The organism is Nitrospirota bacterium (genome assembly GCA_030684575.1).
In the GTDB taxonomy this organism is placed as follows: domain Bacteria; phylum Nitrospirota; class Nitrospiria; order Nitrospirales; family Nitrospiraceae; genus Palsa-1315.
Map to the genome: position 1 here is coordinate 55556 of JAUXVD010000008.1, position 57671 is coordinate 113226.

Sequence of the window (57671 nt, forward strand, 5' to 3'; positions counted from 1 at the left end):
TAACTGCGGTCTGCGCCGCCCGGTATAATCTTGCGCAAGAAGACCACGTCTCCATCCCGTTCCTGGACCGCGACGCAATAGTTTTTAATCCCTTCCCGTAACCCTTCCAGTTGCGTCATCTCGTGATAATGCGTGGCGAACAAGGTTCTGGCTCCCACGTGCTGGCGGTCTTGAATATATTCCGCGATGGCCCAGGCGATGCTGAGTCCATCGTAGGTGCTGGTTCCCCGACCGATCTCATCCAGGAGAATCAAGCTGCGGGAGGTCGCACTGTTTAAGATATGAGCCGATTCGATCATCTCCACCATGAAGGTGCTCTGGCCCGCTGATAGGTTGTCTGAAGCGCCGACACGCGTGAAAATTCGATCAACCAGTCCGATATGGGCCTCGGTTGCCGGGACGAAACTCCCGATTTGCGCCAGCAAAACAATCAGTGCGACCTGGCGGAGATAGGTGCTTTTTCCCGCCATGTTGGGCCCGGTGAGGATCACCAGCCTGTTGCCCTCACAGTCGAGGGCGGTATCGTTGGGCACGAAGGTGAGATCACTGCTGAGCTGTTCCACGACAGGGTGCCGGCCTTCTCGAATGTGGATCGTGCCGCTCTTATCGACGAGCGGTTTGACGTAGCGATGCAAGGCGGCGGTCTCGGCCAAACCGGCGAGGACGTCGAGTAACGCAACGGTCTGGGCCATCGCTTGAAGGCGAGGCACCTCGTGCGCTAAACAACTGCGGACCTGATCGAACAGTTCCTGCTCGAGCGCCAGCAGTTTACTTTCAGCGCCTGTGACCCGTTCTTCCAACTCTTTCAGTTCCGCTGTCATGAACCGTTCGGCATTCACCAGCGTCTGTTTGCGAATGTAATCAGGCGGGACGCGGGAGAGGTGCGTCTTGGTAATTTCGATGTAGTAGCCGAACACTTGATTGTAGCGAACCTTTAACGAATCGATTCCCGTTCGTTCCCGTTCTTTGGCTTCTAGCGCGGCGATCCAGCCCTTGCCTTCGGTGCTGGCCTTGCGCAGTTCATCGACTCCGGCATGGTATCCCTCCCGAATCACACCGCCGTCACGGAGAGACAGCGGCGCCTCCGGCTTGATGGCCTGCTCAATCGAGTCATGAACATCGCAGCAGTCGTCCCAGGATTCACGGACAGCAGCCAGCAGCGAAGCGGAGAAGGGTTGGAGGTGGGACAGTAATTCTGGCAGGGCGCCCACGGATTGTTTCAGTGCGAGTAGTTCGCGAGGTCCTGCGACGCCGAGCGTCAGGCGGCTACTGAGACGGGCGATATCTTGCACATCGCGGAGTGTGGTCCTGAGCGACACCCGTTGTTGTATCCGGTCTTTCAACTCGCCGACTGCGTCGAGCCTGGCCTGAATAGCGCCTCGATCGAGGAGTGGCCTGACGAGCCAGTCACGCAACAGGCGACTGCCCATCGCCGTCGCGGTACGGTCCAACACCGACAGGACCGTCGACTGGTTCTGCCCCGACCGGGGCTCGCCGAAGCCGAGCGGCCGCACGAGTTCGAGATTGCGAATCGTGGCGCTATCCAGATGCATGGAGTCGCTGCTCCAGCGCGTGTGCAGACGGCGGAGATGTGCGAGCGAGGCGGTCGGCTGGGTCTCACGAACGTATCGCAGGATCGATCCGGCGGCTCCGATCCCGGCGGTCAGGCCGCGGCAGCCGAATCCGTCGAGCGACTGCACCGCAAATTGTGTCTGGAGTAGTTGCGCGGCATCTTTGGGATTGAAGGCATCCGAAGGTTGTGCGCAGAGGCGGGGCCCACGCAGGTGAGTCAGGCAGGTTCCGGCATCTGTCGTGGAATCTTGATGCAGGACTTCACGCGGTTCTAGTCGAGCCAGTTCATCCATGAGCTGGGTTTCCGCCTGCGCCCCCTGGAACTCCGTCATCCAAAACTCGCCCGTGGAGACATCCAGACAGGCCAGCCCAATGATGGATTGTCCCTTGGCAGATGAGCCTATAGCGTCGGAGAAGGCGACCGCGACTAGGAAATGCGATTCGCTGGGAGAAAGGAATTCGGTATCGACCAATGTGCCAGGCGTATAGAGACGAACGACTTCTCGGCGTACGAGACCCTTTGCGAGTTTCGGGTCTTCCACCTGTTCGCAGAGTGCGACGGTTCGTCCGGCCTTAAGGAGCTTCGCGATGTAACCTTGCGCGGCATGGTACGGCACGCCACACAATGGAATGGGGGTGGCGCTTGTTTTGTCGCGAGACGTGAGGGCAATGGAGAGCAGTTTTGAGGCGACCTGCGCATCCTCGTAAAACATTTCGTAAAAGTCGCCGACGCGGAATAACAGAATGGCGTCGGGATACCCGCGTTTGATTTCCCGGTATTGCCGCATTAACGGTGAGGCGTCTGCGTCACTCATCATGTCGGTCTCTCGGTGGTTCGACGATCATTGTCGTTGGAGAGCGGCCGGTGACTTTGTCGAGCGAGAGGCGTAGCCGTTCTAAGTCCACTTCAGCCTCTTGCAGCGCTTTGGTTTTTCGGCGGAGTTCGATTCGGCCTCTCACCCATGGAGGAAAGAGCAGAATGCCGGAGACCAACAGTCCCACCGCAAATCCAGTGAGGATAGGCTTGTAGATCGGCGTTGAGGCTTCAAGCAGACCGAAGAAGTACCGGAGCGTCACTTCCTGTTCCTGATTTTGAAGGAAAAATGCCAGGGAGAGGAGGAGGAGGACCCCGACCAGAATCAGCCTTATCATGACCTCGTTGCCCCCTTCTTGTCCGAGCCTTGGTGCGGTGGTGCCTGATGCGTTTTGCGCGCTCGCGTGAGGACAGCCTCAGACGTCGGACCCGTCGCATGCAACTGAATCGATCGACTCTGCGCGGTTCGATGACTCAGGGTCACCTCAATCCGGTCCTGCGGCAGCAGGTCAAGCCCCTTATCCGCCCATTCGATGGCTGTCACGGTCTGGCCGGATAAATACTCCATCACACCTGTTGATTCAAGCTCGCGGAGCGAGCGGATGCGGTACCAATCCATGTGGGCCAGTGACAGCCGCCCCTGGTATTCGTGAATTACGACGAAGGTCGGGCTGGTCACTGCAGTCGGCGATGCGCCAAGGCCCTGCGCGATTCCGCGAACGAGCGCCGTCTTGCCGGCTCCGAGCGGTCCGTAGAGTGCGATCGTTTCCCCTCCTTGAAGCGTACGTCCGAGCACTTGGCCTAACCAGTCGGTCTGCTGGTGCGAGGAGGAGGTCAGTTTCCACGGCAGGCTCGACGCGGCGCGTCGGCGAGCGGCAGGCTCTGTTGCCTTGGCAGGCTTAGTGACGTTCAATCGTTGTGGTTCGCTGGAGCGCATAGGGAATCTGGGCAATCAGATCACGGGCAAGTATCCCGGCCTGCCCGAGTTGTCGGGCGGCCATGTCGCCGGCTGACCCATGAAAATAGGTGGCGGCACAGGCGGCGTCCCATGCGGGAACCCCTTGTGCCAGTAGGCCGACAATCATGCCGGTCAACACATCGCCGGTTCCAGCCGTGGCCATGCCGGGATTCCCGGTCGGGCAAACGGCGACAAGTCCATCAGGGCGGGCGATGACGGTTCGTGCGCCTTTTAAGACGACGAATACACCGCGCTCTCGGGCGAACCGTCTGGCCGTACCGATGCGGTCTGCGTTGACGCTCTGCGTGGTGGCATCAACGTCGAGCCGAGCCATCTCGCCGGGGTGCGGAGTGAGAATGGGCGGCGTCTGACATTCGGTCAACAACGACACGCGGCCAGTCAACGCGTTGAGCGCATCGGCATCGAGGACGGAGGGCCGATCCAGATATTTCATCAAGGCCTGCACGAGTTCAACGGTCTCAGGATGGGTCGAGAGTCCAGGGCCGATGGCGATTGCCGTACGTGCCTGGATGAAGGCGGCAACACGATCGAGTCCTGAGCGAGCCAATGTCCGTGCTTTCGTTTCCGGGAGCGGCAGGGTCATCGCTTCCAGCAGTTTGGCCTCCAATACGTCGTTGACGCTGCTGGGGGTGGCGACGGTCACCAGGCCGGATCCGATTCTGAGAGCCGCTTGAGCGGCTAAGGCCGCTGCGCCGGTTTTTCCCACGGAGCCTGCAATAATCCCTGCATGGCCAAAGGTCCCTTTATGTGCGGAGAGCCGGCGCTCCGGGAGAGCGTTGAAGGCGCTGTCGCTTGTCAGGAGGGATGTCCGGCTCTCGATAGCCTCCACAAAAGCAGAGGGAATGCCGATATCGACGATACGGATGACGCCAGCCTGGTCGATCCCTGCCCCGACATAGAGCCCGAGTTTTGGGAGGCCTAACGTAATGGTCAACGTGGCGCGGATCGCTTGACCGAGGATGGCGCCGCTGTCGGCATGGAGACCGGACGGGAGATCGATGGCGATGATGGGTTTCCCGGCTCCGTTGATGAGTTCGATGGCTTCACGGTAGGTCCCGGTCACTTCGGAGGACAATCCGGTTCCAAGGAGGGCATCGACGAGGATGTCGCTGGAGGCGAGAAGGGATCGTGTCTGGTCAGTGGAGCGGAAGCGAACAGTTGCGGCTCGTCCTGCAACCCGAACGAGTCGACGATACATGGTTGTGGCATCGCGGCTGAGCTCGGTGATCGGCGTGAGGAGTATCACGTGTACTTTTGCGCGTCGGCGGCGCAGGAGGCGAGCCACAACCAATCCGTCTCCTCCATTGTTCCCTTTTCCGCAGAGGATGGTGATGGTCTTGCCTTGTGCTGGCCCATAATGCTCTTCCAGATGCCTGACAATGCCCTCGCCGGCCCGTTCCATCAAGACAGCACCGGGAATATGCGCCTCGGTGATCGTGCGGCGATCGAGCGACTGCATCTCGGCTCCCGTCACAATCTTCATCTGTGGCCTTGCGTGCGGGATCGATACCGCATGAGGAATCGGGTGGGTGCGGGGAGGAGATACATCGTTTCGCTACGTTGCAATGTCATGACAAGGGCGAATCGTGTGGTCCATGGAGGAGCGAGGGTGATACTGCGGCACGATGGGTTACCCGAGCAACGCTTTCATTTCCCTGACGGCTTGGTCGAGGCCTACCAGCACTGCGCGGGCAATGATGCTGTGACCGATGTTGTATTCGACGATTTCAGGAATGTTCAGCAACCGTGTCACGTTGCGATAGTCCAAGCCATGTCCGGCGTTGACGCCCATGCCCAGCTTGTACGAGAGTTTCGCGGCCTGTGTAATGGCTTCGACTTCGGCATCGGCTTCTTTCGAGCGCTTGGCATTCGCATAACGACCGGTATGGAGCTCGACGAAGTCTGCTGAGACTCGGTGCGCGGCTTTGACCTGAGCCAAATCCGGTTCGATGAAGAGGCTGACGGGAATGCCGCCATCATGGAGCATGGTGACGATCTGTTGGATGCGATCTCTGTGGCTGGCTACATCCAGGCCTCCTTCGGTCGTGAGTTCCTGGCGTTGTTCCGGAACGAGCGTGACCATATCAGGTTTGATGGTCAGGGCAATTTTGGCCATGGTCTCATCGGCAGCCATCTCCAGATCGAGCTTGGTACGGATGAGCTCTCGCAAGAGACGAAGATCGCGATCTTGAATATGCCGCCGATCTTCTCTGAGGTGAACGACAATACCGTCGGCGCCGGCCAATTCCACCAGCACGGAGGCAGTAAGAGGGTCCGGGTCGGTTCCGCCACGGGCTTGCCGCAACGTGGCCACATGGTCGATGTTCACCCCAAGTCGTGGCACGGATCCTCCGTTTGGCGATGTAAAGCAAGAAGAAGTTGAGTTGCGCGATGAGTGCGAACGCGTTCCAGTTGTAACAGAAATAGACTGGGAGGGGCAAGGATTGGGAGGGGAAGTCGGTGCTGTGCTGGTTCTGTCAGTTTGAAGGGTCGGAATGTCGAACCCCACAGAATCACGGGATAATTTGACTCGACGCGCCCCTCGCCATTAGAATAGGTCCCCTGATAGAGCGGCGGGCGGTTTCTGTGCGCCTTCCTGCATACATGAATTGTCGATAAGGGATACGATGGGACTAGGCGACGGATTTTATCGCATCAAACGGCTACCGCCGTATGTGTTTGCCCAGGTGCAGAGCCTCAAGCTCGAGGCGCGCCAACAGGGTGAAGACATTATCGATTTCGGCATGGGCAACCCTGACCAACCGACGCCGAGTCATATCGTCGAGAAGATGATTGAGGCGGCGCGGAAGGGGAAAAACCATCGCTACTCGGCCTCGCGCGGCATCACCAAACTGCGGCAGGCGATCGCGGGGTGGTATAAGCGGAATTACAACGTCGATCTGGATCCTGAGACCGAAACCATTGTAACGATCGGCTCCAAGGAAGGGTTAGCGCATTTGGCCTTGGCGCTGATCGGTCCAGGCGACGTGGTCCTGACGCCGACGCCGAGCTATCCGATTCATATGTACAGTTTTATCATTGCAGGGGGAGAGGTTCGCGGAATCGAGTTGCGCCAGGACAGTGACTTCTTTGACGATTTACAGCGGGTCTACCGCCAGACGTTCCCGCGGCCGAAGATTTTGGTCATCAATTTTCCGCATAACCCCACCACTGCCGTGGTGGATCTTGAGTTTTTTAAGAAAATTGTCGCCTTTGCCAAAGAGCATAACGTCATTGTCATTCATGACCTGGCATATGCGGACCTAGTGTTCGACGGATATAAGGCGCCGAGCTTCTTGCAAGTTCCTGGGGCGAAAGATATCGGCGTCGAGTTCTATACCCTCTCGAAGGCCTACAATATGCCAGGCTGGCGGGTGGGCTTCTGTTGCGGCAATCGTGAGGTTGTTGGCGCTCTGGCCAAGATTAAGAGTTACCTCGACTATGGCATTTTCCAGCCTCTGCAGATTGCCAGCGTCATTGCGCTGAATGGACCACAAGAATGTGTCAAAGAGACGGTCTTGCGCTATCAGAAACGCCGGGATGTGTTGGTCGGCGGCCTGAATCGCATCGGCTGGCAGGTGACGAAGCCCGTGGCCACCATGTTTGTCTGGGCCAGGATTCCGTTGCCCTATCGATCGATGGGCTCGTTGGAGTTCTCCAAGCTTCTGCTCCGCGAGGCGAAAGTGGCGGTGTCTCCCGGGATCGGGTTCGGGGAAGGCGGGGATGAATATGTGCGGTTCGGCCTTGTCGAAAATGAGCATCGCACAAGGCAAGCCGTGCGCGGTATTCGCAAGGCCCTGAAGCTTGGGGGGGCGGAAGAATGATTGCGCGTGTGGGTGTCGGCATCATCGGATTCGGTACGGTTGGGACGGGTGTCGCGAAGATTCTTTTGGAGAATGCCGCCTTGATCAGCCGTCGGGTCGGTGTGCCGATCGAACTCGTTCGAATTGCGGATCTCGATGTCACGCGCGACCGCGGACTGACCCTGCCACCAGGCCTGCTCACGACTGATGCGAAGCAGATTCTCAACGATCCCTCGATCGATATCGTCGTGGAGTTGGTCGGAGGCTGCGACTTTGCCAAACGCATCATTCTGGAATCCATTGCAGCCGGGAAACATGTCGTCACGGCGAATAAGGCCTTGTTGGCGATACATGGGGAAGAAATATTTGCCGCGGCGTCCAGCAAGGGAGTCGACCTGGGGTTCGAAGCGAGCGTGGGAGGGGGGATTCCCGTTATCCAGGCCTTGCGAGAGGGGCTGGCGGCGAACACCATCCAATCCATTTACGGGATCATCAACGGGACGGCCAATTATATTCTCTCGCGTATGACCCATGAAGGTCAGAACTTTGAGGCAGTCCTCGACGAAGCGAAGAAGGCCGGTTATGCCGAAGCGGATCCGACCTTCGATGTGGCCGGTATCGATTCGGCGCATAAGCTGGCGATCCTGGTGGCGCTGGCCTATGGAACACCGGTGAATGTGAAAGAGGTGTACACCGAGGGGATCACGCATATTACGCCGCTCGATATTGCGTACGCCAAAGAGTTCGGCTGTACGATCAAGCTGCTCGGGATTGCCAAGTTGGTGGGCAACGAAGTGGAGGCCCGCGTGCATCCGACGATGCTGCCGTCTTCGTCTCCGATCGCTCAAGTCGAAGGGGTCTACAACGCGATTCAACTCGTCGGCGATGCGGTGGGCGATGTGGTGCTCTATGGCCGTGGTGCGGGGTCGATGCCGACGGGCAGTGCGGTGGTCGGCGATCTCATCGCCATCGCGCGTAATCAGTTGCAAGGAGCGGCTGGGCGAGTGCCACCCGCCTCATTTAAGCAGGATCAGCGGCGTCCGCTTCGTATGCGGCCGATGGAAGAGATCAGCTCGCTCTATTACCTCCGGTTTATGGTCCTGGATCGCCCTGGGGTGTTGTCGCAGATTGCAGGGGAACTGGGCCGGTGCGGCATCAGTATCTCGTCGGTTCTTCAGCAGGGGCGCCGCGAAGGACAGACGGTTCCCGTCGTGATCAAGACCCATACTGCGACAGAGCGCGATGTCCAAACGGCGTTGCGGGCGATCAATCAGATGGCATTTATTTCAGAGCCGACGACGTTGATTCGCGTCGAAGGCAAGGATGAGTGATGCGATGATACGCTGGCGTGGCTTAATCGAAGAATATCGGAAATTTCTTCCCGTGACCGAACGTACTCCCGTGGTGACGCTCGGTGAAGGCAACACGCCGCTTATTCGGGCGACCAGGCTGGCCCAGCAGATCGCTCCCGGCATCGATCTCTATCTCAAAATCGAAGGCGCGAATCCCACAGGATCGTTCAAGGACCGCGGCATGACGATGGCAATCTCAAAGGCCGTTGAGTCCGGTGCCAAGGCGGTGATTTGTGCCTCCACAGGGAATACGTCTGCTTCTGCCGCAGCCTATGGCGCGAGGGCTGGGCTGGCGGTTTATGTATTGATTCCTGCCGGGAAGATTGCGATGGGCAAGCTGTCCCAGGCCATGATGCATCAAGCCACGGTTATTCAAATTGAAGGAAACTTCGATCAGGCCTTGACCATCGTGAAGGAATTATCGGTGAGCCACCACATCGAGCTGGTCAACTCGCTCAACCCCTATCGGATCGAGGGGCAGAAAACTGCCGCGATGGAGGTCTGCGATCAGCTCGGTGATGCTCCGGCCATTCATGTGCTGCCGGTCGGAAATGCCGGCAACATTACCGCCTATTGGAAGGGGTATCAGGAATACCGTGCGGCCAATCAATCCACGAAACTGCCTCGTATGATCGGGTTTCAGGCGTCCGGTGCGGCACCCATCGTGCTGGGCCACATCGTGGAGAATCCGCAGACCGTGGCCACGGCGATCAGGATCGGTAATCCGGCTAGCTGGCAATCAGCGTTGGACGCCGTGAAAGAATCGTCCGGGGCAATCGATTCGGTGACGGACGAAGAAATCCTTCAGGCCTATCGTGCGGTAGCGGCAACGGAAGGCGTCTTCTGTGAGCCGGCATCCGCCGCATCGGTTGCCGGCGTCATCAAGTTGAACAAGCAGGGCGGGCTTCGTGAAGGCGAGATCGTCGTCTGCACGTTGACGGGCCATGGATTGAAAGATGCCGATACGGCGATCAGTGTATCGGTCCAACCGAAAACCGTTAGAGCGACGCGGGAGGATGTCGCTCGTCTTTTAAGGGTGTAGATACAATGCGAGCAGGGCTTCGATGAAATATGTGATTCTCCATGCCGACGGGATGGCAGACCATTCTCGGCAGGAATTGGGCGGACGGACTCCTCTTCAGGTGGCCTCAACTCCTCACCTCGATCGCCTCGCGCAAGCCGGGGAGCTTGGCCTCCTAGCCTCGGCGACTGAGCCTCATCGGCGTGGGAGCGGATTGATGGGGACGGCCATCCTCGGATACGACCCCAAGAAATACTACCAAGGTCCCGGCCCGTTCGAAGCAGCCAGCCTCGGGGTCGCCGTGGGCGAGCAGGATGTAGCCTATCGCTGTACCATGGTCACGTTGCGGGCAGACATGCAGTCCGGGAGCAAGGGTGGCCTCAACGAGATCAAGAAACTGGGGCCGCATGTGGTGATGGACGATGCGACCGCCGGCCTGATTTCGACTGAAGAGGCTCGCGAATTGATCGAGGCGATCAATGAGCAGCTCGGGTCGGAGATGATTCAGTTCTATCCAGGATTAGGTCATCGTCATCTCATGGTGTGGGGCAATGGGAAGTCACGAGCCGTCTGTACGGATCCACAATTATTGGTTGGTCGACCGATTGCCGATGCCTTGCCGACGGGAGAAGGAGCGGATTTTCTCTGGAAGCTCATGGACGCGTCGTTTCAGATTTTGCGCGATCATCCCCTCAACGAAGAACGGAGTGCCGCGGGACAGAAGCCGGCCAATTGCCTCTGGCTCTGGGGCGAAGGCCGTGCCGTGTTCTGGCCAAGCCTTTCTGAACGATTCAAGATGGCTGGTGTCGTGGTTTCTCAGAGCGATGTCCACCGCGGTCTTGGCAGTATGGCCGGGCTTGAGGTGGTAGATGGCTCACGATTGGCCGGTGCAGATCTTCGTACCCAGGCGACGGTTGTCCTGGAGGAACTCGTCAAAAAAGACTTTGCCTACATTCATGTGGAGTTGCCTGACGAGGTGCTCTATGGGTCGGATGTCGCAGCAAAAGTGAAGGCGATTGAAACGGTCGATCGCGAGCTGGTCGGGCCGTTGCTCGAAGGGCTGTCCAAATTAGGCTCTCATCGTATCGTGGCCTTCTGCGATTCCGGTAACGTGCCGCAAGGTCAGGCGGCAGACGGTTCTGGGTTTTTCGCCTATTGTGACAGTACGGTGGCTCCCTCTGGGGGAGCCGGACGGAGATTTATCGAAGCCGATGCTCAGGCTTCGGCTGTGCCGCCTCGTGATGCGACGAAATTCATCGTGCGATTATTCGCAAAAGGATCCTGACGTCCGTGGCGCTGATTGTCCAGAAATATGGAGGGACCTCCGTCGGTACGATCGAGCGGATCCGTTGTGTGGCCGAGCGTGTCGAGCGAGCACATAAGGATGGCCATCGAGTCGTGGTGGTGCTGTCCGCGATGAGCGGCGAAACGGATCGGCTGCTTCGGTTGGCGCATGAGGTGACGGCGGTCCCCGACGATCGCGAACTCGATATGCTGTTGTCGACTGGAGAGCGGGTGACGATTGCCTTATTGGCGATGGCCTTGCGGGCCCGTGGACTCGATGCCCAATCGTTTACAGGCCGTCAAGTCGGGATTATGACCGACAGTGCCCATACGAAAGCACGGATTACCAGGGTGAGCGCCGATCGGATTCGAGAGGCTCTGCTCAACGGGGTTATCCCGGTGGTTGCCGGTTTTCAAGGGATTAACGAGCAGTCGGATGTCACGACGCTGGGGCGCGGAGGCTCCGATCTCACGGCCGTCGCGTTAGCCGCGGCGCTGAAGGCCGATCGATGCATCATCTTTACCGACGTCGACGGTGTCTATACATCGGACCCCAATATCGTGCCGGCGGCTCAACGCATCGACAAGATTTCCTATGAGGAAATGTTGGAAATGGCCAGTCTGGGTGCCAAGGTGCTGCAGAGCCGATCCGTCGAATTTGCCGCAAAGTTCAATGTGCCGGTGGAGGTGAATTCAAGCTTCAAAGAAGGAAAGGGGACGCTCGTGACGCGTGAAGATGAGGACATGGAAGCGGTCGCGGTGTCTGGAGTGACCGGCGATCGGAATCAGGCGAAAATCACGATTGTGGGCGTGCCGGATAAACCTGGTATTGCATCGAAAGTCTTTGGGCCGGTGGCGAAGGCCCATATCAATGTTGATATGATCATCCAGAATATGGGCCAGTCCGGGATGACCGATATTTCCTTCACGATTCCTCGGGTCGATATCAAGAAAGCGTTACCGCTGATTCAGGACGTGGCAAAAGGGATCGATGCCAAATCAGTCGCCGTGACCGAGGCGATCGCGAAGGTCTCGCTGGTCGGCGTCGGTATGCGGTCTCATTCTGGAGTCGCGGCCAAGATGTTCGATGTATTGTCGGGGGAAGGTGTGAATATTCTTATGATCAGCACGTCGGAGATCAAGATCTCCTGTGTCATCGATGAAAAGTATGTGGAGCTCGCCATGCGTTCACTGCATACCGCGTTCGGGTTGGATCAGCCGTTGGCCGTGGACCGGGCCGCGAAGTAACGAATTTCTGATGCTGTGAGTCTCAGTCAGGATTGTCCTGCTCCCGTACCTTTTTTATGGCTCGAAAAACACCTCAGTCACGATCCTCACAAGGCAAGCCAGGCGCTACCTCCTCCTCCGGCCTGTCTTCTCCTGCCGCAAAGCCGGCAGTATTGGAAATCTACGACACCACGTTACGGGACGGAGCTCAGGCCGAGGATGTCAGTTTCTCGGCAGAGGATAAAGTTCGGGTCGCGCAACAGCTCGATGGGCTTGGCGTACAGTACATTGAAGGCGGGTGGCCCGGCGCGAATCCCAAAGACATCGAATTCTTCCGGATGATCAAGACGATCCCGTTGCAGACGGCGACAGTCGTGGCATTCGGGTCGACCAGAAAAGCCAGCAATACGGTGCAGACCGACCCTAATATCAAGGCCTTGCTGGACGCCGAGACCAAGGTCATCACGCTCTTCGGGAAAAGTTGGTCATTACACGTCACCGATGCGCTCGGTATTTCCCTCGCGAAGAACCTTGAAATCATCAACGATTCAGTGGCCCATCTCCGCTCCAAAGGTCGACGGCTGTTCTACGACGCGGAGCATTTTTTCGACGGGTACAAGACGAACCCGGACTATGCGCTAGAGACGATTCGCCAAGCGGTGGCCGCCGGCGCCGAGCGGGTGATTCTTTGCGATACCAATGGCGGGACGATGCCATGGGAGATCAAAGAGATTTGCCAGATCGTTCGGAAGGAATGTGCCGTGCCGTTGGGGATTCACGCGCATAACGATTGTGAAATGGCGGTCGCCAACTCCCTGGTGGCGATCGAAACCGGTGTCCTGCAAGTACAAGGAACGATTAACGGGATTGGCGAACGGTGCGGCAATGCCAATCTCTGTTCGATCATTCCCAATCTTGAACTGAAGATGAAACGGGTGGTGCTGGGAGAGCGGTTGAGCCATCTCAAGCGGGTTTCTGGATTTGTGACTGAAATCGCGAACCTCATGCCCAATACGCATCAGCCGTATGTGGGAGATTCGGCATTTGCCCATAAGGGCGGGATCCATATCCATGCGGTCCTAAAGAATGCCGCCACCTATGAACATGTGATTCCCGGGTTAGTCGGGAACCGCCAGCGAATGCTGGTATCGGATGCGGCTGGCCGGAGTGGGTTGCTCGAGAAAGTCGAGGCCTATGGGATCAAATTGGACAAGAGCCACGCCAAGTTGCAGGAATTGATCGATGTGCTGAAGGAGCGTGAAAGTCAAGGCTACCAGTTTGAGGCGGCAGAAGGTTCCTTCGAGTTGCTGATGCGAAAAGCGATGGGGACTCACAAGCCGCCGTTTCAGCTCCTGGGCTTTCGGGTGATTATCGAAAAAAAACAAGATCATGGCGCCTCGTCGTCAGAAGCTACAGTGATGGTGAAGGTCGGCGACGTGGTGGAACAAGCGTCAGCGAGTGAGGAAGGGCCGGTCAATGCGCTCGATCATGCGTTGCGGAAAGCGTTGGAAAAATTCTATCCCCAGCTTCGAGAAGTCAAACTGCTCGACTATAAAGTGCGCGTGTTGTCGGCGAATCGTGGGACGGAGTCCAAGGTCAGGGTATTGATCGAATCCGGCGATCATAAGGATAAATGGGGCACCGTCGGTGTATCCGAGAACATCATGGAAGCAAGCTGGCAAGCGCTGGCTGACAGCATTGAGTACAAGTTGCTGCTCAAAGACTCATGAATACCGGTGTGTTTTGCATATTTGTCCTTGACAGCACCCCTAACCTCACGTAACTTATAGCGAAACTGAACATTTTGCGAGTCGGGCTGAGCGCCGACCGTTTGAGAGGCTTGTAGAGGCATCGGAGGGGAAAGTATGAGGAAAGCGGATATCGCGAACGAAATCTACAAGCAGGTCGGTATTTCCAAGAACGAAGCCGCAGATATTGTCGAACTGGTGTTGAATATGCTGAAGGATGTGCTGCATAAGGGAGAGTCGGTCAAGATTGCCGGATTTGGAAACTTTGTGGTGCGTAGCAAAGGGGCTCGGAAGGGTCGAAACCCTCGGACGGGTGAAGAAATCGGGATTACGCCCCGTCGTGTCGTGACCTTTCGTCCCAGTCAAGTGTTTAAGAAATACGTCAATTCATAGCGCCGTTCACTCACCTTAACTCATCCCACCACGAGGACCGGTCATGGGGAACGAGCCCAGGCTGGGCAGCAAGGTTTTTTATAAAATCGGCGAAGTGAGCCAGATCGCCAAGCTGCCGGCTTACGTGCTCAGATTCTGGGAGTCGGAGTTCCCGTTTCTGAAGCCCAAGAAAAGTCGTGGGAATCAGCGCCTCTATGTCAGGCGAGAAGTTGAAACGGTGCTGGAGATCAAGCGGATGCTCTATGAAGAGGGGCATACCCTGGCAGGGGTGAAACGATATTGGGCCAGGCGAGGCCGGGTCGCCAGCCAGCAGCTACGGCCCAAAGAGCTCGCGCAGAAGCTACGAGGGAATCTTCAGGCGATTCTCAAAATTTTGGAGTCGTATTAAGCGTAACAAGGGTCTCGATTCGTCTCTTTCAAGCCGGTTGCATTCCAGGCGCTTCCAAGGAGACAATGCGGGAGTCGGTGATATTGAATAGAGCCCGTCGGGGCGTGGCGCAGCCCGGTAGCGTACTCGCTTGGGGTGCGAGTGGTCGGCCGTTCAAATCGGCTCGCCCCGACCAAAATATCGAGTGCTGAGGACTGAGGCGAAGAGGATAGTCGTGAACTCGGTTCTCAGCACTCAACACCGAAACAGAGAGCTGCCGCTGGCAGCTTTTTTATTTCTAGCGATACGATGCGTATTGTAGTCACCAACGATGATGGGATTCACTCGCCCGGGTTGACGGCGCTGGCTAAGGCCTTGTCCAAGGTGGGCGAGGTATGGGTCGTGGCGCCGGATCGTGAGCGGACCGCAGCAGCCCATGCGGTGACGCTCCATAAACCGCTCCGAGTGGAGCAGTTGGGGACGCGGATCTATTCGGTCAGTGGCACGCCAGTCGATTGTGTGAATCTGGCCGTGCTGAAACTTCTGCCTGCACCGCCAGACCTCCTCGTGTCAGGAATCAATCGAGGTGTAAATCTCGGCGACGATGTGTTGTATTCAGGAACGGTGTCGGCCGCGATGGAAGGAACGATTCTCGGTATTCCCTCCATGGCTGTCTCTCAGGAGGGGCAGGAGCATTTTTATTTCGACGCTGGGGCTCGGTATGCTGTTCGTATCGCACGTTTGATTATGAAAGAGGGTTTGCCGGGCGAAACGTTGGTGAACCTGAATATTCCCGATCGGCCGTTCAAGTCCATCACCGGAGTCCGGGTCACCTGTCTCAGCCGCAGACGCTTTCACAATCCGATCATCGAGAAAGTCGATCCTCGTGGTAGGACGTACTATTGGATCGCCGGGACTCGTGTGTCCTGGAGCCGGAGCAAAGATGCCGATCATGAGGCGCTGGAGCAAGGTGCGGTTTCGCTCACACCTATTCACCTTGATACGACCAATTACGCGGTGTTGGATCGATTCCGGGCTTGGGAAACAGTGCGTCGACAGGATACGCATCCAGTGACTGCTGCGGTAAAGCCTAAGGGCAAGAAGAGGAGTTAGGTCCTGTGGGGAATCTGATCGAAGCGATCATCACGGAGCTCAGCCGGTTCATCGTATCGATGATCTCGACGTTCGGCTACACCGGGATTTTCATCACCATGGCGATCGAGAGCGCCTGTATTCCTTTGCCGAGCGAGATCATCATGCCCTTTGCCGGGTATCTGGTGACGACGGGGCAGTTTACGATGTTGGGTGTGACATTGGCTGGCGCCCTCGGGAACGTTGCCGGGTCGGTTGTGGCCTACTACGCTGGTGTGTGGGGCGGACGGCCGTTCGTCGAGCGGTATGGGCCCTATATGTTGGTGTCACGACATGACATCGAAATGGCGGATCGATGGTTCGCGAAATATGGTGATGCCGCCGTTTTTTTTAGCCGAATGCTTCCGGTGGTCCGGACCTTCATTTCGTTGCCGGCCGGCATCGCCAGGGTGAATATTTATCGGTTCATGCTCTACACGTTTCTCGGTGCATTGCCCTGGTGTTATCTCCTGGCCTATATCGGCGTGAAGATGGGAGAGCAGTGGGAGCATCTGAGAGACTATTTCCATCAATTCGACATTGTGATCGGTGTCTGCCTGGCGCTCGCTGTGGGGTATTTTCTCTGGTCCCATTGGCCGAAGCGCCGCATCACTCCGGAGTTGTAATCAGCCCATGCTCTCGATCTACAACAGCCTCACGGGAAAAAAAGAGCCGTTTCACTCGCTCCAGCCGAAGACCGTGCGAATGTATGTCTGTGGCGTGACCGTCTACGACTATTGCCATATTGGTCATGCACGGAGCGCGCTGGTGTTCGATGTGATCCGGCGCTATATGGAGTTCGGCGGATACCAGGTTGAATTCGTCAAGAACTTCACCGATGTGGATGACAAGATTATCAAGCGAGCGAACGAACGAGGCGTGTCCTGCGACGTCATTACCGCCGAATTTATCGAGGCCTACTATCAGGACATGGGGAAGCTGGGTATTCGGCGGGCGACGAACGAGCCAAAAGCGACTGAGCATATGGCTGAGATTATTGCGCTGGTTGACACGCTGATTCAGAAAGGACTCGCCTATCCGGTGGATGGCGATGTCTACTTCCAGGTCGAGAAATATCAGGCCTATGGCCGCCTCTCAAAGCGAAAGCTCGAGGATTTGCAGGCCGGCGCCCGAGTGGATGTGGATGAACGAAAGCGTCATCCGATGGATTTCGCGCTCTGGAAGGGCAGCAAGCCTGGCGAGCCGTCATGGGAGAGTCCCTGGGGCCCTGGGCGGCCTGGCTGGCATATCGAATGTTCCGCAATGGCGATGCGCCATCTAGGCGAGACGTTCGATATTCATGGCGGGGGAATGGATCTCATTTTCCCTCATCACGAAAACGAAATTGCCCAGTCCTGCGGCGCCACCGGGAAGGAATTTGCGCGGTATTGGGTTCACAACGGGTTTGTGCAAATCAACCAGGAGAAGATGTCCAAATCCCTGGGGAACTTTTTCACGATTCGTGAGATTTTTGCGAAATCAGAATGGCCGGAGGATATCGCGGGAGAGATGCTGCGCTACTTTCTCCTCGCGACGCAGTATCGTGGTCCGCTCGACTTTTCCGATCACGCAATCAAGGAAGCCAAGCAGGCGTTAGATGGATTCTACGATCTCTTTAATCGCCTTAAAGAGAAAGCCGAAAGTACCACGGCTGACAAGGATCTTCCTGGAGTGCTGAAGCGCTGTAGGTTGGCGTTCTGCGAAGCGATGGATGATGACTTCAATACGCCAGTGGCACTTGCAGAACTGCAGCGGATGAAAAGCGACGTCAATAAATTGCTGAGCCAGGGCCTCTCGACGGAGAGGCGGAAGAATGTTAGAGATGAATTCCGGTCGCTTGGCAATAACCTTGGATTGTTTCAGTTAGACAAGTGGCAATTCGCAGATAAGTCACGGTCAGGAGGCATAGTTGTTACGCCAGGCACCGGGTCCCTGACGTTGACGACCTTTGCCCCAGCCGCCATAGTTGGTCAGGTATCACCCGAGATTGAACTCTCGGAAGAGCAGATCGAACAACAGATAGCGGAGCGTCTCGATGCAAAAAAGAAGAAGAACTTTCCAGAAGCGGACAAGATTAGAAAGTTCCTCGCCTCCCGCGGCATCGTCATTGAAGATAAGCCCGACGGCACCAGTCGCTGGAAGCGATAGTCCTCAGGATCTGATCTACGGGCTGCATGCCGTGCGTGAGGCCTTGCGCGCCGGTACTCGTCCGTTGCAGCGGCTGATTCTGATGCGAACCGATCGACAATTTGCCGACCTCGTGCAGTTGGCGAAGGTCAAGCGAGTCCCCGTTCATATTGAGCCTCCTCCTGCTTTTGCGCGATTGGTGCCGACAGGGAATCATCAAGGCGTCATCGCCTACATCGCAGCCAAATCGTTTAGCACGACGGAAGATATTCTCAGCCGGGCGAAGACGCGGGGCGAGAAGCCCTTCCTTGTGCTTCTCGACGGGGTCGAAGATCCTCATAATTTAGGCGCGGTCTTGCGGACTGCTGAAGCTGCCGGTGTTCATGGGGTCTTTATTCCGGAACGGCGTGCCGTCGGTCTGACGCCGGTGGTGGCGAAGGTCTCAGCCGGGGCGATCGATCACATTCCCGTCGGCTGCGTGGCCAATCTGATTCGTTTGATTCAGGATCTGAAAGAGGAAGGCCTCTGGGTGTATGGTGTCGATCCGCAGGCGGAGAAACTCCACACCGACATCGACATGACCGGGCCGATTGCGCTGGTGTTGGGAGGAGAGGGAGAAGGGATTCGTCCTGGCGTGCTGGGGGCCTGTGACGATCGGATCAGGATTCCGATGTTGGGCAAGGTCCAGTCGCTGAATGTCTCGGCTGCCGCAGCCGTCACCCTGTTCGAAGCGGTCCGCCAGCGCCGCAAAATCGCAGCGCCGGCGGCGACGCCTACCGGATCTTGATCGTCCCGTCCTGGATTGCGGTCTTGAGCAGCTGCGCGGTATTTGACACACGCATCTTTTTCATCATGTTGGCCCGATGGGCCTCGACGGTCTTGACGCTGATCTTGAGCCGCTGCCCGATTTCCTTGTTTTTGAACCCAGCCCAAATCAGTTCAAGGATCTCCTGCTCGCGACTGGTGAGGGATTCTGGCCGTTTCTTGCGTGGTGGCGGAGCGAGGTTCGCCAGGGACGGCTTGGGCTTCGGTTTCGTCTTCGGTTTTGGCTTTGCAGCCGGTGCGGTCCGTGCCATGATCCTGTTCTCCTTTGATGAATGAAAAAGTGCAGTATAATTAAACTTGACGGAGAACTTCGCAGGAGTAAACCCTCGCCAAGCAGGAAGCAGATTATAGAGAACTCTTACGCTGTAAGTAAATTCAGGGAGATGGCCCTAGAATAACTACCTAGCTTTTTTCATTTGGCATGCGAAGTGCGTCGCTTGACGCTCCGAGCTGTCGCCTGTTACTGAGTCGATTATGCAAGAATGGCCGCTCTATCTTCTGGTCGGGACCCTTGGGGCGCTGATAGGCAGTTTCCTCAACGTCTGCATCTATCGATTGCCCAGAGGAGAATCGATCGCCTGGCCCGGCTCCCATTGTCCCTCATGCGCGCACCCCATCGAGTTCTACGATAATATTCCGCTGCTGAGTTACCTCTGGCTTGGAGGCCGCTGCCGGGCTTGCCGCACATTCATTTCGATACGATATCCCCTGGTCGAAGCCGCAAATGCACTCGGCTATCTCACAGTCTTGTGGTTCTTCGGTCCCAGCTGGACGGCAGCCCTCTATGCCTTGCTGTTTTCGGCATTGGTTGTGGTGACGGGAACAGATCTCACCCATAAGGTGATCCCTAATGTTATTACGATACCCGGCATGGTGGTTGGACTGCTGGGCGCAGCGACCGTCCTGCCGGTTGGCATGGTCAACTCGGTGCTTGGCCTCACCATCGGAGGCGGCATCCTCTGGCTCTTGGCCTGGCTGAGTCCCTATCTGTTTGGCAAGGAGGGAATGGGAGGGGGCGATATCAAGTTGCTGGCGATGGTCGGTGCCTTTCTTGGCTGGAAGCCTGCCCTCCTCACGATCATGATCGGTTCACTCACCGGGTCTGTCATCGGCATTAGCTTGATCGCGTTTCGCATCATCAAGCGTGATGACTATATCCCCTTTGGCCCCTTCCTAGTCTTGGGGGCACTCCTCTCGATGTTTTTTGCCCAGCCGCTCCTCGATTGGTATCAAGGTCTCCTCGGTCCTGGCTACTAACGCCCCATGTAGTATCTATTTTGGCGTTCTCCTGTATCTGAAATATAAATTGGCGCTCTAGTCCTCCCCAACATTTTGTTCAGGGCATGGGCCTGCTCCGCCTCGATATCTTCTGGTGTTGATGTGAAACCACTTGAATTATCGAAGTATTCTACGCTCATTCATTAGTACGTATTCATGCGTATAGGCGTGGGCATGGGTCTTGGAGACAGGTTGATCATCCTAAGTAGAGTTCTTCTTCGAGGGGTTTATGCCGATAGACCGACAGGTGCAGGAACAGGGCTGGAGTCTGGCAGAGCTTCTCATCGTCTTGGCGATCATGGGGATCATGACGATGTTGGCCGGGCCGAGTTATCAGACGTTGACTGCTAGGGTTCAGGCGCGGAGCGCCACAGCAGAGATCGCGTCGGAGCTCAGGCTCGCCAGACAGCTGGCGATGGCCAGGCGAGAACGTCTTCGGGTCATATTCGATCGAGAGACCCGCACGATCACGCTTCGACGAGCGGATGCTGAGGGCATCCTGCATGTCTATCGCTATGCGGATAAGGGGGTGGTCGTGGATGAGCCAACAGCCGGCCCTGAATTGTTATTTCAGGCAAGTGGTCGAGCTGCGACCCCGACCACCATCCGTGTGAGAGATAGCCAGGGCCGGGAAACACGATTCACGGTGAGTATCACCGGAAGAGTGTCTATCTCATGATGCGGGATCGACTTTTTCAGGTAGAGCGCGGAGCCAGTTTTGCCGAGGCGCTTGTGGCGATGGCGCTCACAATGACCGGTCTCGCCGGGGCGATGGGAGCCTTTGATGCCGCAGAGCGGATTATTCGAAATGGCATGTTGGCCACGCGTGCCCTGGCAATGGCGGAGTCGCGGCTTGAGGCCAAACGATCTGCGAGATGGGATCGACTGTTACTGGATGATGTGAACCACGATGGTGTCACGGACCTTGTCATGCATGACGACGGAGTAGGCGGTGATGCCGTGGCCGGTGATGGAACGTACTCAGGGAGTTGGGACCAGGATGGCGTCCAACTGATCTGGACGGTGACGCCGAGCCGTTCCGGTTCGCTATCGGTTTCAGGGCATGTCGTGCTCGAGGCTCGTGCAGCCTATGCTTCCAGGTCTGGTCCTCGCGAGGTACGAGTAGGGACGTTACTGGCCAATCCCCTGTTTATCGGGAGCGAATAACGAGTCGTCGCGTGAGGGAGACAGCATGAATACAGATCGTCAACTACGAGATATCCGCCACAGCGCGAGGATGGAGGCCGGTGCCAGTTTGGTCGAGTTGATGTTTGCCATGGCGGCAGGTCTGGTCGTCTTGGGTGCCACGCTTCAAGCCCTATCTTATTTCCAACAGCAGTTTGTGCGGCAACAACGTGAGGTCGCACAACAGCAAGACCTTCGCCTGGGGTTGGAAGTGCTTGAGCAGGAATTGCGGCTCGCAGGGTCCGCTGCTCTGACCACCGCGGCTTCGGACGCAGTGGAGTTTTCGGCGAATCTGCAAGGTCTCTCAACGACGATCACGGCAACGTCCGCAATCGGCCAAACGGCGCTGTCGGTCGAAGACGGGCGAGGGTGGGATGATCGGAAAACCATTGTCGCTTGTTGGGCAGAGCGCTGCGAGACGCTGGCCCTGGCTCGTGATGGACAGCGGCGATTACTCACCGTGACGCAGCCACTCACCATCATGATTCCATCGGGAGCCTCTGTCGTTCAGTTGAATCGTGTCCGTTACTACAGTCGTCATGATGACCAGGGTGTGCTGCGATTGCTGCGACAAGTCGATGGTGGCGCGAGTGTCTTGGTCGGAGATATCAGGGCGGCGAGATTTTCATATTGGGATGCAAACGGGCAGGCTGTGACGCAACCAGCCCTCGTGAGACGGGTCGTGGTTGAAGTCATGATGCCCGATCAAGGGATGCGCGCAGTCCGCGAAATTAGCCTCAGGACATAACAGCCGCAGCGCCAATACGAACGGGAGTGAGGAGATGGAGATGGAGATGGAAGAACGGCTTGCATCAGAACGTATGAATCAGTGCGACAAGGGCCATGTGCTTCTCGCGGCCCTCATGCTGATCGTGCTGCTTGGGATCGCCAGTATGACCTCTCTATTTCTGGCCAGTCAGGATGCCCCTGGCGTGAGCGCCATGAGAGAGGATAACGTTGCACAACAGTTGGCCGACGGTGCGGCGGATGTGGTGATGAGTTGGTTCCACGATCCCTCATCCACGCCAACAGCCATTGCCGAACTGTTGGTCAAGCGGCAAGGAAATCTTGAAAGTGGGCCATCGTTCTTCGATGCAACTGGGCGTTCACAATTTACCGGTACCATCGATCGTCCTGATGTCTTCCTACGTGCATCGAACTCCACGGACGACCAGGTGTTGAATCAGCCTCCCAACGGCCTGTTCGCGTCGCTGCGAGGCCTTGGCCGCATTCTTTCGGTGAAAATGTATGGTCCTCTGCAGCCTGGTTTACTGAGCACGGTTGAGGTCACGGCTACGACGGTCGATCCTCGACCGGTCACACGAACCGTGCAGCTTCAGCTTGGGGCTCTGTCGATTCCTGCGGTTCGTGCGGCGGTACAAGTCGGACAGTCGTTGGGCCTCTTGCAGTCAGGCGGCGCATCTCCCGTACTGGTGCATTGGGGCGATCAGCGAGTGGTGGGGGATCTCGCGGTGCAACGAGTCGAGGACCTCGTCCTCAAAAGCAACAGCGCGCCGGTGACGGGGCAATCGTACGATCAGATGTTGTCTGTTCAGGATCGCTGGACGGAATATTGGATCGGAGGGATGGTTTCGGTCCTTGCACCTCCGCCAGGACACGGAGCGAATCCTCCGCTTGCTGACAATGTACACCTGCGCCAATATCCGACGCCTGGGCTTAGGCTCGATCAGTGGGATTACGATGCACTCAAGAAGCTCGCACTGCACTGGGGGACCTATTACCGACTCGATCGTATGGGGCAGCTTCATCCGCAAGGGGCTTCGGACTCGGATCAGGGCATCGCGCCTGCAACGGCACTGGAATCTCAGGCTGTTGGAGACCACCATGGATTGGTGTTTATCGACACAGTCGATGGGCGCCCGCCTCATGTCGATAATATGGGCACAGTGCTGCTCGATACGGACTACGTTGAAGGGTTGCTGGTCGTGCAGGGTCATGTGGTGCTCAGGCCTCGGGCCGCAGGGAAACCTGTTCCGGCCCTCAGCCCCTCTCCGACGGGAGCGCAGTCCCTCGGGACAAGAGTGCCGGTGCAATTGTCCGGCATCCACCTCAACGGTCTGCTCTATGTGGCTGGTGCCATCAGGATTGAACGATCAGCTCGCCTGTATGGGGCGGTGATGTCAGGACAGAGCGTGACGTCGATCGGCACCGGCGACGTGATCGAGATCTGGTACAACGCCGACTTGGCGCAAGGGCTGTTTCGAGGGCTTCCCGTGGTCTATCGAGCACCCGGCACGTGGATGGCGAAATACTAGCGGGAAGGCGAGGACGAAAGGCGTCGGGCATGACGGTCGAGACGAACATATTGGCCGGTGGAACAGGGGGGAATAAGGGCGGCCGCTCGGCGAAACCATCGCGCTATGCGATCGAACAAAACGTGCTGGATAGCTTGGTGTATCGTGGCATGATCAGCCTCTCTGATCTGACCGCTGCGGTCGATGAATCGTCCGATGGTACAGTTGACCTGGAAACTCTCCTCCTGGACCGCTACGGCGTTCAGAAAGAAGCGCTTGGATCGGCGCTGAGCGATTTCTATCAATGCCCGTACCTGCCATATGACGAGCGAACCGCTAGCGATCGTGAACTGTTGAAAAGTCTCAACGCCGATTATTTGAAGAAACATGCGTGGATTCCCATCGCGCGGCGCGGCTCGTTAATAGATGTGCTCACCAGCGATCCGCACGATCTCGACAAGACCTTGGATGTACGGCGAACATTTCCCGGCATGACCATTCGCTATTCGGTCGGCTTGCGGCGGGACATCGAGCAGTTTCTCCAGCTGTCGACAGGGCAAGGAACGAAGGGGTCTATCGGAGCCATTCTCGGGGAGCTGGTCAATGAGATTCATCTTGAGCCTGCCATCGATCCCGTATCCGGCGGGATCGACGAAAACGACTCAGCCATTGTGCGGCTCACCAATGAAGTGATCGCCGAAGCCGATCGCCTCGGCGCGTCGGACATCCATATGGAGCCCTATGCGGATCGTAAGGACATGGTCGTGCGCCTACGCGTCGACGGCACCTGCTTCGCCTACATGAAAATTCCCGCTGCCTATCGGCGCGCGGTGGTGTCCCGCATCAAGGTCATGGCCAATCTCGACATCGCTGAACGGCGCAAACCCCAAGACGGCAAGATCCGGTATCGGTTGGCAAAGGATCGAGAGATAGAATTGCGCGTGGCGACCCTTCCCACTGCAGGACAGGATGAAGATGTTGTATTGCGCCTCCTCACGGCTAAGCAACCGATGCTGCTTGACGCCATGGAATTTGCTCCGGCTACCTTGCAGGCCATACGAGCCATCGCAGAGAAACCACATGGGATCATTCTCTGTGTCGGACCAACCGGGTCCGGCAAAACGACGACCCTGCACGCGATTCTCAAACACATCAATACCGACGAGCGAAAGATTTGGACGGCCGAGGACCCTATCGAAATTACCCAGGACGGACTTCGGCAAGTGCAAGTCCATCCGAAGATCGATTTGACGTTCGCAACCGCAATGCGGGCGTTTCTGCGCGCCGATCCAGACGTCATTATGATCGGCGAGATGCGGGACAAGGAAACAGCCGATATCGCCATTGAGGCCTCGCTCACAGGCCATCTGGTGCTCAGTACTCTCCATACGAATAGTGCAGTCGAGACGGTGGTTCGGTTGCTGGACCTCGGGTGCGACTCGTTCAACTTTGCCGATGCCATGTTGGGAGTGCTCGCCCAGCGTCTGTGCAAACGGATCTGCATCCAGTGCAAAGAGTCCTACCATCCGAGTCGACAGGAGTACGATGAACTGGTGCAGGGATATAGTGCGCAGGGTTGGCCAACGGTCGGCATCGAATACCTCCCCGATTGGCGCCTCTACCGTGGACGAGGCTGCGAGGCCTGTAACCGAACCGGGTTTAAGGGCCGAGTGCCCCTCCATGAATTGTTGATTCCCTCGGAAGCCATGAAGCAGCTCATTCAAACTCGATCGCGCAAGGCTGAGATGTTGGCGTTTGCACTAACCGAGGGGATGGCCACCTTGCTGCAGGATGGCATCAGGAAAACGTTACAAGGTCTCACGACCTACCGCCAAGTTAGAGCTGTGGCGATGAAGTAGCCAATTTGTTGTATCCGTATTAGGCCGTACTTCCCCCCCTCTCACGGTTCTTTCCCACTCAAGAATTCCTCCATGTGAATATTCATCCTTGTCGAAAATTGTCCCTCGCAGGTCCGAAAACTGTTCATGTAGAAGGGGCCATCCCTAGGGCGTTCTTGTATATCAATAGCTTAGACGTGATTGCTCCCTTGTGCATAACGGCATGTCCCTTGCGTGAGTGTGACAGACGATATGGGTCTATCAAGACAAAATAGGACGGATGTTATGCTCGGATCGAAGAATCGCCAGAGCGGGTTCACGTTGATCGAGCTGATGATCGCGGTGGCGATTATCGGGGTCGCGGTGGCGATCGCCATCCCGAATTTTACGCGGATGTACATAGACTATGAAGCGAAAGCCACGGCCTCTGAGATCACCCGTTTTCTTGTGATGGCTCGTACGAGAGCACAGACGTCGAATCAGACTCTCACCGTCGGAATCGTCCTGGTGAATGGGGTGGTGTCTATGACCGCCAGCAATCTCGCAGGCGCTCAGACATTTCGGAACGGGTTTGATGCGGGACATATGGTGCCGCTCGTGTTCAGCGCCGGTGGCATCCCAAACGGGGGAGCCGTTCAGTTCGACTCAAATGGGGTCAGGACGGGCGTGCCCGGTGCAGGAGTCCAGACGATCACCGTCGGAGGGATTGTCGGAGGGGCTCCATCCACACAATATCGCATTAATATTGCGCAGAGCGGAATTGCCGGGCTGGTGAGGCTGTGAGGTCTGCGGCAATGGACGACAAACAGCACAATAGCAATAGGATAATCAGCCGGCTCCGACAAGAGCGGGGATTTACCCTCATTGAGGCCATGCTGTCGTCGGTTATTCTTGGGATCGGGTTGCTCGGGTTAGCCGCCATGATGACCTTGTCGTTCACGCGCAATAGCGACGGGAATGAAGTGACCGCCGCCACCAACCTCGCGGCGGAGCTCGTCGAACGGATGCAATTCAATCGACGGAATCTCGTGAACGGCTATAACGGCATCAATTTGATTTCAGCCAACCCCGCGCTCTGCGTCCAGAATGCCCTGACTCAGCCGGTGGCGAGAGGGGATTGTCTGCAATGGCAAGCCCGCCTATTTGCGTCTGGATTGGTAGGGGTCCGAGCCAATGTGGCGGTGGCGCTCGTGGGGCCGGTAGTGCTCAATCAAAATAACATCAACGTGAACGTCACCTGGACCGGATCAAGTCGCAATACGATTGCCGGGGGGTCGGCCGCCTGGGTCGCAGGGACCAAAGCCATCACGTTGAACGCGGTCATCGCACCGGAGTGAGCAGCCGACAGGGAAAGGGGCGGACGCACGATATGAGATCGCAAGACCAGCCGCACGCACAGGGATTCACATTGATCGAGGTCATGGTGGCGACCGCGGTGACGTCCGTGATCGTGTTGGCCGGTATGGCTGCCCTGACGATGACCGGCAAGGCCGTGCGAGCCAACGAGCAAATTTCCGACGCCCAACAGAACGCGCGTATGGCCATGGAGATGATCACCCACGACATCAAGATGGCTGGGATGGGGCCGGCTATCGATCCGTCACGGAATCCGCCTCCGGTTGGAAACTGTGGAATTGGCGGGACTCCAGTGCCGATGCTCCCTGGGGATAACAATCCGACCGTCGGGGTACCCGATACGGGACCGGATCAAATCTCACTCGTGGTCCCCCTCACATTTTATGGTGCGCCGGCTGTTCCGGGGGTTCCGCCTGCCTGGCAGACCACCGCTCCACTCGGTATCGGCGCAGCGGGGTTTGCAAACGTGCCGATCAACGCAGCCATCCTTCCCGCTATGGTAACTGCGGGACTCGCGGCCAACTCCTTTATTTCGATTGGTGGCGTCGTCGCAGCTCAGGTGGGGGGTGCGGCCGCTCCCTTGGCATTGGTCGCCCCCATTCCAGGGCCGACACAGATTCCGACGGGCACTCAGATTTTTCTGTTGCAGTGCATTACCTATCAAGTGATTCCTCAGCTTGCCGGTGGGGCTCCCGGTGCAGATCTCAATAACGTCTGTGGCGGCAATGCTCCCTGCCTGGTCAGGGGGATCGCGAATGCCACGGTCAATTCTTTCGGGCGTACGCTGCCGAATTGCAATGTCGCCGCGAGTCCCTGCTTGCCGATCGTCAATGGGATCGAGGATCTCCAGTTCGCCTATGCCTGCGACGGCTGTCTCTTGCCGGCGCCAGGCGGTTCTGAGCCGAACGGTCGGCTGGATGATGTGAGTCTGAACCTGAACTTCGACCAAGCGGACTACATCTCCAACCAGATCTGGAACAACCCGCCCATGACGCCGTCCGCCATTAAAATGGTGCAAGTCACGATCGTCGCCCGGCAACAGTCGCAGGACAATGGACTGGGAGACGGGAATTCACAGGCAGGAGCGGGGACCCTGTCCACCACCTTTCTCACGGTCGATGACCATATTCATGCCAACGGCGTCTTCGTCGCCGGCGATGCGGGGGCCCAGGTTCCTCCCTATGCGTCGGTGCGCCGGCGGGTTGTGACTAGGACCGTGGAGACGAGAAACGCGAGACCCTGGTCCTGAGCGAGGAGGAAGAGGACGATGATGGAGCAGCATAGTTGGGCGCAGATACGGGACGAGCAGGGGGTGAGCCTCATCACCTCCATGATGGTGATCCTCATCATGACCCTGATGGGAATCTCGATCCTTGCCGTCACAGGAACAGAGCGGCAAATTTCGAGTTCCGTCAGTGCCAGTGAGTCCGCGACCGGCGCGGCAGAGTCCTGTGTGAGTACGGGAGCGAATGTGCTCCAACAGTTTATGTCAGCCCGTGTCGTGCCGCCCGCGTTGCTCGCCAATGCCGTGCCGCCCGGCCCGGTGCCGGTTGCGAACCTTGCCGTGTTGAACGCCGAGCTGATCAATGATGGTGGCAATGCGGATTTTCCGGTCGGAGCGGGCTCTGCGCCAAACCTGGCGATGACCGTCGGGAACTACCAGGTGTTCGGTGACATTGATCGCATGTATATCCAATGTGCCCCCGGGAGCGATTGTGCCGACCCGCAGGCTGCGCGGTTCGATATTTTCTATCAAATCACCTGTGTCGCGCAAAATCTGGCGACGGGGGTTACCAGTCAAGTCGGGGCCCTGTACGCCTGTAACCTGTCAGGATTTTTCTGTCAGCCGAGACCCTACTAGGCCTGCGATCGCTCGATGAGGAGGAACAGCATGATGGACCGAACTCGCACAGAGGAACAGAGGGAATCCCTCCACCGAGACATCCGGATGACCGGGCCTCGCCGACTATTCGCCCACACCGGAATCATGGTGCTGGTTGTGACGTTTCTGTCCGTCATGAATACCGGCGTCACGCGGGCAGAGGACCAGCCCATTCCTTCGATGACGATCGGTTATCAAACCGGTGCGATCACCGCCATCTATGAGAAAACGCTCGAAATCAATGGGCGGGCCTACGGCTTGATGCCGGAGGTGATCATGCTTGACGAACATGAAGAGACCTTGGATCCCGCTCGCCTCATGGTGACTGCCGAGGTGAAATTTCACGTTAAGAAAGAACAAAGCAACAAGATCGACCGAATGATCGTGACGCTCCCCAGGTAACAAGGAAACGGTGGATACGATGTCTTGTGCAACAAGAACGGAGGGTGCCATGAAGAGCCGGAATATCGCCACTCGTGGAACCGTCATGCTGGCGTTGGTGGGTTGTCTCCTGGTGCCCGGTGCGCTGCAGGCCCAAACGATGGATCAGTATTTTGCCGTGCCGCCCTTCGTCAGCGACCAGGTCGCTCCCAATATCCTCCTGCTGCTCGACAATTCCGGCAGTATGAGCGGTCTGGCGTGCGACAACTCTACCCCTGCGGATGGGGACTGCGCCGATGCCGGTGATAAGCCGTTCGCCAACACCTCCACGTTCTCAGGCTACTTCGATTCCCTCCTCTGCTACACCTATGATTCAGGCGCCGATGCCCGCTTCGAGCCGGCCACGGTGAAGGCGTTGGTGTCGACGGCCTGTTCCACGACCCAGTGGGACGGTAATTTTTTAAATTGGGCGACCTTCCGGCGGTTCGATGCCCTCAAGAAATCGATGACCGGTGGGGATTGTTTCGTGGCGCGGGCTGCAGATGGAACCTGTCCGACGAACGGCACCCCGGCGCTGAAGACCGTGCGGGCACAGGCGGTAGGAGTGAACGTAGAGTTGAATGATACGGTCTATGCGGGAGGAGCGGGAGCCACAACCTATCTCGGAAGGATTCCGCTTGCGGACAGATCGGGCAACCCTGGAACACTCTACATCGGTGTTGCCGACGCCTATTTCTGTATCGACAACGACAGCACGTTTAACAACAACTGCGGAGATAGTTACAGCGTCAGAAGGTACGAACTCAAAGTCGGATACAATGTTGAGCCAACGGGGGTCATTCAGCAGATTGGTTCCCAGGCGCGGTTTGGGCTGTTTGAATTCAAACCGACCGGCGACGGAGCCCGGATGCTCGTGGGGCTCGGGGCCCGCCAATCGATCGCATTTTCAGGATCGGCCGTCAAGACGTTCACGACGAACACCGCCGCGATGGTGGATGCGGTTCAGGATTCGTTCCCATCTACTTGGACACCTCTCTCCGAGTCTCTCTATGAAACCGCCCGCTATATTGCCCAGATCAATTCTACCTACCTGGCCGGTTCCTATGCCTATCCCATTGCCTTTGCCGGAGGCATCTCAAACGGCGTGGCCTTTGGAGCGACGGGGGCAGGATCAATAGGCGCGCCTGAAATCACCGCCTTGACCGGCAGCGAGGTCTGCACGGTCGGGGCCGGCTACATCACCAACGCCTGCGGACGGGATCCGTATTTTTTCGGGAGCAACCACACGCCTGCCTGGGCGACGACGTCCACCCAGGTTCGCTGCTGTAAAACCTTCGTCATCATCGTGACGGATGGGGAACCGACGCAGGATACCAATATCCCGGCGGGGCTCCAAGATTACGCGCATGGGCGACATGGTCTCCACTGTACTGGTGGAAACGCGACCATCCATGCGCCGAACGGCACCTGTAACACGAACAGCGCCACGACAGCCGCCACGCTGTTGGGGGAACATAAGACCGATTATGCCTCGACCGGGAACCATTACCTGGACGACGTCGCCTATTGGGCCCATACGAATGACCTCCGGCCCTGTACCGCCGCCGGGACCGATGGAACGATTCCCGTCCTCAACGTGACGGGCCATTGTTTAGCTGGGCTCCAGAATCTGTCGGTCTACACGTTCTTTGCCTTCGGCAACATCGCGGGGAGAGAAATTTTGATGCATACCGCCAAGTTGGGCGGATTCGAGGACAGCAACAATAATAATATTCCGGACCTGGTGAGCGAATGGGACAAGGTCATCAATGCGACCGGCGCGCCGGGGACCGACGGAATTCCCGATAACTACTTTGAGTCTTCCAACGTGGACGACTTGCAAGATCGGTTGATGGCGACGATCACGGCGATCTTGCGAAAGAGCTCGTCCGGCACGGCCATTTCCGTGCTGGCCACCTCTGCCAGCGGTGAGGGAAGCGTCTATCAAGCCTATTTCTACACCAGCAACGTCGGGCTGGGTGGCGCCAATGTCAGATGGACCGGGTATACGCAGGGCCTGTTCATCGACCATTTGGGGAATTTCCGCGAAGATACGGATCAGGACGGAAAGCTCGTCTACGAAAACGACTACATCATCAGGACCAGCTACGATAACAACCAGGCAAGTCTCACGTATGGGACCGTCCTGGTCGACAAGTTTGTGGATGCCAATGGCGATGGGAGCGCCGACAGTACAACGGCGACCATCTCGGGCCTGGGGCTGAAAGATATTCTTCCCTTCTGGGAAGGAGGCAAGCAGCTGGCCAACCTCGCCTCCGCGTCGAGAAACCTGCTGACGTGGGTGGACAGCAACAATGATGGACTCGTGCAGGTGGGCGAACAGATGCAATTCGCTACGGCAAATTCTGGAACGTTGGGGCAGTACCTGAGAGCCGGCGCCGCCCCCTATACGGCCGATAACATCATCAATTTCATCCGCGGGGACGAAGTCGCGGGGCTTCGGACGCGCATGCTGGAGGTGCCGTTGGGCAGCGGCACCTACAAAGTGTGGAAGTTAGGGGACCCCATCCATTCAACGCCGACCATTGTGTCGGCGCCGCGCACGAACTACGATCTGGTGTATGGAGATTCTTCCTACACGGCGTTTTATCAGCAGTATCAAAATCGCCGTGAAGTCGTCTATGTCGGCGCGAACGACGGGATGTTGCATGCCTTCAACGGAGGGTATTACCACAAGAGCGACGATCCTACGACGGCAACCGTAGTCGAGCATGGGTGGTACACGAAGAATCCCACGAACAACAGCAGCGGTCGTCCGCTCGGGGACGAACTCTGGGGATACGTCCCCTATCAGCTCCTGCCGCAGTTGCAGTGGTTGACGAGAGCCGACTATACCCATGTCTACTACGTGGACCTCAAACCCACGGTGGCGGATGTGCGAATCTTTACGCCGGATGCGGACCATCCGAACGGCTGGGGCACGGTGCTGATCGGGGGCTTCCGCATGGGAGGGAGCTGCGGAGGCTGTGCGGCCGGCACCGGTGCGCCTCCGATGACGGTCAATATCAGCGGGACGCCCCGCACCTTCTACAGCGCATACTTTGTGCTCGATATCACCAATCCGGAGGTTGATCCCAAGCTCCTCTGGAGCTTCAGCGATGCCGGCTTGGGTCTGTCGATCGGGACGCCGTCGGTGATGCGTGTCAGTCCCACGGCTGATGCCAAGACCGATAACACCAATGCGAAGTGGATGGTCCTCTTCGGTTCGGGCCCGAACGGCTATGCGGCAGACTTGCCGCCCGCTCCCGCGCAAGTCGCCACGGTGTATGCCGTAGACTTGCGGGTCGGGCCCGGGGCTGCGAATTCGCAGGTGACCAAGATGGCTGCCGGTTCCTGGCAGTCGTTTGTTGGAAACATCGCGGTGCTGGATAATAATTTCGACTACCGGCATGATGTCGCCTATTTCGGGCGCACGATCAATACTGGAGCTCTGCCCTGGAGGGGCAAGATGTATCGGTTGACGACGAGTGGTTGTACGAACGCCCCCTGCAGCACCTCGACCTGGGGGGTTGCCAACGGAGCCAGCCGAGTACCGACGGAGATGATCGATACCTTCAATGACTACACGGCATTGAGCAGTACGACTGTGAATTTGGGACCGGTCACAACTGCGCCGTCAGTGACCATCGATGATGCGAACATGGTCTGGGTCTTTTTTGGAACGGGCCGCTACCTGAGTAACTCCGACAAGACCAACACGGAACAACAATACCTGTTCGGCATTAAAGACAAAGTGATGAACGGGGGGTGCACCCAGACTAACGCCATCAATTGCAATGCCGTCAATCTGGTGAACGCCACGAATGCGGTGGTCTGTGTCGTTTGTGCGGGCGGGACCAACCAAGTGACGGACCCCAACAATCCTGCCCTCACGAGTGTCACCTCAGGAGCCACCTCGATGGCGGGGTTGGTGCAGAGCAGGGATGGATGGTACGTCAAGCTGGTGACGGCGGCCGGTACGTCGGCAGAGCGGTCCGTGTCCAATCCCGTCGTGATTGCCGGAGCGGTATTTTTCCCGACGCTCGTTCCCACGAATGACTTCTGCTCCTCCACGGGAACGAGTTATCTCTATGCGTTGTATTACAAGACCGGCTCGGCCTATTCGTCTCCGGTCATCGGGACCAGCGTGTCCGGCGCGAATACGATCAGCAACACCAGGGTCCTGATGGGCGAAGGTGTGGCCTCGCAAGTCGCCATCCATATCGATGGCTCGGGAGGCTCTTGTACCGGAGGCTGCGACGGCGGGGGGAAGCCGCCGATCAAATATTGCAGCCAGATGAGTACAGGGAGCAGCGAATGTAAGGATGCCAGTGGGCCAAATCCTCCCTGGAGCCGGTACCTGTCCTGGATACGTCAGCGGGGCTGAGTGAATGAGTTACAGAGCCGGGAGGGGGCCAGTATCTTGGTCCCTCCCGACTCGATCACGGGGGCAAGTCCCGTTCGGCTACGAACGGGACCGATGTGTTGAGTGATGTACACAAGATTTCTTCCACCACTTTGCCTGATTTGTTCGCTCCTGCTCATCGGGTGTAACTCGAGTGCTGCTCCCGGCAACGAGTCCTCTGCTCCGACGGTTGTCTCTGCACAGGGACTCCTGACGATCAGGTTAGCGACTATTACCCCGAACCCCATTACGCTGAACGAGGCGGTGAAGGTCATGGTCGAGACTGATAACAGTCGGGCCGATATGTCTGGACTCAAGTACCAATGGATGGCCAACGGCACCCCCCTTCGAGGCCAGACAGGGCCCACGTTGGAACCGAGCATGTTACAGCGTGGTGACAGCGTGACGGTCGAGCTTGTGCCTACGAGCGGCACGCTTCAAGGCACTCCATACCAGGCAGGTCCTGTGGTGGTCGGCAATAGCCCTCCCGTCGTCGCACAGATCTCCATCGAACGGGCGGCTGACTCCTATGTTCCGGTCTTTGTGAAGATGGAGGTTGCCGATGCCGATCGGGACGAGATGCAGTTCGACTTTCGTTGGTGGCGCAATAGTAAACTCGTCAAAGAGGGGCCTCAACAGACGCTGGATACCACGGGATTTCAAGCGAAAGACACACTCGAGGTTGAAGTGACCCCGCGAGACCAATCGTCTGCCGGGAAGCCGGTCCGTTCCGAAGCAGTTTATGTCGGCAATAGCCCTCCGAAGATCGTCTCTGCCCCCGCAGACCTCATCGGCCGGGAACGATATGAGTATACGGTCAAAGCTGTCGATGGGGACGGCGATCCCCTCAGCTTTCTGCTGGAAGTGGCGCCACCTGGGATGATGGTTCACAAAGAAACAGGGCATCTGGTGTGGCAGATTCCACCCGGCCAACTTGGCAGCCATCGAGTGCGCATCATCGCTGAAGATGGGCAGGGGGGGAGAGGCTTTCAGGAATTCCATGTCTCCCTTCTGGCTCCTGTCGCATCGGCAAAACCGTAAGGCTGCCGGCGGGTCTACTCGTTCTTCTGCTTGTCACACCTTTCCCTGGTTTGTTAGAATCAATCCACGATCACTGTAGGGAAGGAGAACGCCTGAGCGTTTGTGCGTAAACTAAAACTACGAGAAGGCACCAATACCGCCGTATTGTTCGGTCACCACGACCGGCACCTCAAGCTGATTGAAGAAGACCTCGGCGTGCGCCTTTCGGCGCGTGGCGAGGAACTCACCCTTGATGGCACTCCAGACGCGACACGTTATGCTGAACGGGTTATCACGGAACTCGCCACCCTGGCCAACGACGGGATGGTGCTCCAGCCGGAGGACATTTCCCATGCGTTAAACGCGCTCCGGCAGAGCCCCGAGACTCCGATCAAGGAACTCCTCTCCAGCGCGGCCACCATCGTCACGAAGAAACGTTTCGTCGCACCGAAAACGCCGACGCAAAAAGCCTACATCGAAGCCATTGAAACGCACGACATCGTGATCGGCATCGGACCGGCCGGAACAGGCAAGACCTATCTGGCGATGGCGATGGCGGTGAGTGCCTTGATGAAGAAAGAAGTGAGCCGCATCATTCTGGCGCGGCCGGCTGTCGAGGCAGGCGAGAAGATCGGTTTTTTACCAGGCGACATGTATGCGAAGGTGAATCCCTATCTCCGTCCTCTGTACGACGCCCTGTTCGACATGATGGATATGGAGCGGGCGACGCGTGCGATCGAGCGGGGCGACATCGAAATTGCGCCACTCGGGTTTATGCGGGGCCGTACGTTGAACGATTCGTTCGTCATTCTCGATGAAGCGCAGAATGCCACGGCGGAACAAATGAAGATGTTCCTGACGCGGCTCGGCTTCCATTCCAAGGTGGTCGTGACCGGCGATATCACTCAGGTGGATCTGCCCCCTGAACGGGTCTCCGGCCTGATCGAGGTGCGGGAGATTCTGCGCGATGTCGAGGGTATTCAATTCGTCTACTTCGACGAGCGTGACGTGGTACGTCACAAGTTGGTACAGGACATTATCAAGGCCTACGATCATCACCAGCAGACCATTTTGCCTTCCGGTTCTTCATCGGGCGCAACGGGGCGTCGTCCGTCGCCAGCGCCGCATCAAAAGCCGCCGAAGCCTACGACCCCTGCCTCATCGCTCACGGACTCGTGGGGCCAGTCGCATTAATGCCGGTTCATCTGCAGACTCAGGTTCGACGTGTCACGTTCGATCAGGCGCGCCTGGATCGGCAGGCACGGGCGATTCTGTCCGATGTCGGAGAAGCCTCTGCGGAGCTGGGCATCCTGTTCGTGGGCGACCAGCGGATGAGGAGTCTCAATCGTCAGTATCGAGGCAAGGACCGCACGACCGACGTGCTGGCCTTTGCCATGCGGGAAGCGCCTCATTCCTCCTCGGCGGTGCTTGGCGATGTGGTCATTGCCGTGCCGACGGCAGTCCGTCAAGCGAAAGAGGGCCATCGATCGTTGGATGAAGAGCTGACGGTGCTTCTGGTCCACGGCATTTTGCATCTCTGCGGTTACGATCATGAGCGAAGTGAGAACGAAGCGCGCAGGATGCAACGCAGGGAACGAATGATTCTGCGGTCGCTCGGGTCGTGACCGGCACGAGTCAACCGAAAGTGTCACGAGTAAATTTATGGGATGGTTACAGAGACTCAGTGACGGGCTGACCAAAACACGCGATGTCCTGCGCGGGTCGTTGGATCGGCTGTTGGGCCGTGCAGCGGATCCTGCCCTCTTAGAGGAGTTCGAAGAATCGCTCATTGCGTCCGATCTCGGGGTCCGCGTCGTGGAACGCGTCATGGAGCGTCTCAAGAAGCAGCTCCAAGGGACCGACGCCTCGCAAGCCGTGCAGGTGCAGAAGATGTTGCGAGACACGTTGCTTGATGTCCTGACGCCCGTGGAAGGACTGTCGTTGGAGTCGCTGCTTGCGAAAGGCCCCAAGCCCTTCGTCATCCTGGCCGTAGGGGTGAACGGGGTGGGCAAGACGACGACGATCGCGAAAATCGCGCAACGGCTTGTGCAGGCAGGGAAGGTGCCGTTGTTGGTGGCCGCCGATACCTTTCGTGCGGCGGCGATCGATCAGCTGCAAGTGTGGGCCGACCGGGTCGGTGTCGACGTGATCCGTCATCGCCATGGAGCCGATCCTGCCGCAGTTGCGTTCGATGGGATCGCGGCGGCGAAAGCTCGGAAGGTGGATGTCGTGCTGATCGATACGGCGGGTCGGCTGCACACGAAATCGAATCTCATGGACGAACTCCGCAAGATCACTCGCGTCATCGCCCAGGAATGTCCCGGTGCGCCGCACGAAGTGCTCCTCGTGCTGGACGCCATGGTCGGGCAAAACGCGCTGTCCCAAGCCCGTCAATTTCATCAGACTGTCGGCGTGACCGGCTTGGTTCTGACGAAGCTCGACGGCACCGCTCGGGGAGGAATCGTGGTGGCGATCGCCGAGGAATTGAAGTTGCCCGTGAGGTTGATCGGAGTCGGGGAGTCGGTCGAGGATCTGCAGGATTTCAAGAGCGCCGCCTTTGTGGATGCGCTCATCGGGACATCGCCGCCGTCATCAGTATAACCCCTGTGAAATCACGGCATTTTCTTCTCAGTCGGCATCGTCCGTGGTAGGGTACCTGTGACGGTGATCCCAACGTCGCGCGCGACACATTGTTCTCGGGAAGGCTGAGACATGATCAAAATTTTGGTGATCGATGACGATCGCATGAACTGTGAGCTGATCCAGGCCGTGTTCACTCGACATGGGTATCAGGTGTTGACGGCGACGAGCGGGATCGAAGGCCTGACGATCTTTCGCCAACATGCTCCGCGGGTTACCATTCTTGATCTTCGCATGCCGGAAATGGATGGGCTGACCGTTCTCAAAGAAATCCGCGCCTATGATCCCCATGCGCCGGTAATCATCTTAGGGGGCGGGGCGACCGAGGAGCAGGAAAATCAAGCTCGAGGGTTGCGTGTCACCGACTTTATCCGCAAGGGCCTCTCGCTTGATGTGCTCGTCGAGTGCGTCAACCGGGTGGTGCAGCTTCCCGCTCGATCCGTCTCCGCGTTGCCGGGGGCGGCGGACAGTGCCGCCGTGGCGGATACCGGGGAAACGATTCTCGTCGTCGATGACGAGCCGTTGGTTCGCGACCTGCTGGTCCAGTTTCTCAGTCTCCGCGGCTATCGCGCCCTTGGCGTGAAAGATGGCGCTGAAGCCCTCTCGATGGTGGAGCAGGCGCCGCCCGATCTGATTCTGCTCGATCTGGTCATGCCCGGTATGGACGGTGCCGAGGTGCTTCGGCAACTTCGCCAACGCGAATATACCGGCGGGGTGATCATCATTACCGGGAGTCACGACGAAGACCGTCTCGACGAAGCCTGGGTCATGGGGCCGCAAGAAGTCATCGGGAAGCCTGTCGACCTTGAGCAATTGTTGACGTCTATCCAGCTTGTGCTCGTCTGTCGCGAATGCTAAAACCCTTCCGATGCCAATCGGAAACAGGATCGTCTTTGTCCTCCCTCTCATGCTCTTCGCGCTCTTCAGCGGCGGGGCATCCGGTATAGCCTGCGCAGCCGAGCCTGCCTCATCACGACAGAGCATGATGCATCACGATCTGTTCGTACAGATCGTCCCTGAGCAACATGCCCTTATCGCAACAGACCGGCTGACCCTTGAGGTCGCAGAGCCACGGGTTTCGATTCGTTTCTCGCTCGCCTCCACGCTTCACGTCGACCGCGTGGCACTCGTGCGCAGATCGTCAGAGACGGAGGTCTTGAGTGACGATGTGCCGTATGAAATCGAACATGGCTCTACGCCGGAGTCGGCGCAACATGTGACCATTCCCTCGCAGGTCCTGGCTGCAGGTTTGGTGACGTTGGATATTCATTACCATGGGGTCGTCAACGATCCGCCGAGAGATCCGCGCCATCTTCGCTTTGTGACGCCCAGTGAGACGGCCGGGCATATCGGGCCGGACGGTGTCTATGTGAGCAGCGAAAGCCGCTGGTATCCGGATGTTCCGGAATCGCTCAGCACCTATACGTTGCTGGTCGCCCTGCCAACAGGATGGACCTCCGTGACCCAGGGGAAGGCCGGTGAAGCGCGTACCTGTCCTGTCGGAACCTGCCGCCATGCTGGAATGGTGATGACGGAATGGACGGTGACGCAACCGAGCGAAGCGCTCACGCTTGTGGCGAACAGGTTCGTTGCCACGTTTCGCGACTGGACAGCCAGGACCGGTCAGCGGATTCAGCTCTCGACCTACCTCTTTCCCGACGATGCGCATTTAGCCGAGGAATATCTCGAGGCCACCGCTCGCTATCTTGACGCCTACATCCCGTTGCTGGGTCCCTATCCCTTTGAGAAGTTCGCCGTAGTGGAGAATTTCTTTGCGAGTGGGCTCGGTATGCCCTCCTTCACCCTGTTGGGGAGCGGCGTCATCAAGAGGCATTATGTGCAGCCGTACGCGCTCGGTCACGAGATCGTGCATTCCTGGATCGGCAACGATGTCTTCAATCGCGCCGATCGCGGGAATTGGGTGGAGGGGCTGACGACGTACCTGGCCAATTATTACTGGCACGAATTGACGGGAGATTCAGCGCAGGCACGGGATCAACGCCGTCTGATGGTGCAGGGCTATAACCTGCATGTCCCACCGGAGCGAGACTATCCGGTCGCACAATTCACGCACAAACTGGATGAGCATGACAATGCCATCGGGTATCAAAAAGCTGCCATGCTGTTTCACCTCCTGCGCCAGGAGGTGGGAGACGAGACGTTCTGGCGCGCCCTGAAGCGTCTGGTAGGGCAGTATCGTGGGCGGCATGCGGAATGGCGCGATCTTGAACGGGTCTTTGGAGAAGAGAGCCACCAGGATCTCCGATGGTTTTTTGCGCAATGGGTGGAACAGGATGGGGCGCCCATGCTGTCGTTGTCTGAGGCCGTGGCCCGTCCGGTTGCGGAGAAGAACGGACAGGCCCATCAGCTCGAGGTTACGATCGTTCAATCGGGCAAGCCCTTTCGCCTCCCTCTTCAGTTGTTGGTTCGCATGGAAGGCGATCGTGAACAGGTTCTGACTGTGCCGCTGCGTGGGCTGCGCGAGACGATTTCCATGACCCTGCCCGCTCGGTCGATCTCGATTGATCTCGATCCAGAATTCATGACCTTTCGACGGATCGACCGGCAATCGTTGCCGCCGGGGCTCAATCACTATGTCACCGATCGGCGGCGGTCGGTCGTGCTGGCCTTTACGGATGAGCCGGGGAGGCCTTCTCCGTTTCGCGACGTGGTCGCGCGCATTGAAGCGCAAGAGCAGCAAAAACCGGTTGGCGAACGAACGGTGGTGGTCCCGATGGCACCGGATGGGCTGTTGCCTCAGGAAGGTTCGGTGTTAGTATTGGGCGGCCCGGAATCCCGCCCGGGGATTCAGTCGATCCTCGCCAGGCACTGCGGTGAGCGCGCGATGCTACACGACAAGGGTGTCACGGTGACGGGGAAGGCGCACGAAGGGCCTGGCCTGGCGCTGTTGGCCAGTTGCCACCGGGTCGATCGCCCTGGCAGCGTCGTGACGCTGTTGTATGCGGCGACCCCGCAGGCTGTGGCGAAGGTGGCGCGGCTGCTCTTTTTTTACGGATGGAATAATTTTGTGTTGTTCAACGATGGCGCGGTCGTCATTCGTGGCGAATGGCCCATTGCCAGCGATCGTACGGAGGTGCGTTTCGATGCCAGCAATCTCATTCAGTAAATGGTGCATGATCGGTCTCGTCTGTCTGTTGCTGGGCGAGCAACAGGGGCAGGCAGAGGGCCTTGCCTCGAAGGCTCGGGCGGTTCCCGCTCACCAGTCTGAGCGGCATCTGAAGAATATTCGCCAGCTGACGGTTGGCCGGCAGAATGCCGAAGCCTACTTTTCCTTCAGCGGGAATAAACTGATCTTCCAATCGACCAATAATTGGATGAAGGATACCTACGCGGCCATGCTCAAGCCGGCCGATGCCGGGCTGGGTTGTTATCAGATGTACGTGATGGATTTAGAAAGTAATACGGTTCGTCTGGTGAGTACCGGCACGGGCGCCACCACATGCGGCTACTTTTTCCCCGGCGATCGCCGCGTGCTCTATTCCTCGACCTATGCGACGGGGCCGAACTGTCCGCCGAAGCCGAAGCGGGAAGGGGCCTATCGCTGGGCGTTGGACGATTACGATCTGTACGCCGTGCGGATTGACGGTCAGGAAATGCAGCGGTTGACCTCTTCGTCCGGCTACGATGCGGAGGCCACGGTATCGCCTGACGGGAAGACGATCATTTGGACCTCTGTGAAAGACGGGGATTTGGATATCTATGCCATGAACCTCGATGGGTCCAGGGTTCGGCGGCTGACGAACGAGGTCGGCTACGACGGCGGGGCGTTTTTTTCGCCGGACAGCAAGCGCATCGTGTATCGGGCCTCGCATCCGACCGAGCAGGCGGAGATCGAGAAGTACCAGGATTTGCTCAAGCAGAATCTCGTGGAGCCGGGACAACTTGAACTCTATGTGATGAATGCGGATGGCAGCGGCAAGCACCAGGTCACGTCGAACGGAGCCTCGAATTTCTCGCCCTTCTATTTTCACGATGGCAAGAGGATCATTTTCTCTTCGAATGTGGAGACCAAAGGCGAAGGAGGCCGACCCAGTTTCCATCTCTACGCAATCGGCGAGGATGGCCAAGGCCTTGAACGGCTCACGTTCGACGGACAGTTCAACAGTTTCCCCATGTTCTCTCCGGATGGCACCAGTCTGGTGTGGGTCTCCGACCGCGGGACCAAGGCTCCCGGTGAGTTCAATGTCTTTCTCGCCGACTGGGTGCCGTGACTTCGTCCGACGAGGGGCCAGGGGCGAGCGGCGAGCGGCGAGAACGCCCGCTTCTTGCCGTCCCACCTCTTGCCGCTCGCCTCTTGCCTCTTGCCTGCTCCTTCGTTGCGCTCATCCTGGTATTCGTCGGGCTCTTTGACTGGGATGTGCCGCTGACTCGGTTCGTCCGTTCCCTCTATCCTCCGGTCGGCTCCGTCCCCAATCCCTGGCTGGTTCAGTTTAGCGATCTCGGTGACCGCCTCGGCAAGGGGGAGTCGCTGGTGTTCCTGAGCCTCCTGTTGCTGGCGGTCGGGTACGGATTGAAACGCCCGCAGTGGAAAGACGCCGGCCGGCAAAGCCTCATCGCACATGGTCTCGTGGCTGTGACCGCCAACATCTTAAAACATGCCATTGGCCGCCCCCGTCCCAAGTTCATGGATACCGGCAAGTTCCAGTTTTCTCCGGTCAGCGGGAGCGGATGGGACTCGTTCCCGTCAGGGCATGCAGCGGCATCGTTCGCCGTCGCCACGGTATTGGCTGCGAAGTTTCCGCGAGCGAGATGGCCCATACTGGCTGTCGCCGTCGCCATTGCCGCCAGTCGAATCATCCGCGGGTCTCATTTTCTGACGGATGTGGCCGGAGGAGCAGCCCTCGGTTGTGTGATGGGAGCGATTGCCGTCCATCCATGGCGAGAATGGCGCGCTGCGGCTGGACTCGCTCTCTGTCGAATGACGCCGTATTTTGTGGTGACCCTCGCCTTCGTGTGGACGATCGTGCAGTTCCCGTCTGAGGCCTGGCCCTATCAGCAGTTATTATGGAGTGGTGTCGTACTCACCCTGGTGGGACTCGTGGGGCATGTCTTGTGGGCGGTGCAGTCGGCATGGCGTCCGGTCTGGTTGTCAGGATCACTGACTCGTAGCCTCGTGGGACTGGGATTAGGGATGACGACCGGTTCGTTGTTTGTGACGATCGCTGTGCTGCTCGTCTCAGCGGCTCATTGGTTGGACGGCCTTCAAGATCAGGTCGAGCCGGTGGATGGGCATAGAGGGGGAAGGGCGGCCTTGGCGGAGGGGCTGTTCATCGCGACCATGTTGTTGGCGCTGGTGGCGAGTTATGTGTTGAAAGGTATCGTGCCGATGTAGACCGGTCTGGCAGGCTTAGTCAGATGCTAAACAGACTAGAGAGACCGGACAGACCAGATAGACTAGATCAGTGGCCAAAAATGGTAGGCGGCGGCGGTGGGGCTGCACCTTCTGGAATGGTCACCATCGGTTGTTTCGCCAGCAGGATGTAGCCGTAGCGTTTGAGAATCGGGACCAGAGTGACCGACTCAGCCGGCATTTTCGACTGTGCTGTTTCCGGTAGCAAGATCATCACTTTCTTTGGCCCCTTCAGGGCCTCCCGTATTTTATCCTCTTCCCCAAATGGCACGAAGACGGTCGGTCGTCTGGCATAAAAAACCGACGAGGGTCTGACCGTTCCATAGGCAATGAAAATGTCCTGGGGGTCAAGGTTCAATCCTGCGGCATAGGCCAGCTCTTGTGGGGGAGCGATCACAAATCGGTTGATGGGTGGGGTTGCAATCACGATGACGGTCAGGACCAGACCGGCCAGAGTCGCTCCCGCTGCCCAGAAGGCTCCTCCACGCCGTTCCTCGTTTAATCCAAGATATCCCACCAAGCCCATGCCGAATAACAAGAGGATTGCGGCCACGTAGGGGCCGATTCCAAGACCGACCTGTCCGGCCAGGGGAAACTCCCGCACCATCTTCGAGGCATAGTTGGCATAGAGCGTGGGGACGCAGGCAAAGCCGATCGCCAAGAGATAGCCCAGCCCCATCATGAGGTGGATGGATCCTCGAATCCCTTTTGTGGTCGGATCCTGCAGACATCGCGACCAGTACGAAGCCGCCAACAAGGCGGCGGCAGGAAACAAGGGACCGATATAGTGGGGCAAGCGCGTTGACGACGCGGTGAAAAACAGGAAGACGCCCACGACCCACAGGGCCGCAAAGAGATCGAGTTCCGATAGCCCTGTTTGATCAGGCTGAGTACGGTCACGACGTGCGACATACCAATCTTTGAGCGTGCGATAGAGCGGGACCGGAAGGAGCGCGCTCCAAGGGAAAAAGCCCAAGAGCAGGACGGGGAGATAGAAAAAGATGGTCCCATGATGGCCTTCCATCGGACTCAGGAATCGCCCGATCGTATGGGCTTTGGCGCCTGTGGCATAGGCGTCGCCATGGACGAGGAACATGGCCACATACCAGGGAGCGGCCAAGAGAGTAAACACCAGCAGGCCCGCCAGAGGGAATCCTTTGTGCCAATAGTCCTGCCATCGGCGCGTCCAGGTGAGGTAGAGCGCCGCAGCGATGAGGGGCACGGCGAACCCGACCGGTCCCTTCGTCAATGTCGCGAGCGCCATCCCTATATAGAAGGCCCAGACCCAATGGCGCATGCGTCCTTCCCCATGTAGCCCCAGCCAGAAACCGTACAGCGATGCCGTCGTGAAGAAAATCAGGACACTATCGGTCAGGGCCATGCGCCCGAGTCCAAGAATTTCCAGGTTCAGCAGGAGCATCAAGGCGCCGAAGAGCGCGACGGTTCGGTCACGCTGGCGCAGGAGAAAGAGATAGGTGATGAGGATTAAGCCTACGCCGAAGAGGGCGGAGGGGAACCGTGCGGCAAACTCGCTGACGCCGAACAGGCGATAGGACCGATCCATCAACCAATAGAGAAAGACCGGTTTGGCGACGCGCAGCTCACCGTTGAAGGTCGGCGTCAGGCGATCCCCCGATTCGAACATTTCCCGTCCGGCTTCGGCGTTCCGTCCCTCGTCACGGTCGGTCAGGCCCATGTCGCCGAGTCCCAGGAAAAACAGCAGTCCCGATAGCGCCAGGAGCGCGAGGAGGAGGAGTGCATGGTGCGAGCGGTCAGTGGTGGTCATAGGAGTTTGTATGATGTCGTGATTGAATCAGCCTGGCCTATCAACGTTCTGGCGGTCATGATTGTGGAGCGGATGGGCCGGCGAGCTGTTTCGCCTGGTTGGCACGGGAGATGAGCACGAGATTGCGAATATAGACGAAGGTGCCGATGCCTTGCCCAGAAATAAAGACCGGGTCTGCCCGATAGATGGCATAGGCGAGCGTGATGAGTCCGCCGATCAGGCTCATGTACCAGAACGCGATCGGGACCTGACTCTCCGCCTTTTTCTCAGAGGCAATCCATTGGATTACCCAGCGGCCGAAAAACAATCCTTGGCCGAGAAAGCCAATGGCGATCCAGATGTGTTCGGTACTCATGGGCAGGCCAGAGGCGATGGGCTAGAGGCGAGGGGCTGTGCGCCTCGCCTGGATACTCTATGAATCAACATGGCAAGATCCTTTGCTGTCTTCCTCACCTCTAGCCTCGTGCCGCTGGCCCTTCGCCCTTCCTGAACCCATACCGCAACACTCGACTCTGCATCCACCGCACGGCAATCAAATCATAGAGAGATTTGAACAGCCGATTGCCCATGCCGTACTTGGAGACGCCGTGAATACGAGCGTAATGCCGCACCGGCACTTCGGTGACGGTGAATCCATGCATCAGCGCGAGCGCGGGAAAAAATCGGTGCATGCCTTCGAAAAGCCGGATCCGTTCCAGCACGGGCCGCCTGAAGATCTTGAGCGGGCATCCCGTATCGTGCACACCGTCGTGTGTGAAATAGTTCCGCACCCGGTTGGCGATGCGGGACGAAATTTTCTTCACAAAGCCATCCTGCCGCTGTTGCCTCCATCCACACACGAGATCGTAGGTGGCGGTCAGGGGCAGGAGTTTAAGAATGTCTTCGCTGTCCTGTTGCAGGTCGCCGTCGATTTCGATGATGAGGTCGCCGGAGGACTGTTTGAAGCCGGCATCGAGCGCGCAGGTCTTGCCGTAATTCCGGTCGAGGTGGAAGACCAGTACGTTCGGATGTTGTGCCGCCAGGCGATCCAGTTCTTCGCTGCTGCCGTCGCTGCTGCCGTCGTCCACAAAGAGGATCTCGTACGGGCGCGATCGTGAGGCCTCGTGCGAGTCCATGACCTTGAAGAGGCCCGTTAGGAGGGGGACCAGGTTCTCTCGTTCATCTTTGATGGGGATGATGACGGAGGCCCAAGGGCTGGATGAGGATGTCATGATGCGTAGGGGCTCCGGCAACGGTCTGTAAGGTGTGTATGCACGCGCGCATTCTAGCGGATGGCCGTGAGACCGTCAAACGATGGGGAAGTGATGAGTGATCAGAAACAACTGAACTCCTCTTATCCCTTCACCCATCACTGCTCGCAGATCACTTCCCTGATGCCGTGACGGTGAAGCGCATGGTGCCCATCAGACTCATCTCGTTGATCTGTTCTCCCACGTGAATATCCACTTTGTATCGGCCTGGTTTCCAGGCCTCCTGTGGCGGGGAGAGCGTGAGGTAGCCGCTTTCGTCCTCCAGCGCAATGTGCATGGCATCCTGTCCGATCATCACGGCGGGGTCGAGGCCGGTGACGGCTTCCGGGAAGAGCTGTCCGAAGACCTTGAACCCCTGATAATGCTGGTGCAGATGGAACACAATGAAGACGGCCGGGGTATCGGGGCGGAACCGGTCGGTCGGTGTCACCGGCACAATCTCGTGCGTGCGTTGAAAACCCAGTTCTTCGTCGAACCCTTCCGCTGTCGTAATGCTGAGGAACATGCCTTGGGGAGGGGCATCGAAGTTGTAGGGGACGACATCTTGCGGGCGATTCTGAAAGTCGGGGATGGGGGCATTCTTGATGATCGGCAACTCCGCCGCCTGGGCCTGAGTTCCCGCAAGGCTGAACAGGATGATGGATAGTGCGATGAAAATCCGGGGCATGAAGGTGTTCGTACACCGGTCGGTGGGAGCTGTCAAGGTGACGGATGCAAGGCGAGAGGCAAGGGGCGAGGGGTGAGAGGGGCGGAAGAGACTGTTGCGGCTAAATTTCCGGTTCTGTTAGAATCCCGCTTCTTTGACGAAGCTTGCCAACGAGGGGTATGAGACAGTGGGCAAGAAGGGATTTAAGGATCTACTCGTGTGGCAGATGGCAAAGGACTTGGCAGTGAGAGTGTATCGCGTATCGGAAAGCCAAGGTCTCAAGAAAGACTTTGGTCTTTGCGATCAGATTCGGCGGAGTGCGGTGAGTGTTGCGAGCAATTTGGCTGAGGGAGATGAGCGTAGCTCGGATCGAGACTCGGTGCGTTTCTTTTACATGGCGAAGGGTTCCGTTGCTGAAGTGCGAACGCAAATCCAAATCGCTTGCGAAACCGGCCATCTCAGGAAGCCGGACTACGACAGCCTTGACGCAGAGTATGAGCAGCTAGCGAAGAAGATCGGGAGTCTCATCAGGGCTCGGAGCCAAGCCCCTAGCCATTCACCAACCCCTAGCCCCTAGCCTGGACGTATTTTTATGTTACAAGACGCAGACGCTTTACCGCAGCTCATCGGCGACTATAAACCGGTCGACCAGTGGCAAGTGCACATTAATACGCTCTTCTACCGTTTTCGTGGCGATCAGATCCGTAGCTTCTACCAAACGTTTGCCTCAGGCGACTATCGGCTAGCCCATGCCCTTGCCGCAGATTATCACGAGCGAGTCATCGCTCGTGATAAGGCAAGAGGTAAGAGGCAAGTGGCAAGTGGAAAAGCGGGCGATTCTCTGACCCCTAGCCCCTCGCCCCTGGCCTCTAGCCTGGTCATCCATGAATGGGGACCTGGCAACGGCAACCTGGCCGCCTGTTTTCTCAGTCATCTCAAGGCGCTCGACGTAGATGGAGCGATCTATCCCCGTATTCGTTATGTGCTGGTCGATTGGGAGCAATCGGTGCTCGATGCAGCGATGGCTCATCCGGAACTTGTATCCCACCGCGATCGAATCGAGACACTTCGAGGGACCGTGGATCGGCTTGAAGGCATCGCGGATGGCAGCGTGGACCGCATATTCTGTAACGAATTGTGGAACGATCTCCCGACGAAATTGATGTCGCGGCAGGCGAACGACATCGAAGAAGAGTTCCTCCGGCCGAACTTGAACGAAGCCTTACATGCGAAGATTGCCGATTGGGCGGCCTTTGTCCGGGCGTTCGAGGCCATGGACATGGACGTGCTGAAGGGCTTTCCACCGTTTCTCGACGACCTGGTGTGGGAGCGTGAATATCGGACGGTCGAATGGAAAGAAGTCCCGTACCGGAAGATCATCACGGAGTTCCTCAAGCGTATCGATGAGCAGGTGGTGGTGCCCGTCAATATGGGAGCCTATGCCACGATCAAAGAGGCGAAGCGCCTGTTGGCTCCCGATGCGATCGGGTTCAGCAGTTTCGACGCGGGCACGGCGGATATGGACGTGCTGAACGATCCGGAGAAGCCCTGCTATGGTCAATTCGGAGGTCAACAGAGTTTCATGGTCAACTTTGCATTGGCCGAAGCGGTGGCCAAGCAGGTCGAGGCTGGCACGATGACCATCGAAAGTCAGCGTGAGTTCGTGGGGCGCAGCTTAGGGACCAACGTCTTGACCCTCATGGATCTCATGGCCACCCATCCTTCCGCAGGCACGAGCATGGCGCCCTGGGAGCAGGATCGCTTGATGCTCAAGACCCTCCTGGCCTTGAACGAGACCTACCAGAGTCCCTATGCGCGTCAGCTGGACTTTCCCATTCCGTTGGAGATGCCGCCGGAGGAGCGCGAGATGCTCCAGGCCCTCGTGCATGCGTTGAAGCCGACAGGGATCCCCGACACCGTCGCCTATCTCACCGAAGAAGAGCTGATGTCGGCCTCGAAGGACCTCGAAGCCATCGGCTACGATCCGCAGTCGTTCATGATTGCCTTAACCGCACCGCCGAGTCCTGTCGATTATTATCACGCGTTCGTGCAACCGCGCTGATTCCGATCGAGCGAAATCGCTCGCTTTTGAGAATTTCTGCTTGACTAATACCTTGTTCTTCTATAGCCTTCCCCCCGTTTGGGGAATCATGCCCACCTTTCGAGCGGTATCACGCTGGAGGGCCTGAGTGGGACATAACGAGAAAGCGAGTCATTGATGTTTGGATCATTTGGATGGATGGAATTGGTGCTGATTCTGATCATCGTGTTGATCATTTTCGGCGCGGGTAAGATTCCGCAGTTAGGTGAAGGGCTCGGGAAGGCGATTAAGGGATTTAAGAAGAGCGTCAACGAGGCCGATGCCATCGACGTGACGCCTCCTCCATCCGATGCGCCGGACATGGTGCCGACGCAGATCGCCCAAACGCAGGCAGCCCCGCAAGCCGCGGCACCGGTTGAAGCAGCGCAGCAGGTCAAGCAAGGCTAACAACGGATGGGCCAGAGGCTAGAGGCAAGAGGCTAGTGGAAAAAGATCTCAGAACCGGTACTCCTCGCCTCTCGCCACTCACCCCTTGCCAAGGTTTGAACTATGTTTGGACTCGGCGCCGGCGAAATTCTCATCATTTTGGTGATCGGGTTCTTGCTGTTCGGCCCCAAGCAGTTGCCTGAAGTCGGTCGCCAGATTGGCAAAGCGGTCAAGGGCTTCAAGGAAACGGCGGAAGATCTCAGAAAGTCGGTCGAGCCGGAAATCAATATGATCCAGCAGGAAGTGAAAATGGTCGAGCAGGACTTTCAAGCCTCGATCAAAGACGCCGAAGAGCAGATCAACGCAGCCGGGAAACAGGCAGAGGACGGAGCCAAGTCCATCAGCCAGTCGGGCCAGGCCTGACTGACGGCAAGAGAAGCAGGAGAGGCGAGGCAAGTGAGCCGACGGGCTGCCCGTTAGAAACCTGGAAATTGTTTGTCAGATCAAGTCGGTTCGGGCAAATTGGTACAAGTTGGTAGTGGTTGAGGGAGGAAGAGACGCCGTTGGCACAACGGGGTCTTGGTTCTCCGGTAGAGCAGGGACGAAAGAGAGTACGTGATGACCGTGCATGCAGTTGGATGTCAAGTCGGCAGCGCAGCGCCGGAACGTGCACCGGTGGCGGCTGTTATCCAATTCACAGGAGGAATTCATATGCAAAGTATCCACAGACGAATGGGGTGGGCCAGTGCGGCCACCTTCTTCAGTGCGGCCATTATGGCTGCAGGCCTGTCGTTCGGGACGGCCCCGGCGCAAGCCGCGTTTGAATTGCCAGAAGGTGAGAAGATCACCAACGTCCCGGCCATTCCTCGCGCGATTCCGCAGAAGGAAGCCTACGAACTCTACGATCCCAAGATCGGCAAGAACTTCGACATCAAGAATTTCTGGGTCCGTGCGGACCTGCGTGTGCGGCCGGAAATGCGCAACGGGATCTGCTTCGGCGGCGGTGCCGGCGCAACTTGTAACGCGCTCAATGGGAAGGCAACTGCAGGCAAGCAAAATGACTTCTATGCCCAACAGATGACGCGTTTGGGCATTGGGTACGATCTCTCGCCTGACGTGAACTTCTATATGGAGATCATCGACTCCAGGAACTGGGGCAGCAACACCGGCGTCGCCGGAGATGCGCTGAGCCATAACGGTGACAACAGAGGGGTCAACGGAAACGGCGGCACCTTGGGCGTTCGCGCTGCCTACATGTTGGTCCGGAATTTTGCCGGTGTGCAGGGCTTGAGCGTGAAAGCCGGCCGTCAATATATCGTCTTCGGAAACCATTCGTTGTTCGGCCATTTCGACTGGGCCAATACGGGATTCTCCCATGATGGTGTGATGTTGCAATATGCCACCAAGAACTTCGACAGCTATGCTGGCTGGTTCCGGACCCAAGAAGGCGATCTGGCCCAGGGCGCCCCAACCGGCGGTACGGCAGCCAATGTGACCACGGGACCAAATGCTAACAATTCTGGCGGAAGCTACGATGCCGATATGTTCATTTTCTACAACCAGATCAAGTCGGTGCCTGGTTTCCTGATCGAGCCCTACTATTTCCTCTACAGCAACCGTACTCCTTCAGTGGGAGCTGGTCAGGGATTGGGATCGAACAAGCATGCAGCGCAGACTCGTCACAATATCGGAAACCGGATCGAAATGCGTAAGGGCAACTTCGATGCGACCAACGAAGTGACCTATCAGTTCGGCTCGATGGCCGATGCCAATCAGCCCGGTGCCAACGCCGGCTATGGCCAACAGCAGAACATCCATATCAGCGCCTTTGCGACCAGAAACTGGATCGGGTATACCCATTACCAGTCATCCTGGAAGCCACGGTTGGCCTTCAACTTCGACTATGCCACGGGTGACGGTCGTGCGAATTGTACCGTCGCAGGTGGTGCGGCAACTGGCTGTAAGACGGCCAACACCTTTGAAAACATGTTCCCGACCAACCACATCCACATGGGTTACATGGATGTCCAGGCCTGGAAGAACATGATGAGTCCTTCGATCAACTTCCAAGCCCGTCCGAGCAAGGATGACCACATTGAAATCTGGGCCACCAGCTTGAACTTGGCGAACAGCAAGGACAACTGGTACCGTGGTTCACAGGGCGTCTATGTTTTCTCGGCAACCAACAATACCAAGAAGCACATTGGCGACGAATTGGACATCGCCTGGACCCACCTGTTCATGGATGGCAAGCTGGCCTTCCAGGCGGCCTATGGCCACTTGTTTGCCGGCAGCTATATCCAGGCAAACTTGGGTCAGAGCAGCAACCAGGATTGGGCCTATGCCCAGCTTTGGGTGAACTTCTAAGCATCAGGCAAGAGGCATAAGGCTACGGGCGAAAGGATCTTTCGCTCAAGCTCAAAAAGACAGCCCCGCTGGGAGATCCCCAGCGGGGCTTCTTTTTGCCTTGCTGACGCGACCAACGATTGTCGAGGACTAAACGCTACCCCTACTAATCTCACATTATCAAGAGGCAGAACAAATTGGAGCAGTCAGCTGTAAGCGGATATCTGAGCGCTCGAGTCGTTGACCATAGTCATTGACCATGGTAATGTTTCGGCATGAGCAAAGCGCGCAAACATACTGAAATGGAAGAAGTCTCGATTTCTCATTTCAAGGCGACCTGTTTGGCTATTCTTGCCAAAGTCAACCGAACGAAAAAACCTATTCTGGTCCTTCGCAAGGGTGAGCCCATCGCGCAGGTGGGGCCACCTCCTCCCTCATCGATGCCACCGTCATGGCTGGGCTCGCTCTCCAGTTCCGGTGTCATCACTGGTGACATTATGAATCCCATCTCCAGCCCTGAGGAATGGGAAGCCCTTCGCGCGTGAAGCTCCTGCTCGATACCCATGTTTTGCTCTGGAGCGTGCTCGACCCGGATCATCTTTCGTCAGAGATAAGAGCCGAGTTGGAAAACCTCCACAACGAGCTCTGGCTGTCCCCTATCACGCTCTGGGAAGTGCATCTGTTGGCGGAGAAGAAGCGTATTCAACTTCAACCTGACCCGGCTGCATGGATTCAGCAACTGCTGGATACGATTCCATTTCGGGAAGCTCCTCTCACCCATGCCGTGGCATTGATGAGTCGGCAGATCGCTCTGTCTCATCAAGATCCAGCCGATCGGTTTCTTGCTGCGACCGCCGCTGTATATGGTTTGACGCTCCTGACAGCCGATGAGCGGCTCCTCCATTCGGACCAGTTTTCCACGTTGGCCGCGCGATAATTCATGGCGATGCTCCAGGGGCCTTCCCTCTCATTCGACTGCTACGAACAAGGGTTGATTGAGGGCAGAGACGTTACCCCTTCCCGTACAAAGGGGAGGAATAGGTCGGATCCGTCAGCCTCTAATGAAGCGCACTTCACAAGCTGAAAGCTGATGGCGTAAATCCACGGCTTGCCCACCGTCAGTCCAGTCCTCTATACTCAGCTCGCTCTCTCACTCATTGCCACCTCAAATTATTTGAATAACCTTGCCGTGGATGATCTGACTCGACAGCTCAGCGAACAGTTCGGCTTTGGCACCTTTCGGCCAGGCCAGGAGGAGGTCATTCGCGCCGTGCTGGCCGGACGCGACGCGATGACGGTCATGCCGACCGGGCAGGGGAAATCGCTCTGTTATCAATTGCCCGCGACCCTCTTGCCTGGGTTGACTCTGGTGATTTCTCCGCTGATCGCCCTTATGCAAGATCAGGTGGCGAGTTTGAAGCAGCGAGGGATCAAGGCGGCGGCGTTTCACTCGGGACTGACCGGCTCTGAAAAGCACCGTGTGATTCAGGACCTCAACCAGAAACGGCTGCAATTGCTCTATCTGGCGCCGGAACGGATGCAGCATGAGGGCTTTCTCCAGCTCTTGCGTACCCTCTGGGTGTCGTTGTTGGTGGTCGACGAAGCCCATTGTATCTCTCAGTGGGGCCACGACTTCAGGCCCGACTATCTGAAAATCGGCCGCCTCCGGCAGGAACTCACGAACCCTCCCTGCCTCGCCTTGACGGCCACGGCGACCACCCGCGTGCAAGTCGATCTATGTAAACGCCTGTCGCTCCGCGATCCGCTCCGGTTGGTCTCGGGTTTTCGTCGGCCCAATCTGGCCCTCTCCGTCCGACCCTGTCAGTCGCGACAGGAGAAGCTGGCAACCTTGGAGCGGCTGGTCCGCGAGAGGGAGAAAGGCACGATCCTGGTCTATTGCGCCACGCGCCGGGCCGTCGAGGAAGTGGCGGACTGGCTCGGACAGTCAAACCAAGCGGTGGCCTACTACCATGCTGGTCTTTCAGATGAGGAGCGGCGGCTCGTGCACGACGATTTTCGTAGGGGGACCGTCAGGATCCTCGCTGCGACGAATGCCTTTGGGATGGGCATCGACAAGTCGGATGTCCGGCTGGTTGTCCATTTCGACATTCCGGGAAGTGTGGAGGCCTATTATCAAGAGGTCGGGCGGGCTGGCCGCGACGGACAGCCCGCTGCCTGTGTGCTGCTGTTCCATGAACGGGATCTGGCCACGCAGGAATATTTCATCCAGCTCGCGGCAAAGGATCCTGAAGGCTCCGACCGCGCCGCGCGGATGAGAACGTTACTTCAGGAAATGCTGGCGTATGTGTCCGTGCCGACCTGTCGGCAACTCGCGATCCTCGACTACTTCAGCGATGAAGCCGAGCGGGCCCTTGGTCCCTGCGGCCTCTGCGATCGCTGCGAGGTTCCGGTGCGGCAACTCAGCAGAGAGATCTCTCGTGACGATGCCGCTTCGGCAAAGGCCGTGCTGGAGACGGTGTCCTGGTGTGGGGGGCGCTTCGGGGTGAGCCGTATCGTCGAGATCCTTCGTGGCAGCCGTTCGAAAGCGCTGCTGGCATTTGGCGGGGAAGCCTGTCCAACCTATGGGACTTGTCGTGCGCTCTCGAAGCCATCCGTGACCGGGCTGGTGAAGGGTCTGATCGATTCCGGCTATCTTCAGGTTGAAGGCGCGGAATATCCCACCATCGACCTGACTGGTCGAGGGCAGGAGATTCTGCGTGGGACCGGTGTTGTGCTCTTGAAGGCTGTGGAGGAGCGCCCGCGAGCGTCGTCGTTGAAGAAGCCGTCTCGCGATACAGCTGTGCCGAGCGTGGCCCTGGGATCCTCGCCGGCCGACCAGCAGATCTTCGAACGGCTCCGGCAGCTCCGCACGGAGCTGGCCGAAGAAGAGAACGTCGCGCCGTTCATCATTTTTCACGACAAAACGTTGAAAGCGATTGCCAGCTACAAGCCTGCGACGTCGGCCGCGCTGTTGGACGTTCCAGGCATCGGCGATCTGAAGGCGGAGCGGTATGGCCGGCGCGTGTTGGCCGCGGTGAACGGGGAGTAGTAGCATTCAGCCATCAGCCTCTTCGCCCTCCTCGCCTCCCCTTACAAAGGGGAGGAACCGGTTAGACGTCTGATTGCTGACGGCTGACTGCTACTTCAAATTTCCCGCCTTCTTGAAGCATGCTTGCAGCTCTGCATAGTTCTTCGTCACCGAAAACTGGGGAAATTCCTTGGGCAGATGATCCGGCGGACAGAAGAAGAATCCCGCATCGGCTTCTCCTAACATGGCCGTGTCGTTGTAGGCATCGCCGGCAGCCATGGTGAAGAAATTCAGCGATTTGAACGCGGCCACCGAATGTTTCTTCTGGTTCGGCATCCGCATGTGGAAATTCACGATGCGTCCGGCAGGATCGATCTCCAGCTGGTTGCAAAAGAGCGTTGGAAATCCCAGTTGGCGCATCAGCGGCTGGGCGAACTGGTAGAACGTATCGGATAAGATGATCACCTGGCAGCGTTCGCGAATCCAGGCGACAAAATCGTTGGCCCCTTCCATCGGCCCCATGTTGGCGATGACGCTTTGGATGTCGTGGATGGTGAGTTTGTGCTGATCGAGAATGGCCAGGCGCCGTTTCATCAAGGCATCGTAGTCCGGCATCTCGCGGGTGGTCATCTTCAATTCGTCGATGCCGGTCTTGATAGCGACGTTGATCCAGATCTCTGGCACTAACACGCCTTCCAAATCTAAACAGACGATGATGGGTTTGTGCATTTTGTTTTCCTCTTGTTCTGTGTGTGTCAAATGGACATCAGGCTTGAGGCGCGAGGCAAGTGGCTAGAGGCGAGTACGACGATCCGTCTCTTTCGGCGCCTCTCGCCTCTCACCCCTCGCCTCGTGCCTGTTTGTAAACGCCTGGCTGAGAAACCGCCACATGTTGTCGAGGACTTGGTCCAGGAGGGATGAGCCTGGCCAGGTCCGTCTGGATTCTTCTACGTGCCGCTCGGCCCATTCCAAGGCCATCGGGAGCGGAATGAGTCGAGGCGGAGAATCGGTCAATGTTCCCCAGACCAGCCCCAGGATGGACCCAATGCGCATCGAGACCGGCAGCGGGGTCACCGGATTCTGCACCAGATCCTGACAGAGTTCCGCCGGTGAGGTAACGAGAAGTTCACGGCAGGCGGCCGGTCGTGCCTCGTAGATCGAACACATCTCATCCTCTAAATAGGGACAGGGGATTCTCAACGCATAGTAGGCCCGGTTGATCGGGTCGAGTTCTTCATCCGGCATCGGCCTGGAAGCCTCTGCGACATCGTTGAGCCGGTCCCAGACAGCCTCGCGCGTCAAGCGATCTTTCGTGGTGCTGATGCGCTGTTGCAGCTGGGTTCGTCGATCGGTCGGCAACTGCTCCACATACTCGCGTAGCGCGAATGCCTCCGGTGCGGACAACGGAACTAACATCCGGCAACAGGCGGCGCAGCCCATCTGGCAGGAGATGGTGAGGCCTGCTTCACGCGCCTGGTGGACTTCCAGCGCTGCGGCTTCTTCCCCCAGGCGGCGTGACACTGGGACTATTGCGGTGATGGGAATGAGTCCCGTCGGTACGTCGATGGCCGTGGTCAGTCGCCCGGCTGGGGTATTCAACGCGACTTCAAATCGTTCGACCATACAATCCCTTTATCCCGTACCTCTGGTCCCGTGCCGATTTCACGTCGGCATCATAGAGAACGGCTTGTGGACTGGTCAACTGAGCCGGTTCTTGCTCCCTCCCAGGCATACCCGCATAATGTGGGCAAAAGGAGAGCGGTATGGCTCTGTCTGGTCATGTGGTGGGGTTGCTCAAAGAGTATATGGTGGATCTGGTCGAGCAGGCGAAGCAGGAGACATCGGCGCAGGAGCGGTTCGGATTTACGGTGACGCCCTATCGGCCGGATCAGGCGATCTCCGATCTCCTGGCGCTGTTGGATGACCGTATTGAATCTGAAGGGATGCAAGTGGGCCTGCCTGAAGGCTTTCTCCATCAGATGTGGAGTCTCTGTAATGACGCGACGGCGCAGGTATGCGACCGGGTGTGGATCGAGGGGAACATCGGGAGTCAGGCTGCCAGTCGGGCCAGGGTCCGAGAGTTGACGTATCGGGCGCTGATTCAATACATTGAAACCTCCGACCGGGAGAGTCATTGATCATGCAAGACCTGTCCCTTCGATGCTGCGCAACCCTAGGCCTTGGTCTTACACTCGCTCTGCTGCTGTCCCCACCTGTGAAGGCCGGAGCTGAATCAGCTCCAACTCAATCCTCGTCGATCCGCCTCATGCCTCTCGTCACTGCGGGACTCGAACGTCCGCTGTTTCTCACGCATGCCGGTGATGGGTCTCGGCGCCTGTTTGTGGTGGAGCAGCCTGGAACGATACGTATTATTGACCGAGGCATTCTGCAGAAAGACCCGTTTTTAGATGTGCGCGATCGTGTGGCGACGGACGACCCTGAGCGAGGGTTCTTGGGGCTGGCGTTTCATCCGGATTACCGCCGCAACGGGCGGTTCTTCGTCAATTACACGAGGCAACCGGATGGGGCCACGGTCGTCGCGGAGTATCGACGCGGCGCTGCGCCTGATGCGGCTCTGCGGAGCGAGCGCGTGATCCTGGTCGTCAAGCAGCCCGACTCCAATCACAATGGCGGGATGGTCGCGTTCGGACCTGATGGGTATCTCTATATCGGTCTTGGCGACGGAGGAGGGCTGGGCGACCCGGGCAATCGTGCGCAAAATCCCGATGAGCTGTTAGGCAAAATCTTGCGGATCGATGTGGACCATGGCGATCCCTACGCGATCCCGCCGGATAACCCGTTTGCCAAGGCGGGTGGTCGTCCGGAGATCTATGCCGTCGGCTTGCGGAATCCCTGGCGTTTTTCCTTCGACCTCACGAAGGCGGACCTTTGGGTTGCCGATGTGGGGCAGTATAAGTGGGAGGAGGTCGATCTTGTCACACGAGGAGGGAATTACGGGTGGCGTGTGATGGAGGGACTCCATTGTTTCAAGCCCGCCGACGCCTGCTCGACGAAGGGGTTCATTCCACCCGTTATGGAATATGGTCATGCGGGAGATCGTAGCAAGGGAGGACGCTGCTCGATTATCGGCGGCTACGTCTATCGCGGTCGCGCGATGCCGGCGCTTAAGGGAGTCTATGTGTTTGGCGATTTCTGCAGCGGTGAAGTGTTGACCTTCAGTCAATCAGCCGAAGGAGGGAGCGGAGCGGATCCCACGGTGTTGATCAAGGCTGGCTTTTGGATTTCCTCGTTCGGGCAGGATGAAGAAGGGGAGCTCTATGTCTTGGATCACGGCGGCGGCATCTATCGGTTGATCCCTCGTTGATGAGGCCTACAGTTTCCCTGCCAGCCAATAGACTACGATACCGGCCAGCTCCGTGATCGCTCCCGTCGTCTGTTGTAACGCGGAGCCGTTTGGCAGGATATCAAGCAGGTTGATGTCCTCCCAGTTTTCTCGCGGAACGTTCTGTGCGACATACCCGCAGGGGGCCGGCGTGACGCGGAATCCCTGCTTGGTGAACACCGGCACGGCACGTGGCAGATGGCTGGCTGAGCTGACGAGGAGAATCGAGGCGGGTCCGATCAGCCGTTTGGTCCCCGTCGCGTTCTCATAGGTGTTCCTCGCGTCAGGATCGATTTTAGCGGCGGACTCGGGAACGCCGAGGCGAACGGCCCATCGTTTCATTTCGACCGCTTCCTGGGGGCCCGCTCCGAAGATTCTGGCATCCCCCCCCGTCAGTACCAATGTCGGGGCATAGCCCTGTTGGAACAGATCCACGCCGCAGGTGGTTCGATCTCTGGAATAGGAGGACGGTTCGGTGGTTGGTCGAAGCGACCCCTTCTCATCGATGCCTC

Annotated in this window: 55 protein-coding genes and 1 tRNA gene (2 of these 56 running past the window's edge); 43 read left to right on the plus strand and 13 right to left on the minus strand. The window is 57.8% G+C overall.

The window, feature by feature from the left end:
* The 5 genes from mutS to Q8N00_03395 form a co-directional block, all read right to left on the minus strand.
* Window positions 1-2387 carry the 5' portion of a DNA mismatch repair protein MutS gene (mutS, locus tag Q8N00_03375; GenBank protein MDP2381826.1) on the minus strand. Its footprint begins 280 nt before the window's first position, so only the first 2387 of its 2667 coding nucleotides appear in the window; it begins with the start codon at window positions 2385-2387; its stop codon lies beyond the left edge, outside the window.
* Window positions 2380-2724, minus strand: coding sequence for a LapA family protein (locus Q8N00_03380; GenBank protein ID MDP2381827.1), 345 nt, complete (start codon window positions 2722-2724; stop codon window positions 2380-2382). Before Q8N00_03380 ends, mutS begins: the two co-directional genes overlap by 8 nt.
* Window positions 2721-3323, minus strand: a complete 603-nt coding sequence (gene tsaE, locus Q8N00_03385) for a tRNA (adenosine(37)-N6)-threonylcarbamoyltransferase complex ATPase subunit type 1 TsaE (GenBank protein MDP2381828.1) — start codon at window positions 3321-3323, stop codon at window positions 2721-2723. Before tsaE ends, Q8N00_03380 begins: the two co-directional genes overlap by 4 nt.
* Complete coding sequence (locus Q8N00_03390; protein MDP2381829.1) at window positions 3286-4848, minus strand: NAD(P)H-hydrate dehydratase; 1563 nt, start codon at window positions 4846-4848, stop codon at window positions 3286-3288. The genes tsaE and Q8N00_03390 overlap by 38 nt, the downstream gene beginning before the upstream one ends.
* Window positions 4849-4995: 147 nt before the next feature.
* The gene (locus Q8N00_03395; protein MDP2381830.1) at window positions 4996-5709 is read right to left on the minus strand and encodes a pyridoxine 5'-phosphate synthase; all 714 of its coding nucleotides are present in this window, start codon (window positions 5707-5709) and stop codon (window positions 4996-4998) included.
* Between the two features lie 283 nt (window positions 5710-5992).
* Here Q8N00_03395 and alaC point away from each other — a divergent pair, with 283 nt between their 5' ends.
* The 13 genes from alaC (at window position 5993) to rlmB (ending at window position 18605) form a co-directional block, all read left to right on the plus strand.
* Entirely contained in the window at window positions 5993-7189 is a 1197-nt protein-coding gene (gene alaC, locus Q8N00_03400) for an alanine transaminase (protein ID MDP2381831.1), read from the plus strand.
* On the plus strand, window positions 7186-8499 hold the full coding sequence (locus tag Q8N00_03405) for a homoserine dehydrogenase (protein MDP2381832.1): 1314 nt from the start codon (window positions 7186-7188) through the stop codon (window positions 8497-8499). Before alaC ends, Q8N00_03405 begins: the two co-directional genes overlap by 4 nt.
* A gap of 4 nt (window positions 8500-8503) precedes the next feature.
* Window positions 8504-9562 carry a threonine synthase gene (gene thrC / locus Q8N00_03410; GenBank protein ID MDP2381833.1) on the plus strand — a complete coding sequence of 353 codons (1059 nt, stop codon included), beginning with the start codon at window positions 8504-8506 and terminating at the stop codon, window positions 9560-9562.
* A 22-nt stretch (window positions 9563-9584) separates the two neighbouring features.
* Window positions 9585-10826, plus strand: coding sequence for a 2,3-bisphosphoglycerate-independent phosphoglycerate mutase (apgM, locus tag Q8N00_03415; protein MDP2381834.1), 1242 nt, complete (start codon window positions 9585-9587; stop codon window positions 10824-10826).
* Between the two features lie 5 nt (window positions 10827-10831).
* A complete protein-coding gene (locus tag Q8N00_03420) occupies window positions 10832-12073 on the plus strand; it encodes an aspartate kinase (protein MDP2381835.1) in 1242 nt (413 codons plus the stop codon).
* Between the two features lie 56 nt (window positions 12074-12129).
* The gene (gene cimA / locus Q8N00_03425; GenBank protein MDP2381836.1) at window positions 12130-13782 is read left to right on the plus strand and encodes a citramalate synthase; all 1653 of its coding nucleotides are present in this window, start codon (window positions 12130-12132) and stop codon (window positions 13780-13782) included.
* 135 nt (window positions 13783-13917) lie between these two features.
* Window positions 13918-14193 (plus strand): integration host factor subunit alpha, encoded by a 276-nt coding sequence (locus Q8N00_03430; GenBank protein ID MDP2381837.1) that lies wholly within the window; start codon window positions 13918-13920, stop codon window positions 14191-14193.
* Between the two features lie 43 nt (window positions 14194-14236).
* Window positions 14237-14581 (plus strand): MerR family transcriptional regulator, encoded by a 345-nt coding sequence (locus Q8N00_03435; GenBank protein ID MDP2381838.1) that lies wholly within the window; start codon window positions 14237-14239, stop codon window positions 14579-14581.
* A 98-nt stretch (window positions 14582-14679) separates the two neighbouring features.
* A tRNA-Pro gene (locus tag Q8N00_03440) sits at window positions 14680-14756 on the plus strand.
* A 113-nt stretch (window positions 14757-14869) separates the two neighbouring features.
* The gene (surE, locus tag Q8N00_03445) at window positions 14870-15673 is read left to right on the plus strand and encodes a 5'/3'-nucleotidase SurE (GenBank protein ID MDP2381839.1); all 804 of its coding nucleotides are present in this window, start codon (window positions 14870-14872) and stop codon (window positions 15671-15673) included.
* Window positions 15674-15687: 14 nt separating this feature from the next.
* A complete protein-coding gene (locus Q8N00_03450) occupies window positions 15688-16317 on the plus strand; it encodes a DedA family protein (protein ID MDP2381840.1) in 630 nt (209 codons plus the stop codon).
* A gap of 7 nt (window positions 16318-16324) precedes the next feature.
* Entirely contained in the window at window positions 16325-17839 is a 1515-nt protein-coding gene (cysS, locus tag Q8N00_03455) for a cysteine--tRNA ligase (GenBank protein MDP2381841.1), read from the plus strand.
* Entirely contained in the window at window positions 17799-18605 is an 807-nt protein-coding gene (gene rlmB / locus Q8N00_03460) for a 23S rRNA (guanosine(2251)-2'-O)-methyltransferase RlmB (protein MDP2381842.1), read from the plus strand. The genes cysS and rlmB overlap by 41 nt, the downstream gene beginning before the upstream one ends.
* On the opposite strand, the gene Q8N00_03465 is transcribed toward rlmB, so the two are convergent.
* On the minus strand, window positions 18592-18894 hold the full coding sequence (locus Q8N00_03465) for a LuxR C-terminal-related transcriptional regulator (GenBank protein ID MDP2381843.1): 303 nt from the start codon (window positions 18892-18894) through the stop codon (window positions 18592-18594). The genes rlmB and Q8N00_03465 overlap by 14 nt on opposite strands.
* Window positions 18895-19117: 223 nt before the next feature.
* Between Q8N00_03465 and Q8N00_03470 the strand changes: the two genes are divergently transcribed.
* From Q8N00_03470 to Q8N00_03565, 20 genes are all read left to right on the plus strand, one after another.
* On the plus strand, window positions 19118-19900 hold the full coding sequence (locus Q8N00_03470; GenBank protein ID MDP2381844.1) for a prepilin peptidase: 783 nt from the start codon (window positions 19118-19120) through the stop codon (window positions 19898-19900).
* 250 nt (window positions 19901-20150) lie between these two features.
* Window positions 20151-20600, plus strand: a complete 450-nt coding sequence (locus Q8N00_03475; protein MDP2381845.1) for a GspH/FimT family pseudopilin — start codon at window positions 20151-20153, stop codon at window positions 20598-20600.
* Window positions 20597-21088 carry a choice-of-anchor X domain-containing protein gene (locus Q8N00_03480; GenBank protein ID MDP2381846.1) on the plus strand — a complete coding sequence of 164 codons (492 nt, stop codon included), beginning with the start codon at window positions 20597-20599 and terminating at the stop codon, window positions 21086-21088. Before Q8N00_03475 ends, Q8N00_03480 begins: the two co-directional genes overlap by 4 nt.
* A gap of 25 nt (window positions 21089-21113) precedes the next feature.
* On the plus strand, window positions 21114-21854 hold the full coding sequence (locus Q8N00_03485) for a hypothetical protein (GenBank protein ID MDP2381847.1): 741 nt from the start codon (window positions 21114-21116) through the stop codon (window positions 21852-21854).
* A 46-nt stretch (window positions 21855-21900) separates the two neighbouring features.
* Window positions 21901-23382, plus strand: a complete 1482-nt coding sequence (locus tag Q8N00_03490) for a hypothetical protein (GenBank protein MDP2381848.1) — start codon at window positions 21901-21903, stop codon at window positions 23380-23382.
* Between the two features lie 29 nt (window positions 23383-23411).
* On the plus strand, window positions 23412-25220 hold the full coding sequence (locus tag Q8N00_03495; protein MDP2381849.1) for a GspE/PulE family protein: 1809 nt from the start codon (window positions 23412-23414) through the stop codon (window positions 25218-25220).
* Window positions 25221-25484: 264 nt separating this feature from the next.
* Window positions 25485-25982: a prepilin-type N-terminal cleavage/methylation domain-containing protein gene (locus Q8N00_03500; GenBank protein ID MDP2381850.1), complete on the plus strand. Its 498-nt coding sequence runs from the start codon at window positions 25485-25487 to the stop codon at window positions 25980-25982.
* Window positions 25983-25993: 11 nt separating this feature from the next.
* Entirely contained in the window at window positions 25994-26536 is a 543-nt protein-coding gene (locus Q8N00_03505; protein ID MDP2381851.1) for a prepilin-type N-terminal cleavage/methylation domain-containing protein, read from the plus strand.
* A gap of 32 nt (window positions 26537-26568) precedes the next feature.
* A complete protein-coding gene (locus Q8N00_03510; protein ID MDP2381852.1) occupies window positions 26569-27804 on the plus strand; it encodes a prepilin-type N-terminal cleavage/methylation domain-containing protein in 1236 nt (411 codons plus the stop codon).
* Between the two features lie 18 nt (window positions 27805-27822).
* Window positions 27823-28416, plus strand: coding sequence for a hypothetical protein (locus Q8N00_03515; protein ID MDP2381853.1), 594 nt, complete (start codon window positions 27823-27825; stop codon window positions 28414-28416).
* A 30-nt stretch (window positions 28417-28446) separates the two neighbouring features.
* Window positions 28447-28839 carry a hypothetical protein gene (locus tag Q8N00_03520; protein MDP2381854.1) on the plus strand — a complete coding sequence of 131 codons (393 nt, stop codon included), beginning with the start codon at window positions 28447-28449 and terminating at the stop codon, window positions 28837-28839.
* 49 nt (window positions 28840-28888) lie between these two features.
* Complete coding sequence (locus Q8N00_03525; GenBank protein ID MDP2381855.1) at window positions 28889-33244, plus strand: PilC/PilY family type IV pilus protein; 4356 nt, start codon at window positions 28889-28891, stop codon at window positions 33242-33244.
* A gap of 105 nt (window positions 33245-33349) precedes the next feature.
* Window positions 33350-34303 (plus strand): hypothetical protein, encoded by a 954-nt coding sequence (locus tag Q8N00_03530; GenBank protein MDP2381856.1) that lies wholly within the window; start codon window positions 33350-33352, stop codon window positions 34301-34303.
* Between the two features lie 102 nt (window positions 34304-34405).
* The gene (locus tag Q8N00_03535) at window positions 34406-35476 is read left to right on the plus strand and encodes a PhoH family protein (GenBank protein MDP2381857.1); all 1071 of its coding nucleotides are present in this window, start codon (window positions 34406-34408) and stop codon (window positions 35474-35476) included.
* A complete protein-coding gene (gene ybeY / locus Q8N00_03540; GenBank protein ID MDP2381858.1) occupies window positions 35476-35907 on the plus strand; it encodes an rRNA maturation RNase YbeY in 432 nt (143 codons plus the stop codon). The genes Q8N00_03535 and ybeY overlap by 1 nt, the downstream gene beginning before the upstream one ends.
* Before the next feature lie 37 nt (window positions 35908-35944).
* Complete coding sequence (gene ftsY, locus Q8N00_03545; GenBank protein ID MDP2381859.1) at window positions 35945-36883, plus strand: signal recognition particle-docking protein FtsY; 939 nt, start codon at window positions 35945-35947, stop codon at window positions 36881-36883.
* Window positions 36884-36994: 111 nt separating this feature from the next.
* A complete protein-coding gene (locus Q8N00_03550; protein ID MDP2381860.1) occupies window positions 36995-37780 on the plus strand; it encodes a response regulator in 786 nt (261 codons plus the stop codon).
* Window positions 37781-37904: 124 nt separating this feature from the next.
* The gene (locus Q8N00_03555; protein MDP2381861.1) at window positions 37905-40049 is read left to right on the plus strand and encodes a M1 family aminopeptidase; all 2145 of its coding nucleotides are present in this window, start codon (window positions 37905-37907) and stop codon (window positions 40047-40049) included.
* Window positions 40027-41154: a hypothetical protein gene (locus Q8N00_03560; GenBank protein MDP2381862.1), complete on the plus strand. Its 1128-nt coding sequence runs from the start codon at window positions 40027-40029 to the stop codon at window positions 41152-41154. Before Q8N00_03555 ends, Q8N00_03560 begins: the two co-directional genes overlap by 23 nt.
* A complete protein-coding gene (locus Q8N00_03565; GenBank protein MDP2381863.1) occupies window positions 41151-42275 on the plus strand; it encodes a phosphatase PAP2 family protein in 1125 nt (374 codons plus the stop codon). The genes Q8N00_03560 and Q8N00_03565 overlap by 4 nt, the downstream gene beginning before the upstream one ends.
* Before the next feature lie 67 nt (window positions 42276-42342).
* On the opposite strand, the gene Q8N00_03570 is transcribed toward Q8N00_03565, so the two are convergent.
* From Q8N00_03570 to Q8N00_03585, 4 genes are all read right to left on the minus strand, one after another.
* Entirely contained in the window at window positions 42343-44079 is a 1737-nt protein-coding gene (locus Q8N00_03570) for a glycosyltransferase family 39 protein (GenBank protein MDP2381864.1), read from the minus strand.
* A gap of 55 nt (window positions 44080-44134) precedes the next feature.
* Window positions 44135-44434 carry a lipid-A-disaccharide synthase N-terminal domain-containing protein gene (locus Q8N00_03575; protein MDP2381865.1) on the minus strand — a complete coding sequence of 100 codons (300 nt, stop codon included), beginning with the start codon at window positions 44432-44434 and terminating at the stop codon, window positions 44135-44137.
* 100 nt (window positions 44435-44534) lie between these two features.
* The gene (locus Q8N00_03580) at window positions 44535-45290 is read right to left on the minus strand and encodes a glycosyltransferase family 2 protein (GenBank protein MDP2381866.1); all 756 of its coding nucleotides are present in this window, start codon (window positions 45288-45290) and stop codon (window positions 44535-44537) included.
* Window positions 45291-45441: 151 nt separating this feature from the next.
* Entirely contained in the window at window positions 45442-45996 is a 555-nt protein-coding gene (locus tag Q8N00_03585) for a hypothetical protein (GenBank protein MDP2381867.1), read from the minus strand.
* Window positions 45997-46129: 133 nt separating this feature from the next.
* Between Q8N00_03585 and Q8N00_03590 the strand changes: the two genes are divergently transcribed.
* From Q8N00_03590 to Q8N00_03625, 8 genes are all read left to right on the plus strand, one after another.
* Entirely contained in the window at window positions 46130-46552 is a 423-nt protein-coding gene (locus tag Q8N00_03590) for a four helix bundle protein (protein MDP2381868.1), read from the plus strand.
* A 15-nt stretch (window positions 46553-46567) separates the two neighbouring features.
* On the plus strand, window positions 46568-48037 hold the full coding sequence (locus Q8N00_03595; protein ID MDP2381869.1) for a hypothetical protein: 1470 nt from the start codon (window positions 46568-46570) through the stop codon (window positions 48035-48037).
* A 156-nt stretch (window positions 48038-48193) separates the two neighbouring features.
* Entirely contained in the window at window positions 48194-48463 is a 270-nt protein-coding gene (tatA, locus tag Q8N00_03600; GenBank protein ID MDP2381870.1) for a twin-arginine translocase TatA/TatE family subunit, read from the plus strand.
* Between the two features lie 102 nt (window positions 48464-48565).
* A complete protein-coding gene (locus Q8N00_03605; protein MDP2381871.1) occupies window positions 48566-48865 on the plus strand; it encodes a twin-arginine translocase TatA/TatE family subunit in 300 nt (99 codons plus the stop codon).
* Between the two features lie 288 nt (window positions 48866-49153).
* On the plus strand, window positions 49154-50809 hold the full coding sequence (locus Q8N00_03610) for an alginate export family protein (GenBank protein ID MDP2381872.1): 1656 nt from the start codon (window positions 49154-49156) through the stop codon (window positions 50807-50809).
* Between the two features lie 254 nt (window positions 50810-51063).
* Window positions 51064-51333, plus strand: a complete 270-nt coding sequence (locus Q8N00_03615) for a type II toxin-antitoxin system Phd/YefM family antitoxin (protein MDP2381873.1) — start codon at window positions 51064-51066, stop codon at window positions 51331-51333.
* A complete protein-coding gene (locus Q8N00_03620; GenBank protein MDP2381874.1) occupies window positions 51330-51725 on the plus strand; it encodes a type II toxin-antitoxin system VapC family toxin in 396 nt (131 codons plus the stop codon). Before Q8N00_03615 ends, Q8N00_03620 begins: the two co-directional genes overlap by 4 nt.
* 252 nt (window positions 51726-51977) lie before the next feature.
* The gene (locus tag Q8N00_03625; GenBank protein MDP2381875.1) at window positions 51978-53837 is read left to right on the plus strand and encodes an ATP-dependent DNA helicase RecQ; all 1860 of its coding nucleotides are present in this window, start codon (window positions 51978-51980) and stop codon (window positions 53835-53837) included.
* A gap of 90 nt (window positions 53838-53927) precedes the next feature.
* On the opposite strand, the gene thrH is transcribed toward Q8N00_03625, so the two are convergent.
* Window positions 53928-54545: a bifunctional phosphoserine phosphatase/homoserine phosphotransferase ThrH gene (gene thrH / locus Q8N00_03630; protein ID MDP2381876.1), complete on the minus strand. Its 618-nt coding sequence runs from the start codon at window positions 54543-54545 to the stop codon at window positions 53928-53930.
* A gap of 63 nt (window positions 54546-54608) precedes the next feature.
* Window positions 54609-55439, minus strand: a complete 831-nt coding sequence (locus tag Q8N00_03635; protein ID MDP2381877.1) for a YkgJ family cysteine cluster protein — start codon at window positions 55437-55439, stop codon at window positions 54609-54611.
* 140 nt (window positions 55440-55579) lie between these two features.
* Here Q8N00_03635 and Q8N00_03640 point away from each other — a divergent pair, with 140 nt between their 5' ends.
* Window positions 55580-55954 carry a hypothetical protein gene (locus tag Q8N00_03640; GenBank protein ID MDP2381878.1) on the plus strand — a complete coding sequence of 125 codons (375 nt, stop codon included), beginning with the start codon at window positions 55580-55582 and terminating at the stop codon, window positions 55952-55954.
* Window positions 55955-56082: 128 nt separating this feature from the next.
* A complete protein-coding gene (locus tag Q8N00_03645) occupies window positions 56083-57141 on the plus strand; it encodes a PQQ-dependent sugar dehydrogenase (GenBank protein MDP2381879.1) in 1059 nt (352 codons plus the stop codon).
* 6 nt (window positions 57142-57147) lie between these two features.
* Here the strand turns inward: Q8N00_03645 and Q8N00_03650 are convergent, their stop codons facing one another.
* Window positions 57148-57671, minus strand: partial view of a YdcF family protein gene (locus tag Q8N00_03650; protein ID MDP2381880.1) — the 3' portion only. 289 nt of this gene lie beyond the right edge of the window; only the last 524 of its 813 coding nucleotides appear in the window; the start codon falls outside the window, past its right edge; the stop codon is at window positions 57148-57150.

Excerpts from the sequence above, each read along its gene's own strand:
- Q8N00_03430 (MDP2381837.1), top strand. The coding sequence starts at position 13,918 with ATGAGGAAAGCGGATATCGCGAACGAAATCTACAAGCAGGTCGGTATT.
- Q8N00_03605 (MDP2381871.1), top strand. The coding sequence starts at position 48,566 with ATGTTTGGACTCGGCGCCGGCGAAATTCTCATCATTTTGGTGATCGGG.
- Q8N00_03505 (MDP2381851.1), top strand. The coding sequence starts at position 25,994 with ATGGACGACAAACAGCACAATAGCAATAGGATAATCAGCCGGCTCCGA.
- tatA (MDP2381870.1), top strand. The coding sequence starts at position 48,194 with ATGTTTGGATCATTTGGATGGATGGAATTGGTGCTGATTCTGATCATC.
- Q8N00_03520 (MDP2381854.1), top strand. The coding sequence starts at position 28,447 with ATGATGGACCGAACTCGCACAGAGGAACAGAGGGAATCCCTCCACCGA.
- Q8N00_03470 (MDP2381844.1), top strand. The coding sequence starts at position 19,118 with ATGCAAGAATGGCCGCTCTATCTTCTGGTCGGGACCCTTGGGGCGCTG.
- Q8N00_03610 (MDP2381872.1), top strand. The coding sequence starts at position 49,154 with ATGCAAAGTATCCACAGACGAATGGGGTGGGCCAGTGCGGCCACCTTC.
- Q8N00_03390 (MDP2381829.1), bottom strand. The coding sequence starts at position 4,848 with ATGAAGATTGTGACGGGAGCCGAGATGCAGTCGCTCGATCGCCGCACG.
- alaC (MDP2381831.1), top strand. The coding sequence starts at position 5,993 with ATGGGACTAGGCGACGGATTTTATCGCATCAAACGGCTACCGCCGTAT.
- thrC (MDP2381833.1), top strand. The coding sequence starts at position 8,504 with ATGATACGCTGGCGTGGCTTAATCGAAGAATATCGGAAATTTCTTCCC.
- Q8N00_03490 (MDP2381848.1), top strand. The coding sequence starts at position 21,901 with ATGGAAGAACGGCTTGCATCAGAACGTATGAATCAGTGCGACAAGGGC.
- Q8N00_03510 (MDP2381852.1), top strand. The coding sequence starts at position 26,569 with ATGAGATCGCAAGACCAGCCGCACGCACAGGGATTCACATTGATCGAG.
- Q8N00_03555 (MDP2381861.1), top strand. The coding sequence starts at position 37,905 with ATGATGCATCACGATCTGTTCGTACAGATCGTCCCTGAGCAACATGCC.
- Q8N00_03500 (MDP2381850.1), top strand. The coding sequence starts at position 25,485 with ATGCTCGGATCGAAGAATCGCCAGAGCGGGTTCACGTTGATCGAGCTG.
- Q8N00_03485 (MDP2381847.1), top strand. The coding sequence starts at position 21,114 with ATGAATACAGATCGTCAACTACGAGATATCCGCCACAGCGCGAGGATG.
- thrH (MDP2381876.1), bottom strand. The coding sequence starts at position 54,545 with ATGCACAAACCCATCATCGTCTGTTTAGATTTGGAAGGCGTGTTAGTG.
- Q8N00_03480 (MDP2381846.1), top strand. The coding sequence starts at position 20,597 with ATGATGCGGGATCGACTTTTTCAGGTAGAGCGCGGAGCCAGTTTTGCC.
- cysS (MDP2381841.1), top strand. The coding sequence starts at position 16,325 with ATGCTCTCGATCTACAACAGCCTCACGGGAAAAAAAGAGCCGTTTCAC.
- Q8N00_03575 (MDP2381865.1), bottom strand. The coding sequence starts at position 44,434 with ATGAGTACCGAACACATCTGGATCGCCATTGGCTTTCTCGGCCAAGGA.
- surE (MDP2381839.1), top strand. The coding sequence starts at position 14,870 with ATGCGTATTGTAGTCACCAACGATGATGGGATTCACTCGCCCGGGTTG.
- Q8N00_03615 (MDP2381873.1), top strand. The coding sequence starts at position 51,064 with ATGAGCAAAGCGCGCAAACATACTGAAATGGAAGAAGTCTCGATTTCT.
- Q8N00_03530 (MDP2381856.1), top strand. The coding sequence starts at position 33,350 with ATGTACACAAGATTTCTTCCACCACTTTGCCTGATTTGTTCGCTCCTG.
- Q8N00_03640 (MDP2381878.1), top strand. The coding sequence starts at position 55,580 with ATGGCTCTGTCTGGTCATGTGGTGGGGTTGCTCAAAGAGTATATGGTG.
- Q8N00_03405 (MDP2381832.1), top strand. The coding sequence starts at position 7,186 with ATGATTGCGCGTGTGGGTGTCGGCATCATCGGATTCGGTACGGTTGGG.
- Q8N00_03570 (MDP2381864.1), bottom strand. The coding sequence starts at position 44,079 with ATGACCACCACTGACCGCTCGCACCATGCACTCCTCCTCCTCGCGCTC.
- Q8N00_03560 (MDP2381862.1), top strand. The coding sequence starts at position 40,027 with ATGCCAGCAATCTCATTCAGTAAATGGTGCATGATCGGTCTCGTCTGT.
- tsaE (MDP2381828.1), bottom strand. The coding sequence starts at position 3,323 with ATGCGCTCCAGCGAACCACAACGATTGAACGTCACTAAGCCTGCCAAG.
- Q8N00_03525 (MDP2381855.1), top strand. The coding sequence starts at position 28,889 with ATGAAGAGCCGGAATATCGCCACTCGTGGAACCGTCATGCTGGCGTTG.
- Q8N00_03580 (MDP2381866.1), bottom strand. The coding sequence starts at position 45,290 with ATGACATCCTCATCCAGCCCTTGGGCCTCCGTCATCATCCCCATCAAA.
- Q8N00_03475 (MDP2381845.1), top strand. The coding sequence starts at position 20,151 with ATGCCGATAGACCGACAGGTGCAGGAACAGGGCTGGAGTCTGGCAGAG.
- Q8N00_03645 (MDP2381879.1), top strand. The coding sequence starts at position 56,083 with ATGCCTCTCGTCACTGCGGGACTCGAACGTCCGCTGTTTCTCACGCAT.
- Q8N00_03380 (MDP2381827.1), bottom strand. The coding sequence starts at position 2,724 with ATGATAAGGCTGATTCTGGTCGGGGTCCTCCTCCTCCTCTCCCTGGCA.
- apgM (MDP2381834.1), top strand. The coding sequence starts at position 9,585 with ATGAAATATGTGATTCTCCATGCCGACGGGATGGCAGACCATTCTCGG.
- Q8N00_03585 (MDP2381867.1), bottom strand. The coding sequence starts at position 45,996 with ATGCCCCGGATTTTCATCGCACTATCCATCATCCTGTTCAGCCTTGCG.
- cimA (MDP2381836.1), top strand. The coding sequence starts at position 12,130 with ATGGCTCGAAAAACACCTCAGTCACGATCCTCACAAGGCAAGCCAGGC.
- ybeY (MDP2381858.1), top strand. The coding sequence starts at position 35,476 with ATGCCGGTTCATCTGCAGACTCAGGTTCGACGTGTCACGTTCGATCAG.
- Q8N00_03635 (MDP2381877.1), bottom strand. The coding sequence starts at position 55,439 with ATGGTCGAACGATTTGAAGTCGCGTTGAATACCCCAGCCGGGCGACTG.
- Q8N00_03595 (MDP2381869.1), top strand. The coding sequence starts at position 46,568 with ATGTTACAAGACGCAGACGCTTTACCGCAGCTCATCGGCGACTATAAA.
- Q8N00_03495 (MDP2381849.1), top strand. The coding sequence starts at position 23,412 with ATGACGGTCGAGACGAACATATTGGCCGGTGGAACAGGGGGGAATAAG.
- Q8N00_03515 (MDP2381853.1), top strand. The coding sequence starts at position 27,823 with ATGATGGAGCAGCATAGTTGGGCGCAGATACGGGACGAGCAGGGGGTG.
- ftsY (MDP2381859.1), top strand. The coding sequence starts at position 35,945 with ATGGGATGGTTACAGAGACTCAGTGACGGGCTGACCAAAACACGCGAT.
- Q8N00_03465 (MDP2381843.1), bottom strand. The coding sequence starts at position 18,894 with ATGGCACGGACCGCACCGGCTGCAAAGCCAAAACCGAAGACGAAACCG.
- Q8N00_03435 (MDP2381838.1), top strand. The coding sequence starts at position 14,237 with ATGGGGAACGAGCCCAGGCTGGGCAGCAAGGTTTTTTATAAAATCGGC.
- Q8N00_03550 (MDP2381860.1), top strand. The coding sequence starts at position 36,995 with ATGATCAAAATTTTGGTGATCGATGACGATCGCATGAACTGTGAGCTG.